At 70.2% G+C, this 44,223-nt stretch carries 45 protein-coding genes and 1 tRNA gene (2 of these 46 cut by a window edge); 24 read left to right on the forward strand and 22 right to left on the reverse strand.

The features are described 5' to 3' along the window. Positions 1-119 carry the 5' end (the start) of a diaminopimelate decarboxylase gene (lysA, locus tag DAERI_RS12965; RefSeq protein WP_103129857.1) on the reverse strand. Its footprint begins 1,033 nt before the window's first position, so 119 of the gene's 1,152 nt are visible here — the first part of the coding sequence; it begins with the start codon at positions 117-119; its stop codon lies off the left edge, out of view. Positions 120-158: 39 nt separating this feature from the next. Then, positions 159-992, reverse strand: coding sequence for an HD domain-containing phosphohydrolase (locus DAERI_RS12970; RefSeq protein ID WP_103129858.1), 834 nt, complete (start codon positions 990-992; stop codon positions 159-161). A gap of 209 nt (positions 993-1,201) precedes the next feature. Between DAERI_RS12970 and DAERI_RS12975 the strand changes: the two genes are divergently transcribed. Together DAERI_RS12975 and mnmA are read left to right on the forward strand one after the other, a co-directional pair. Then, a complete protein-coding gene (locus DAERI_RS12975; protein WP_235610377.1) occupies positions 1,202-2,362 on the forward strand; it encodes a S1C family serine protease in 1,161 nt (386 codons plus the stop codon). Positions 2,363-2,416: 54 nt separating this feature from the next. Then, on the forward strand, positions 2,417-3,517 hold the full coding sequence (gene mnmA / locus DAERI_RS12980) for a tRNA 2-thiouridine(34) synthase MnmA (protein ID WP_103129860.1): 1,101 nt from the start codon (positions 2,417-2,419) through the stop codon (positions 3,515-3,517). 336 nt (positions 3,518-3,853) lie between these two features. On the opposite strand, the gene DAERI_RS12985 is transcribed toward mnmA, so the two are convergent. Genes DAERI_RS12985 through DAERI_RS13005 form a run of 5 tightly spaced genes read right to left on the reverse strand, consistent with a single transcriptional unit; the run spans position 3,854 to position 8,168 of the window. Continuing rightward, positions 3,854-4,744, reverse strand: a complete 891-nt coding sequence (locus DAERI_RS12985; RefSeq protein ID WP_103129861.1) for an NAD(P)-dependent oxidoreductase — start codon at positions 4,742-4,744, stop codon at positions 3,854-3,856. Next, positions 4,725-5,291 (reverse strand): GNAT family N-acetyltransferase, encoded by a 567-nt coding sequence (locus DAERI_RS12990; RefSeq protein ID WP_103129862.1) that lies wholly within the window; start codon positions 5,289-5,291, stop codon positions 4,725-4,727. Before DAERI_RS12990 ends, DAERI_RS12985 begins: the two co-directional genes overlap by 20 nt. Before the next feature lie 5 nt (positions 5,292-5,296). Further along, the gene (locus tag DAERI_RS12995) at positions 5,297-6,334 is read right to left on the reverse strand and encodes a 3'(2'),5'-bisphosphate nucleotidase CysQ family protein (RefSeq protein ID WP_103129863.1); all 1,038 of its coding nucleotides are present in this window, start codon (positions 6,332-6,334) and stop codon (positions 5,297-5,299) included. Beyond that, positions 6,331-7,629: an MFS transporter gene (locus DAERI_RS13000; RefSeq protein WP_103129864.1), complete on the reverse strand. Its 1,299-nt coding sequence runs from the start codon at positions 7,627-7,629 to the stop codon at positions 6,331-6,333. The genes DAERI_RS12995 and DAERI_RS13000 overlap by 4 nt, the downstream gene beginning before the upstream one ends. Then, entirely contained in the window at positions 7,614-8,168 is a 555-nt protein-coding gene (locus DAERI_RS13005; protein WP_103129865.1) for a TetR/AcrR family transcriptional regulator, read from the reverse strand. The genes DAERI_RS13000 and DAERI_RS13005 overlap by 16 nt, the downstream gene beginning before the upstream one ends. 229 nt (positions 8,169-8,397) lie before the next feature. On the opposite strand from DAERI_RS13005, the gene aspS reads away from it, so the two are divergent. Next, positions 8,398-9,717 (forward strand): aspartate--tRNA(Asn) ligase, encoded by a 1,320-nt coding sequence (gene aspS / locus DAERI_RS13010; protein ID WP_103129866.1) that lies wholly within the window; start codon positions 8,398-8,400, stop codon positions 9,715-9,717. A gap of 59 nt (positions 9,718-9,776) precedes the next feature. Here aspS and DAERI_RS13015 read toward each other — a convergent pair whose 3' ends face one another. Beyond that, entirely contained in the window at positions 9,777-10,295 is a 519-nt protein-coding gene (locus tag DAERI_RS13015) for a pyridoxamine 5'-phosphate oxidase family protein (protein ID WP_103129867.1), read from the reverse strand. Between the two features lie 102 nt (positions 10,296-10,397). On the opposite strand from DAERI_RS13015, the gene DAERI_RS13020 reads away from it, so the two are divergent. Both DAERI_RS13020 and DAERI_RS13025 read left to right on the forward strand, forming a co-directional pair. Further along, entirely contained in the window at positions 10,398-11,138 is a 741-nt protein-coding gene (locus DAERI_RS13020) for an alpha/beta hydrolase family protein (RefSeq protein WP_103129868.1), read from the forward strand. A 2-nt stretch (positions 11,139-11,140) separates the two neighbouring features. Then, positions 11,141-11,650: an Imm7 family immunity protein gene (locus DAERI_RS13025; protein ID WP_103129869.1), complete on the forward strand. Its 510-nt coding sequence runs from the start codon at positions 11,141-11,143 to the stop codon at positions 11,648-11,650. Positions 11,651-11,665: 15 nt separating this feature from the next. Here the strand turns inward: DAERI_RS13025 and DAERI_RS13030 are convergent, their stop codons facing one another. Beyond that, positions 11,666-12,733, reverse strand: a complete 1,068-nt coding sequence (locus DAERI_RS13030; protein ID WP_103129870.1) for a GDSL-type esterase/lipase family protein — start codon at positions 12,731-12,733, stop codon at positions 11,666-11,668. 184 nt (positions 12,734-12,917) lie between these two features. On the opposite strand from DAERI_RS13030, the gene DAERI_RS13035 reads away from it, so the two are divergent. Both DAERI_RS13035 and DAERI_RS13040 read left to right on the forward strand, forming a co-directional pair. Beyond that, positions 12,918-13,652, forward strand: a complete 735-nt coding sequence (locus tag DAERI_RS13035; RefSeq protein ID WP_103129871.1) for a CoA transferase subunit A — start codon at positions 12,918-12,920, stop codon at positions 13,650-13,652. A 122-nt stretch (positions 13,653-13,774) separates the two neighbouring features. Next, complete coding sequence (locus tag DAERI_RS13040) at positions 13,775-14,404, forward strand: CoA transferase subunit B (RefSeq protein WP_103129872.1); 630 nt, start codon at positions 13,775-13,777, stop codon at positions 14,402-14,404. 57 nt (positions 14,405-14,461) lie between these two features. Here DAERI_RS13040 and DAERI_RS13045 read toward each other — a convergent pair whose 3' ends face one another. Both DAERI_RS13045 and DAERI_RS13050 read right to left on the reverse strand, forming a co-directional pair. Next, positions 14,462-14,917, reverse strand: a complete 456-nt coding sequence (locus DAERI_RS13045; RefSeq protein WP_103129873.1) for a GNAT family N-acetyltransferase — start codon at positions 14,915-14,917, stop codon at positions 14,462-14,464. Next, positions 14,914-16,254: a cytochrome P450 gene (locus DAERI_RS13050; protein ID WP_103129874.1), complete on the reverse strand. Its 1,341-nt coding sequence runs from the start codon at positions 16,252-16,254 to the stop codon at positions 14,914-14,916. The genes DAERI_RS13045 and DAERI_RS13050 overlap by 4 nt, the downstream gene beginning before the upstream one ends. Positions 16,255-16,357: 103 nt before the next feature. Here DAERI_RS13050 and DAERI_RS13055 point away from each other — a divergent pair, with 103 nt between their 5' ends. The 3 genes from DAERI_RS13055 (at position 16,358) to DAERI_RS22045 (ending at position 19,919) form a co-directional block, all read left to right on the forward strand. Continuing rightward, a complete protein-coding gene (locus tag DAERI_RS13055; protein WP_103129875.1) occupies positions 16,358-18,031 on the forward strand; it encodes an acyl-CoA carboxylase subunit beta in 1,674 nt (557 codons plus the stop codon). A 204-nt stretch (positions 18,032-18,235) separates the two neighbouring features. Next, positions 18,236-19,438 (forward strand): acyl-CoA dehydrogenase family protein, encoded by a 1,203-nt coding sequence (locus DAERI_RS13060; RefSeq protein ID WP_103129876.1) that lies wholly within the window; start codon positions 18,236-18,238, stop codon positions 19,436-19,438. Positions 19,439-19,496: 58 nt separating this feature from the next. Beyond that, on the forward strand, positions 19,497-19,919 hold the full coding sequence (locus tag DAERI_RS22045) for a hypothetical protein (protein ID WP_133162033.1): 423 nt from the start codon (positions 19,497-19,499) through the stop codon (positions 19,917-19,919). Between the two features lie 10 nt (positions 19,920-19,929). Here DAERI_RS22045 and DAERI_RS13065 read toward each other — a convergent pair whose 3' ends face one another. Continuing rightward, on the reverse strand, positions 19,930-20,331 hold the full coding sequence (locus DAERI_RS13065; RefSeq protein WP_103129877.1) for a winged helix-turn-helix transcriptional regulator: 402 nt from the start codon (positions 20,329-20,331) through the stop codon (positions 19,930-19,932). Positions 20,332-20,424: 93 nt separating this feature from the next. On the opposite strand from DAERI_RS13065, the gene DAERI_RS13070 reads away from it, so the two are divergent. Further along, a complete protein-coding gene (locus tag DAERI_RS13070) occupies positions 20,425-21,183 on the forward strand; it encodes an SDR family oxidoreductase (protein WP_103129878.1) in 759 nt (252 codons plus the stop codon). Between the two features lie 20 nt (positions 21,184-21,203). On the opposite strand, the gene DAERI_RS13075 is transcribed toward DAERI_RS13070, so the two are convergent. Beyond that, positions 21,204-22,139, reverse strand: coding sequence for a nucleoside hydrolase (locus DAERI_RS13075; RefSeq protein ID WP_201262758.1), 936 nt, complete (start codon positions 22,137-22,139; stop codon positions 21,204-21,206). A 407-nt stretch (positions 22,140-22,546) separates the two neighbouring features. Here DAERI_RS13075 and hpf point away from each other — a divergent pair, with 407 nt between their 5' ends. The 3 genes from hpf to DAERI_RS13090 all read left to right on the forward strand — a co-directional run bounded on the left by hpf (position 22,547) and on the right by DAERI_RS13090 (position 24,667). Beyond that, a complete protein-coding gene (hpf, locus tag DAERI_RS13080) occupies positions 22,547-23,113 on the forward strand; it encodes a ribosome hibernation-promoting factor, HPF/YfiA family (protein ID WP_103129879.1) in 567 nt (188 codons plus the stop codon). Between the two features lie 98 nt (positions 23,114-23,211). After that, positions 23,212-24,291, forward strand: coding sequence for a butyrate kinase (locus DAERI_RS13085; protein WP_103129880.1), 1,080 nt, complete (start codon positions 23,212-23,214; stop codon positions 24,289-24,291). 55 nt (positions 24,292-24,346) lie between these two features. Then, positions 24,347-24,667 (forward strand): hypothetical protein, encoded by a 321-nt coding sequence (locus tag DAERI_RS13090; protein ID WP_103129993.1) that lies wholly within the window; start codon positions 24,347-24,349, stop codon positions 24,665-24,667. 198 nt (positions 24,668-24,865) lie between these two features. On the opposite strand, the gene DAERI_RS13095 is transcribed toward DAERI_RS13090, so the two are convergent. Then, positions 24,866-24,942, reverse strand: a tRNA-Met gene (locus DAERI_RS13095). 106 nt (positions 24,943-25,048) lie between these two features. Between DAERI_RS13095 and fni the strand changes: the two genes are divergently transcribed. Next, the gene (fni, locus tag DAERI_RS13100; RefSeq protein ID WP_103129881.1) at positions 25,049-26,077 is read left to right on the forward strand and encodes a type 2 isopentenyl-diphosphate Delta-isomerase; all 1,029 of its coding nucleotides are present in this window, start codon (positions 25,049-25,051) and stop codon (positions 26,075-26,077) included. Positions 26,078-26,086: 9 nt separating this feature from the next. On the opposite strand, the gene DAERI_RS13105 is transcribed toward fni, so the two are convergent. Beyond that, positions 26,087-27,610 (reverse strand): PfkB family carbohydrate kinase, encoded by a 1,524-nt coding sequence (locus DAERI_RS13105; protein ID WP_103129882.1) that lies wholly within the window; start codon positions 27,608-27,610, stop codon positions 26,087-26,089. A 243-nt stretch (positions 27,611-27,853) separates the two neighbouring features. Further along, positions 27,854-28,150: a hypothetical protein gene (locus DAERI_RS22050; RefSeq protein ID WP_133162034.1), complete on the reverse strand. Its 297-nt coding sequence runs from the start codon at positions 28,148-28,150 to the stop codon at positions 27,854-27,856. Between the two features lie 55 nt (positions 28,151-28,205). Here DAERI_RS22050 and DAERI_RS13110 point away from each other — a divergent pair, with 55 nt between their 5' ends. From DAERI_RS13110 to DAERI_RS13125, 4 genes are all read left to right on the forward strand, one after another. Then, complete coding sequence (locus DAERI_RS13110; RefSeq protein WP_103129883.1) at positions 28,206-28,652, forward strand: hypothetical protein; 447 nt, start codon at positions 28,206-28,208, stop codon at positions 28,650-28,652. 101 nt (positions 28,653-28,753) lie between these two features. After that, entirely contained in the window at positions 28,754-29,761 is a 1,008-nt protein-coding gene (locus DAERI_RS13115) for an MDR family oxidoreductase (protein ID WP_103129884.1), read from the forward strand. Positions 29,762-29,815: 54 nt separating this feature from the next. Then, positions 29,816-32,065 (forward strand): DNA helicase RecQ, encoded by a 2,250-nt coding sequence (gene recQ / locus DAERI_RS13120; protein ID WP_103129885.1) that lies wholly within the window; start codon positions 29,816-29,818, stop codon positions 32,063-32,065. 8 nt (positions 32,066-32,073) lie between these two features. Continuing rightward, positions 32,074-32,541 (forward strand): DinB family protein, encoded by a 468-nt coding sequence (locus DAERI_RS13125; RefSeq protein ID WP_103129886.1) that lies wholly within the window; start codon positions 32,074-32,076, stop codon positions 32,539-32,541. On the opposite strand, the gene DAERI_RS13130 is transcribed toward DAERI_RS13125, so the two are convergent. The 4 genes from DAERI_RS13130 to DAERI_RS13145 all read right to left on the reverse strand — a co-directional run bounded on the left by DAERI_RS13130 (position 32,527) and on the right by DAERI_RS13145 (position 37,301). Continuing rightward, the gene (locus DAERI_RS13130; protein WP_103129887.1) at positions 32,527-33,933 is read right to left on the reverse strand and encodes an MFS transporter; all 1,407 of its coding nucleotides are present in this window, start codon (positions 33,931-33,933) and stop codon (positions 32,527-32,529) included. The genes DAERI_RS13125 and DAERI_RS13130 overlap by 15 nt on opposite strands. Before the next feature lie 10 nt (positions 33,934-33,943). Continuing rightward, positions 33,944-34,762 carry an alpha/beta fold hydrolase gene (locus DAERI_RS13135; RefSeq protein WP_103129888.1) on the reverse strand — a complete coding sequence of 273 codons (819 nt, stop codon included), beginning with the start codon at positions 34,760-34,762 and terminating at the stop codon, positions 33,944-33,946. Between the two features lie 69 nt (positions 34,763-34,831). Continuing rightward, on the reverse strand, positions 34,832-35,779 hold the full coding sequence (locus tag DAERI_RS13140; protein WP_103129889.1) for a hypothetical protein: 948 nt from the start codon (positions 35,777-35,779) through the stop codon (positions 34,832-34,834). A gap of 169 nt (positions 35,780-35,948) precedes the next feature. Then, positions 35,949-37,301 (reverse strand): acyl-CoA dehydrogenase family protein, encoded by a 1,353-nt coding sequence (locus DAERI_RS13145; protein ID WP_103129890.1) that lies wholly within the window; start codon positions 37,299-37,301, stop codon positions 35,949-35,951. Between the two features lie 149 nt (positions 37,302-37,450). Here DAERI_RS13145 and DAERI_RS13150 point away from each other — a divergent pair, with 149 nt between their 5' ends. From DAERI_RS13150 to DAERI_RS13160, 3 genes are all read left to right on the forward strand, one after another. After that, positions 37,451-38,668, forward strand: a complete 1,218-nt coding sequence (locus DAERI_RS13150; protein ID WP_103129994.1) for a hypothetical protein — start codon at positions 37,451-37,453, stop codon at positions 38,666-38,668. Positions 38,669-38,887: 219 nt separating this feature from the next. Then, complete coding sequence (locus DAERI_RS13155; protein ID WP_103129891.1) at positions 38,888-39,394, forward strand: hypothetical protein; 507 nt, start codon at positions 38,888-38,890, stop codon at positions 39,392-39,394. 225 nt (positions 39,395-39,619) lie between these two features. Continuing rightward, on the forward strand, positions 39,620-40,822 hold the full coding sequence (locus tag DAERI_RS13160; protein ID WP_103129892.1) for an RNA-guided endonuclease InsQ/TnpB family protein: 1,203 nt from the start codon (positions 39,620-39,622) through the stop codon (positions 40,820-40,822). 1 nt (position 40,823) lies between these two features. Here the strand turns inward: DAERI_RS13160 and DAERI_RS13165 are convergent, their stop codons facing one another. Together DAERI_RS13165 and DAERI_RS13170 are read right to left on the reverse strand one after the other, a co-directional pair. Then, entirely contained in the window at positions 40,824-42,302 is a 1,479-nt protein-coding gene (locus tag DAERI_RS13165) for a class-III pyridoxal-phosphate-dependent aminotransferase (RefSeq protein WP_235610378.1), read from the reverse strand. Between the two features lie 45 nt (positions 42,303-42,347). After that, positions 42,348-42,968 carry an NUDIX hydrolase gene (locus DAERI_RS13170; RefSeq protein WP_103129894.1) on the reverse strand — a complete coding sequence of 207 codons (621 nt, stop codon included), beginning with the start codon at positions 42,966-42,968 and terminating at the stop codon, positions 42,348-42,350. A gap of 23 nt (positions 42,969-42,991) precedes the next feature. On the opposite strand from DAERI_RS13170, the gene DAERI_RS13175 reads away from it, so the two are divergent. Together DAERI_RS13175 and DAERI_RS13180 are read left to right on the forward strand one after the other, a co-directional pair. Continuing rightward, complete coding sequence (locus DAERI_RS13175) at positions 42,992-43,744, forward strand: fumarylacetoacetate hydrolase family protein (RefSeq protein WP_103129895.1); 753 nt, start codon at positions 42,992-42,994, stop codon at positions 43,742-43,744. Positions 43,745-43,790: 46 nt separating this feature from the next. After that, on the forward strand, positions 43,791-44,223 hold the start of the coding sequence (locus tag DAERI_RS13180) for a S41 family peptidase (RefSeq protein WP_235610379.1). 959 nt of this gene lie beyond the right edge of the window; 433 of the gene's 1,392 nt are visible here — the first part of the coding sequence; it begins with the start codon at positions 43,791-43,793; its stop codon lies off the right edge, out of view.

Genomic DNA, 44,223 nt, shown 5'->3' on the forward strand with positions numbered 1-44,223 from the left:
GCGTCCCCGAACGCGGCGCGCACCCTCTCCAGCGCCGCGTCCAACTCGGCGGCATCATAGACGTAGAGGGGCGTGCCGAAGCGGTCGGCGGCGGCGAGGAGCTGGGCGCGCGGAATCACGCGGGACAGTGTAGAGGCCCGGGGGACCGGAGGGGCGGCCTAGCCCCCCAGCAGCCCCAGGAACGCCGCGACCACCCGGGGGTCGAGTTGGTGCCCCGCCTGGGCGCGCAGCTCCGCCAGCGCCTCCTCGCGGGTCCAGGCCCGCTTGTAGGGGCGCTCGCTGAGCAGGGCGTCATATACGTCTACCACGGCGAAGAGCCGCGCCAGCAGGGGGATGTTCTCGCCCGCCAGGCCGTCGGGGTAGCCGCCGCCGTCCCAGCGTTCGTGGTGGTGGCGCACGAGTTCGAGCGCGGCGGGCGGCACGAAGCCCAGCTCGCCCAGCCCCTCGGGGCCCAGCCCCAGCGCCCGCCCCAGACGGGTCGCCTCCGCCGTCACCCGGTCGGTGTGGCCCTGGGTCTCGCGGTCGCGGGCCTCCAGCGCCAGCCCCAGGGCCCGCAGGGCGGCCTCGCGCGCCGCCAGCGCCTCCTGCTCGGCCCGCTTCTGGGCCTCGATGTCGGTGCAGGTGCCCACCCAGGCGATCCCCTGCCCCGCCTCGTCCACGACCCGCACGCCCCGGATCAGGAACCAGCGGTACTCGCCGCCGCGCCCCCGAATCCGGTACTCGATGGCGTAGGGCTCGCCGCTCTCGATGGACTGCCGCCAGCGCGCCACGGTGGGGGCCACGTCGTCCGGGTGCAGGGCCGCCTCGAAGCCGAAGCCCCCCAGGCCGTCCGTCAGGCCCGTGTACTCCGCCCAGCGCCGGTTGACGTGGTGCCAGACCCCGGCGTCGTCGGCGGTCCACAGCATCACCGGCATCGCCTTCAGCAGGCGCAGGTAGGGGCGCGACGCCTGGAGGTCACGCAGGAGATGCAGCGAGGGTCCGGCGGAGGTCATGGGTTATTGTGTCGAGCTTGAGCGTTCGTCTCAAGCTCAGCAGTAGCGGGCGGCTGGGAAGCTGGCCCCGCCGTTTTCCCGGAGCTTGACCGGTTTGTGCGGCCCCATCACAGCTTTCCCAAGGGCAGTTTAATTTCCTTTACAGTCCGGGGGCCTACCCCACCCAAGAATGCGCCCAGTGCCCGGAGTGGGCACCAGGAGGTTCATGCGTGCCCAGAGCGTTGATCCTGACCGTGCTGCTGTCCCTCACCTCGCCCCTCGCCGCCGCGCAGTCCACTGCGGCAGCTCCCGCCTCCACCCTCCCGGCGGCCGAACAGGCCACCGTCAACGTCATCAACCGGACGCTGGGCAGCGTGCTGTACATCACCGCGACGATGCCCAGCACCGCCCAGGGCACCTTTTCCAGCCCCATCTTCGCCGACCCCGGGGCGCAGGGCGAGCAGGACAGCGGCAGCGGCTTTTTCGTGAACGCGCAGGGTTACGCCCTCACGAACTACCACGTGGTCGAGGGGGCCACCCGCCTCACCGTGAACCTGCGCGACAGCAAGCAGGACTTCACGGCCCGGGTCGTGGGGACCGCCCCCGACTACGACCTCGCGCTCATCCGGGTGCAGGGGGTGCCCGCGGGGCTGATCCGCCCGCTGCCGCTGGGCAACAGCGACACGCTGAAGGTGGGGCAGACGACCATCGCGCTGGGGGCGCCCTTCGGCCTGCAATTCAGCGCGACCACCGGCATCGTGTCCGCCCTGGAGCGCACCATTCCCACCGGTGTCCGGCAGATCCCCCAGAACGCCATCCAGACCGACGCGGCGATCAACCCTGGCAACAGCGGGGGGCCGCTGCTCGACTCGGCGGGGCGGGTGATCGGGATCAACACGCTGATCTTCTCGCCCAGCGGCGCCGCGACCGGGATCGGCCAGAACGCGGGCGTCGGGTTTGCCATCCCCATCAACGTCGCCAAGCGGCTGCTGCCGCAGCTCCAGGCCGGAAAAACGATTGTGGGTCCGGTGATCGGGGTCACGCTCGCCCCCTTTGAACTCACCGACCTGACCGAGCAGGTGCGCCAGCAGTACAAGTTGCCCCGCACGGGCGCCCTGGTCTCCCGGGTGGAGGCGGGCGGCCCCGCCGCGCGGGCGGGCGTCAAGGGCGGCACGGCGCAGGTCACGACCCCCATCGGGCCGGTCTATTTCGGCGGCGACGTGATCACGGCGGTCAACGGTCAGGCGGTCGAAACGTCGGCGGACCTCCGCGAGTACCTCTTCGGCCGGAAGGCCGGGGAGCGCGTGACCCTCAAGATCAACCGGGCGGGCAAGACCCTCACCCTGCCCGTCACCCTCGCGCCCGGCACGCCCCCGCCCGGCACCCGCTGAGTCTCCTTCCCCTCACGGTCTGCCCGGCCCCCGCCTGCTAAGCTCCCGGGCGGTATGAGTGGCGAACGGGTGCTGTGCGCAATGTCGGGCGGGGTGGATTCCAGCGTCACGGCGGCACTGCTGAAAGACGCGGGCTACACGGTCATCGGCGCGATGATGCGCTTCTGGCCCGACGGCAAGCGCGTGGACACCTTCGACACCTGCTGCTCGCCCGACGCCGCCTACGAGGCCCGCCGGGTGGCCGAGCAGGTCGGGGTGCCCTTCTACCTGCTGGACTACCGCGAGCAGTTCCAGCGCCACATCGTCGGCCCGTTTCTGGACGAGTACGCCCGGGGCCGCACGCCCAATCCCTGCGTGAACTGCAACACCAAGGTCAAGTTCGACGAACTCGTGAAAAAGGCGCGGATGCTGGGCTGCCGCTACGTGGCGACCGGGCACTACGTCAAGCGGGTGGAGCGGGAGGATGGGTCGGTCGAGTTCCACCGGGGCGACGACCCCCGCAAGGACCAGACCTACTTCCTGTGGGGGACGCCCAGGGACGCGCTGCCCTACATCCTCTTCCCGGTGGGCGAGATGGAGAAGCCCCGGGTGCGCGAGATCGCCGCCGAGAAGGGCCTGCTGACTGCCCGCAAGCCGGAAAGCCAGAACATCTGCTTCGTGCCCGGCAAGGTGCAGGACTACGTGGCCGAGCATCTGCCGCAGTCCCAGGGCTTTATCCGCGAGATTCGGACGGGCGAGGTCGTCGGCGAGCACCTGGGCACCCAGTTCTACACGCTGGGCCAGAAAAAGGGCCTGGGCCTGTACCAGACGCACCGCGTCCGCCACGTCGTCCACCTCGACCCGGGGACGAATACCGTCTGGGTCGGCGACTACGAGGACTGCCTGTGGGCTGGGCTGAAGGCCGAGGGGGCGAACTACCTCCTCGACCTCGCCGAGCTGCCGCGCGAGGTCGAGGTGCAGGTGCGCTACCGAACGAAGCCGGTGCGGGCCACCGTTATTCACGCCGACGAGCAGGGCTTCGAGCTGAGGTTCGAGGAGCCGCAGTTCGCCGTCGCGCCGGGTCAGAGCGCGGTGTTGTACGCCGGGACGCGGCTGTTGGGCGGGGGACTGATTGCGGACCACGCGCGGGAACTGCCTGTCTTGGCCGAGGCCTAGATCGAGTGACGGCTTTACAGCACGCCGCCGTCGTGTTCTCACGTTCTATACTTGACCGTTGTGGGCACAATCAATTTTATTTGCAGCGCTCTCGCCGTCCTTTCCCTTCTTCTCCTAGTTATCTACGGTGTTCAAGCACTCCTCAAGCGTCCTGGTGCTGGACGCAGGGCCGTGTACGCGGCAGGAGCTTACGTTCTCGTCGCCAGTCTCGCTTACTTGACCTTTCCCTCCGAGAAACGCGCGCAGTTGAAGGCTGAGAAAGCGGCTCAACAGTTGGAGAACACGAACCGTTGAATCCTGGCCAGAGAAGGACTACGGAAGAAGATCCGGGTCCCCTCAATACTTCTGGCCCGCCTCCACCCGCCCCTCAGGTTCCCTTCCCGCTGCCATCGCCTCTAAAAACGCCTGGGTGTATTCAGCTCCCCGGGCGATCAGGTCACGGGTCGTGCTGGCGATGTGCGGCGTGATGAGGACGTTTTCGCGGCTCCAGAGCGGGTGCCCCTCGGGAAGCGGCTCGGGGTCCGTCACGTCGAGCAGCGCACCGCCGAGATGCCCGGAGTCGAGCGCGGCGAGCAGGGCCTCCGTGTCGATCAGGTTGCCACGCCCCTGATTGGAAATCCACGCGCCGGGCTTCAGGCGGGCGAGCGCGTCCGCATTCACGATGCCCCTCGTCTCCGGGGTACTGGGGAGGAGCAGGACGACCCAATCCGCGCCAGCCAGGGCGGCGTCCCGCTCGGCCTCCGGGGTGCGCGAGCGAATGCCCGTCACGTGCGCTCCAAATGGCCCCAGCAGCTCCTCCAGAATTTTCCCGATGTGCCCGTAGCCCCAGATTGCCACCCGCGCCCCGTCCAGGGTGCCGAGGTCCATCGTCCGCAGCCAGCGGCCCCCCCGCTGGGCGTCTCGGAAGCGGTGCAGGCCGCGTTCGGCGGCGAGCATTCCGGCGAGGGTGTGGACGGCCACGGTGCGGTCGTGCAGCCGGTGGGCGTTGTAGAGGGTGACGCCGGGGGGCAGGGCATTCGCCACATGCTCGATCCCCGCCGTCAGGGTCAGGACCCATTTCAGGCCGGGGAGGGCCAGCAGCTCATCCCGCAGCTTTGCGGGTGCCAGCCACAGAACCACGCCGTCCGCGCCGCCCCCCGGCACATGCTCAGGGCTGTAGAAGGCGAGGTCCACCCCCTCCACCGCCAACGTTCGGAACTCCTCCCGGTCAGGCACCAGCACGCGCACTCTCCCACTCTCCCCTCGTGATCTCCATGTGAACGTCGGTGCGGCCCGGCCCCTCGGAGCGCCCCACCTCGCGGAAACCGCACGCCAGAAAGGCCCGCTGGGCGCGGCGGTTGTGCCCGAAGGTGGTCAGGCGCACCCGTGAGAGCGGCGCCTCGCGCCCGGTGAAGGCCCAGGCGAGCAGTGCCATCACCGCCTCGCGGCCGTAGCCCTGGCCCCACAGCGAGCGCACGCCGATCATCACGCCCAGGGTGCCCAGGGTGGGCCTCAGCGGCGGGGGCGGGCGCAGGTCGTACAGCTCGGTGCTGCCGATCAGCTCGCCGCGCTCGTTCAGCACCCCGAAGCCCGCGCGCTCGCCCGAACCCTCCTCCTCCAGCATCACCCGGCGAAAGAGCCACTCGGGGAGCCGGATGGGCTTGGCGTCGTTCCAGTCGGCCAGCTCGCGGTCGCGGAAGAAGCGGTAGAGGGTGCGCCACTCCTCCGGCGTGAACTCCGGGACGGGTTTGAGGGTGACGCGGCCCCACTGGAGAGGCATGCCTTCCGCCGCCATGCGCGTCAGTCTAGCCCCCCGGCCCGCATGGGCTGGCGGTCCAACGGACCCAGCGCCCGCGTCACGTCGCGCGTCAGGCGTTCGAGGTGAAAGGCGTCCCCTTCCGCCCGCTCCACGTTGCCGCCCGGCCCGACCACCAGCAACGCGAGCGCCCGGCCCCCGGCGTGGCGCACAAAGACGCCGGGGTGACGGTCGAGAGTGACCTGTTCTTCGGGGGAGAGGACGGCCCAGGCGGGATCGGCACTCGTTAGGCCCAGGTGCGCCGTGGGGAGGTTCCGCGCCCGCAGCTCGCCCTCCAGCCATTCCATCGCCTCCAGCCGACCCCCGATGACGCCCTGCTCGATGTGGGGCCGCGCGACATTGTAGCGGATGGGCTGCCCGTCCCGCCGCCGCACGTCGCCCCCCGCCGCCCGCACGAGCGCGTGCCCCGCCGCGATGTCCCACTCCGAGCGCGGGCTCATGGTGAAGGTCACGTCGGCCTCGCCCGCCGCGATCCGCGCGAGCTTGAGGGCGATGGAGCCGCTGGGCACCATGCCGGGGAGGTCGTGCTGGTGCAGTTCCCGCTTGAACTCCGTGTCCGACACGCTGACCACGTATTCCGTCCGGTCGCTGAAGCCCGCAGGTATGCCGTTCTTCGTGACCCCCTCGCCGACTGCGCCCACGAACAGCTCGTCCGTTGCGGGAGCATAGACGACGCCGAGCAACGGCGCTCCATCCACCGCCAGGCCGATAGACACGGTGTAGTCGGGGCTGCCCGAGGTGAACTCCTTGGTCCCGTCGATGGGGTCCACGATCCACACGCGCTCCTGGCCCAGCCGCGCGGAGGTGTCGGCGGCCTCCTCGCTCAAAAATCCATCCCCCGGAAAGGCGGCCCTCAGCCCGGCCAGGATCAACTCCGAAGCCTCGCGGTCGGCGGCGGTGACGGGATCATCTGCCGAGGTCTTGTGTTCGACGGTCAGCCCACGTTCCAGGTGCGTTCTGAGCAACTCGCCCGCCTCCAGCGCGAGCCGGGTGGCCGCGTTCCGTTCGGTCTCCAGCGTCATGCCTCCGAGGATACCCGCGCCCCGCCGCGTGTCACGCCGGGCGCCTCGTCCAGCCGCAGCAGCGCGGGCGAGAGGAACCCCGCCAGGCTCGCCAGCGCCGACAGCACGCCCGCCACCATGAAGAGGCCCCGCACGCCGATCAGCTCACCCAGCGGCCCCGCGAGCGCCAGCCCGACGGGTCCGGCCAGCCCCATCACCGTGGAGAGCAGCGACAGCGCCCGGCCCTGAAGCTGGTTCGGAATGACCGTCTGAAGCACGGCGGTCATGGGCGCGTTGCCGAAGCTGAAGGTCACGCCGCTCACGACCCACCACACGACAGCGAGCCAGAAGGCCTTGCCCGGCGCGAGGGCCGTCAGCGCCACGGCGAAACAGGACAGCGCGAAGGCGACAAGGACTGTCATCACCCGCCGCCGGGGGGCAAATACGGTGACCGCCAGCCCCCCCGCAATCATGCCCGCGCCCGACAGCCCCTCCATCAGCGCGACCTGCCCGGGACCGCCGCCAAAATGCGTCTTGACGAGCAGCGGCGTCAGGGAAAAGGTGGGCAGGATGGTCAGGACGACCACGGCGAGGACGGTGTAGAGGTGGCGCAGGCCGGGGTGGTTCCACACCAGCAAGGCGCCCTCGCGGAACTCGGCCCAGACGCCCGCCTGTTGCTCACGCGGCACCCGAACTTGCGGGATGCGGAAGAGCAGCAGCGGCAGAATGCCCAGCAGCGCAGTCACGACATCGATGCTCAGCGCCGCGCCGAGCGGCATCACGCCCAGGGCGAGGGCCCCCAGCGGCGCGGCGGCCACCGTCATGATGCCCTGGAGGCTCTGGTTCAGACCCGCCGCCCGGGGTAGAAAGTCCGCCGGAACGAGCATCGCCGTGCTCCCCGCCGCCGCCGGGGCCTGAAACGCCTGCATGGAACTCCGAATGAACATCATCGTGTAGACGTGCCAGAGTTCGACCCGCCCGGTGGCGAACAGGAAGATCAGGACGAGCATGCACAGGGCGCTCACGGTATCTGCCCCGATCATCAACAGGCGGCGGCTGTAGCGGTCGGCGAAAGTGCCCCCAAGCGGGCCCAGGAGCGCCTGCGGGAGCAGCGCCGCCATTCCTGCCGTCGCCAGCGCGCCCGCACTCCCCGTCGTGTCGGTGATCCACCACAGCAGCACGAACTGGGTCAGGGCCGAGCCCGTCAGCGAGAGCGCCTGCCCCACGAAGATGGACCAGAAGCGCCGCTGCCAGCCGGGGCCGGGATCGGGGTGGCGGGTTGGGGCGGGGGAGAGCACCGCTACATCCGCGTCCATGTCAGCAACTCCTCCCGCAGCAGGGCTCGTGCCCCCGGGCTCAGGTCCGGCATCCCCGTCAGCGGCCCCAGCCAGAATCCGTCACAGGCGAGACGAATGGCGTGGGCGCGCCCGGCGGGGAGTCCGTCGTCCTCCGCCCCCGACACGACGAAGGCCTGCGCCTCCCGCAACCCGGCGATGAGGTCCGGGTGCCCGGCAAGTGGGGCGAGGGCGACGCACAGCGCCTCCTCCCCCGCCTCCGGTGTAAAGCTCACCTCGATGTACGCGCGCAGCCACGCGCCCGGCTTCTCCCCGTGCGCCGCCACCTCCCGCGCGTGGGCCGCGGCCACCCGCTCCCGGAAGCGGTCCACCAGGGCCAGCGCCAGGGCCGAGAGCAGCGCCTCCCGGGAGGGGTAGTGGTGCAGCAGCCCGCCTTTACTCACCCCCGCCTCGCGCGCCACGGCGTCGAGCGAGAGGGCAGCCCCCTGCTTCTGAAGCACCCTCTCCGCGGCCTCCAGCAACGCCATCCGGGTCAGTTCAGGATTACGGGTCCGAGTCATGTCATCAGCGTACCGTCCAGACGGTCGGTTAGGGGTAAGGCAACATCCTTTTCCTCCTGCCTAGCCCCCGGCATTGACCCGCTCAGCGTGCCCCCGCTACACTTCCCGGCATGACTGCGGCGCACGCGAACAACGTGAATGACGATCCCCGCTAGGGGACGCCTCGCCGCACACCGCGCCCCCGACCTCGCCCAGGAGTCGGGGGTTTTCCCATACAAAGGAGCCCAACGTGACCACCCAACCCGCCGTCCACCTCCAGCGCACCCTCACCCGGGAGTTGCCCCGGTTCGAGGGGCAGACCGTCAGACTCCAGGGATTCCTGCACGCCCGCCGCGACCTGGGGGGCGTGCAATTTTTGGTTCTGCGCGACGTGAGCGGCGTTGCCCAGTGCGTCGGCAGCGGCCTGGACCTCCCCCTCCCCGAGAGCAGCATCGAGGTCGTGGGCAGGGTCAAGGCCCACCCCAAGGCGCCCGGCGGCTATGAGGTGCAGGTCGAGAGCCTGCGCGTGCTGAGCGCCGCCGTCGAGCCCCCGCCCGTCGAGATTCCCAAGATGGAGTGGAACGTCAACCCGGAGACGATGCTCGACTACCGGGTGGTGACCGTCCGCGGCCTCAAGGAACGGGCGGCGCTGAAGGTCCAGGCCGAACTCGTCGCGGCCTTCCGTGACCACCTCATTTCCGAGGGCTTTACCGAGATCAGCACGCCCAAGATCGTGTCGGCGGGGGCGGAGGGCGGCGCGAACCTCTTTCCCATCGACTATTTCGGACACCCGGCGTACCTGGCGCAGAGCCCGCAGCTCTACAAGCAGATCATGGTCGGCGTCTTCGAGCGCGTGTTCGAGGTCGCGCCCGTCTACCGTGCGGAGGAACACGCCACCTCCCGCCACCTCAACGAATACCTCAGCCTCGACGTGGAGATGGGCTTCATCGAGTCGGAAGAGGACGTGATGGACCTGGAAACCCGGGTGCTGGCGGCGATCATGACCCGGCTGGGCGAGCGGGCGCAGGCCGAGTTCGCCCTGCTCGGGGCCACCATCCCCGACGTGCCCGCCCGCATCCCCCGCATCACGCTGATGGAGGCGCGGCAACTCGTGACCGAGAAGTACGGCCACGCGGTCGGCGGCAAGGACCTCGACCCGGAGGCCGAGCGCCTGCTGAGCCAGCACTACGCGGAGACCCAGGGCACCGACTTCGTGTTCGTGACGAAGTATCCCCGCGCCGCCCGGCCCTTCTACACCCACGCCGACCACCACCCGGACGGCACCCTCAACCCCGAAATTACGCGCGGCTTCGACCTGCTCTTCCGGGGCATCGAGATCACCTCGGGCGGCCAGCGCATCCACGAGTACGCGATGCTGATGGACTCCATCGCCGCCTACAAGCTCAACCCCGAGTCGCTGGCGGGCTACACCGAGGTCTTCAAGTACGGCATGCCCCCCCACGGCGGCTTCGCCATCGGGGCCGAGCGGCTGACGGCAAGGCTGCTGGGGATTGCGAACGTGCGCTATGCCCGGGCGTTTCCACGGGACCGGCACCGGCTGACGCCCTGAGGCAGGCCAAGGCAGAAGGCGGAAAGCTCACCGCGCGGGCCCTCCGCCTTCTGCTGCCCCTATTGCCCTTCCAGGTCCAGCTTCACGTCCTTGCCGGGCGGCGTCTTGCCCCCGCTGGCGAGCGTCTTGGCAAAGGCGACGACCTTGCCGATGCCACTGGACGGGCCGTCCCAGTATTCGGCCCGCTGGGGCGTGACCCTCAGCAGCGTCAGGTTGGGATCGTCCACCCCGTCGGGGAAGAAGGCCTTGAGGGGCGGCTCCCACAACTCCCGCATCCTCGCGCGGTCGTCCACCTGCTCGGCGATGCCGGTGACGTTGACCCACAGGTTCTTGTCCGGGTTGTTGTAGCCCAGGTTGACCTGCGGGTTCAGCCGGATATCCCCCACCTTGTGGCTGTCCCGGTAGGTGAAAAACCACAGCTCGCCGTTGAACTCGGCCTCCTGGGTCGCCATCGGGCGCCCGTGCAGGCTGCCGTCGGCCGAGACGGTCGTGAACGTGGCGAAGCGGACGCCCCTGATCTTCTCGGCGAGCAGGCGGGCGGCCTCCTGGGGATCATCGACGTGTTGCGGCTCGGTCATGTCGCCTCCTTGGGGGCAGTGTAGTCGCGCTGTTCGGGAGGGATTTTGAGCGGAGGTTAGGCCTTCGCCGCCCATGCTCTCGCCTCTGCCATCATCACCCGCATGGAACAGTTCGCCCAGTTCAAGGTCGGCGGCCAGCGGGTCTACGGCATGGTGCATGTCCCCGAGGGCGAGCGGCCCGCGCGGGGCTGGCCCTCCGTCGTCATGCTGCACGGCTTTACCGGCAACCGCATTGAGCCCCACCGCCTCTTTCCCCTGCTCTCGCGTTACCTGGCCGCGCGTGGGGTGGCCTCCCTGCGTTTCGACTTCCGGGGCAGCGGCGAGTCGGAGGGCGAGTTCAACGAGATGACCGCCCTGCGCGAGGTCGAGGACGTGGAGGCCGCCTTCGACTACGTGCGCGGCCTGCCCCTGCTCGACCCCGAGCGGGTGATGCTGCTGGGCTTCTCGATGGGCGGCCTCGTCGCGGCCCTCGCCGCCGAGCGGGTGCGGCCCCACCGCCTCGCCCTGTGGGCGCCCGCCCTGCCGGAGCTGTGGCTCTCCTACCTCCGCGGGGGCTTCGCGCCGCCCGTCATCCTCGACCACGGCGGCTGGCCCCTGGGCCGCGAGTTCCTGCTGGAGATGCCGAGGATGAAGCCGCTGGAGGCCGCCGCTCGCTGGGGCGGGGTGGCCCGCGTCTTCCACGGCGACGCCGACCCGGTCGTGCCCCCCGCCCACGGCGTCCGCTACGCCCAGGCCCTCGGCTGCGACGCCATCGCCATCCCCGGCGCCAACCACACCTTCGACTCCCTGGAGGCGGTCGAGATGCTGTACCGCGAAACGGCGCGATTTTTGTTGGGGGGATAGGGATGTTTGAATTTCACGGATGGTTCGCGCTATTGGACTCGACGTATGAGAGCGACGATTTAAAGATCTTGGGCATCGTCGTCCGTTTGAAAGAGCAGATTGAGCGGCTTGGCTGGGACGGCTCCGTTTCCGCAGAAGTTCGGGGGATGAATGGAACGTTTTTCCTGTTCGTCCACGGCAACAAGAATCGCAGGGGCGTAATCGGCCCCGAGCTGGACGACCTCCTCGCCTTCGTGGCAGCGGAAGCGCCAGGCTCCTACGGGGTGATGTACTGGCGTAACATGGAGGACTCCAACGATTTTAAAGTTAGAGTCCTGGCCCCGGGTCGCCTCGTGGATCATCCCGATCCGTTCTTATCACCCGTCGTTCCCACGATTGAGGACGAGGACGGGGAACCAGCAGAAGTGGGGAGCGCCGAGGCGACCTTTTGGGACCAGAGATTCAGGACATACTCTCAGGCTTTAAGGAAAGATGTTGATAATGAGGAGGCATCTGGGTCGGAAGAAAGATGAATGGTCCCAGCCCTTTCAAGGCCGCGTGTCCAGGTCCGTGCCGAACTGCTGGTTCATAAATACGGCGAGTTCCCGGGCGAACCGCTGGTGCGCGAAGCTGCTCGGATGCACCCCGTCGAGGCTGAAGGACCGGCCGAAGGGGGAGGCCGCCGTGGGGATCAGGGGCCGCCCCGGCAGCATGTCCAGCACGCGGGTCACGTCGAAGACGGGCACACCACGGGCGGCGGCAATCTCGCGGATCGCCGCGTTGTAGCCCTCCACGATGCTCTGGGCCTGCCGGTACTCGGCGGCGGTGAGGGCCTCGGGGGCGTTGCAGGAGAGGGGAGACTCCTTGCTCGCCCGGGCCGCGATCACGCTGCCGAAATAGGCATCCTGGCCCCGGCAACTGTCGTCCACCAGCCCGGCCAGGCGGAGCTGGCGCACCGGGATCAGCGCGGGCACCCGCGTCACGTCCGGCACCGTCATGACGACGAGGTGCTGGACGCCCCCGGCGAGCAGGCGATCCACCAGGGTCGTGTAGTCGGCGCGGAAGCTCTCCAGCGGCGTGGCCTGGTCGGGCCTCCCGCGCAGGGTGGGCAGCAGCACGTCGTTGTTGCCGATCCAGACGGTGGCGAAGAGGGGCTTGCGGGCCAGCGCCGCCTGAAGCTGGGTGGTGCCCGGCCCCAGGATCGCCCGGTACAGGTCGGCGTCGTACAGTTGCGGGTCGGGGTCGGTGACCTGGGTATCCGTGCTGTTCAGCACGTCGCTGACCTTCGCGCCGGGCACGGCCACCACGGGCGACACGATCCCCGGCTGGCGCAGCGCGCAGTTCTTCTCCCCCTTCACGTTCACCGGGGGCGGGCAGCCGGGGTCCTGCACCTCCGGCATGGGCACGTCCAGCCCCGCCCGCTCGCCCAGGAGGTGCGGGTAGGCGGCCCGCTGCGACTCGGCCGTGAGCCCGCCCGACTGGAACCCGGCGGTGATGCTGTCCCCCAGCGCGACATAGCGGGTAAACGGCGTGGCGTCCGGGCGAGGGGTGTGGGCCGTCCGCATGGGGGCGCAGGCACCGAGCAGCAGCAGGGCGAGGGGCAGGATTCGCTTCATGGGACCACCTTCCGGGGCGAGGGGACGGAGGTGCGGCGAGTCTTTCCCCCGAGTTCACACCGGTTTCCAGGCCCAGAAATGTGTGTTTGCTCGCTAAGTGAGAATGGGGGTGGGCCGACTCCGGCACTCGTCCCCCCGCACCTGTTCAACAGTTGTGACGGAGGGCCGCTACAGTAGAGCCGACATGAACAAGGAGTATCCAAGTGCCGCCGAGGCGCTACGAGACGTGGTGCGGGACGGACAGACCGTCGCCGTGGGGGGGTTTGGCCTGTGCGGCATTCCCGAACAGCTCATCCTGGCGTTGAGGGACAGCGGCGTGAGGGACCTCACCGCCGTCAGCAACAACGCGGGCGTGGACGGCTGGGGCCTGGGGCTGCTCCTCCAGACCCGCCAGATTCGCAAGATGATCTCCTCCTACGTCGGCGAGAACAAGGAGTTCGAGCGCCAGTACCTCGCGGGCGAACTGGAGCTGGAATTCACCCCGCAGGGTACCCTGGCCGAGCGGATGCGGGCGGGCGGCGCGGGGATTCCCGGCTTCTACACGAAAACGGGCGTGGGCACCCTCGTCGCCCAGGGCAAGGAACACAAGGAGTTCGACGGCGAGACGTACATCCTGGAGCGCGGCATCCGGGCTGACCTGGCCCTCGTCAAGGCGTGGAAGGCCGACCGCGCGGGGAACCTCGTGTACCGCAAGACCGCGCAGAACTTCAACCCGCTCGCCGCCACCTGTGGCCGGGTCACCGTCGCCGAGGTGGAGGAGATCGTGGAGATCGGCGAACTCGACCCGGATGGGATCGACACGCCGGGCATCTACGTGCAGCGGGTGGTCCTCAACCCGCACCCCGAGAAGCGCATCGAGCAGCGCACCGTGCGGAAGGTGGAGGCCCCGGCCTCGTCCGCCGCCGGGGAGGAAGTCTAAGCCATGGCTGGCCTGAACCTCAGGGGCGGCCCTTACCCGCGCCTACTGCGCGTCCAGAGGCGGCTCTGGACGCTGCGCGGTTCGGTTTTCTTGCAGGAGACTTCGCGTCTCTGGAGGTTGTGATGCCCTGGACCCGAGACGAGATGGCCCGCCGCGCCGCGCAGGAGTTGCGGGACGGCTACTACGTGAACCTGGGGATCGGCCTCCCCACCCTGGTCGCCAACCACATCCCCGAGGGGGTGAGTGTCTGGCTGCAATCGGAAAACGGCCTGCTGGGCATCGGCCCCTTTCCCACCGAGGACGAGGTGGACCCCGATCTGATTAACGCGGGCAAGCAGACCGTCACGGCCTTACCCGGGGCGAGCTTCTTCTCCAGCGCCGAAAGCTTCGCCATGATCCGGGGCGGGCACGTGAACCTCGCCATCCTGGGGGCCATGCAGGTCTCCGAGAAGGGCGACCTCGCCAACTGGATGATCCCCGGCAAGATGGTCAAGGGCATGGGCGGCGCGATGGACCTCGTGGCGGGCGTACAGCGCGTCGTCGTGCTGATGGAGCATGTGGCGAAGGGGGACGCGCACAAGATCCTCCACGAATGCACCCTGCCGCTGACGGGCAAGGGCGTGGTGAACCGCATCATCACCGATCTGGGCGTGCTGGATGTGACGCCGGACGGCCTGAAGCTGGTCGAACTCGCGCCCGGCGTCACGCTCGACGAACTCCGGGCGAAGACGGGGGCGGAGGTTCAGGCGTAGGGACAAAGCCTCCCGGGCCGGGCGTTCTCCAGGGCGTCCGGCCCTGTTGGTCTCCCCTCAGAGCCCGTACCGCATGAGGGGCAGCCGGCGGTCCGGGGAGGCTTCAGAAGGCGTCTCCCCGACCCGCTCGGCGCCCATCGCCCGGTAGAAGCCCTCGGCGTGCAGGTCGCTGACGATCAGCAGGAAGGGAGCGTCCGCCGCCCGGGCCTCGGCCAGCGTGTGCTGCCAGAGCCGCACGCCGACGCCCTGCCGGGTGCAGGTGGGGGAGACGAACAGCTTGTCGAGGTGCCACCCCTCCGGCCCTGGGCACAGGCTGGAAAAGCCCACCACGGTCCCTTCCCGCTCCGCCACGACATGGGGGAAGCGGGCGATGTCCCCGGCGGTCACCCGCAGCGCATCCCGGCACGCCGCGAGAAAGGCCGCGTCGTAGCCCCTGTGTGCCTTGGAAGCCAGGGCGAGGCGGCTGAGGGCGTCCGCCTCGTCCTCCCGCGCGGGCCGCAGGGTGAGGGTCATGCCCGGCGAACCTGTGCCCGCACCGGCCCGTCCGGTTTGAGGGTCACCCCCGCGATGAGTCCGGTCGGGCCCCCGTCCGGCACCTCCAGCGTGTACTCCCGCAGCACCAGCCCGGCGATCAGGGCCGCCTCCAACAGGGCCAGGTGGTTGCCAATGCACATCCTGGCCCCCGCCCCGAAAGGCATGAAGGCGTCCGGCGTGCGCCCCTGCCCCAGCCACCGCTCGGGCATAAAGGCGTCCGGCTGCGGCCAGTACCGGGCGCTCCGTTGCAGCAGGAAGATGTTCACGCTGACGTTCGCCCCCTCGGCCAGGGGCACGCCCGCGACCGTCACGGGCCGGGTCGCCTGCCGGGGCACCAGCCAGGCGGGCGGGTACAGGCGCAGCGTCTCCTGGATGCAGGCGTTCAGGTACGGGAGGTGCCGCGTGTCGGCGGCGGTGGGCGTGCGGTCCCCCAGCACCTCCCGGACCTCCGCCTGTGCCCGCTCCCGCGCCTCCGGGTGGCGCGACAGGCTCAGGAACAGGAAGGTCAGGAGCGTGGCCGTCGTCTCGTGCCCCGCCAGGAAGAGGGTCATCACCTCGTCGCGCAGCTCGGCGTCGGTCAGGCCGCCCCCGCCCTCCTCGTCGCGGGCGGCGAGCAGCATCCCCAGCAGGTCGCGCCCCTCCCCGCCCGCCGCGCGGCGCTCGCGGATGATCCGGTTCACGATGCCGTCGAGTGCCCGTTCCGCCGCCTTTTCCCTAAACCGTGCGGGCGTCGGCAGGTCCCAGTCCACCAGCGACCGAACCCGGTTCGTCGTGCTCTCCAGCAGGGGCGGCAACTCGCGCTCGACCACCCGCAGGTCGTCCTCGGCCAGCGCCGTGCCGAACAGCACCGCCGCGACCGCCCGCAGGGTGACGTGCAGCATCTCGGAGGCCACGTTGACCGGCTCCCCGGACCGCGCCGCCTCCCCCAGCCACCCCAGCAGCGGCTCGGTCGCCCGCACGATGTCCCCGGCCATGCCCTCCAGCGCCGCGCGGTGAAAGGCGGGCTGCATCAGGCGGCGGTGCCTGCGCCAGACCTCGCCCTCGGAGGTCAGGAGGCCGGTGCCGAGAAAGGGCTCCATCTTCTGAATGCCGCGCCCCTTGCGGAAGCTGGCGGCCTTGGTCACAAGCACTTCGCGGGCGGCGGCGGGTTCCGCCACCGCCAGCACCTCGCGCGGGCCGAAGCGGATGGGAAACACGTCCCCATACGCGGCGCGGGTGTGCCGCAGGAAGCCGAGGGCGTCGCGCCGCAACTCGGGCAGGTGGCCGAGCAGGGGGTGTCCGCGGGGGCCGTCCGGCCAGCCTGAACTCTGGGTCATGCGGGCATTATCACGTGGGAGGTGGGATCTGGCGCAGCCAACCGGACGGACCCTCTCCATCCCCTCGCACCCCTAACGAGCGTTTGTTAGACTGAAATCACAGATGACCCAGCCTGACACCCGCGCCGCGGCACCGTCTTCCCCGACCCAGGACGCCTGGGCGGACGCCCTCGCGCGTCTCGCCACCGACCAGGCCCGCGTGCGGGCGGGCGGGGGTCCCAAGGCCCAGCAGCGCCAGCACGAGAAAAACCGCCTGACGGCCCGCGAGCGCATTAACCGGCTGATCGATCCGGGCAGCGCGTTCGACGAGCTGATGACCTTCGCCGGGTACGGCATGTACGAGGACGTGGGCGGCTGCCCCAGCGGCGGCACGGTCACCGGGATCGGGCAGATTCAGGGCCGTCCCTGGATGATCATCGCCAACGACGCGACGGTGAAGGCGGGGGCGTTCTTCCCGATCACCGCCAAAAAGGTGATCCGCGCGCAGACCATCGCGCTCGAAAACAGGCTGCCCGTCGTGTACCTCGTGGACTCGGCGGGTGTGTACCTCCCCATGCAGGACGAGATTTTCCCCGACCAGGACGACTTCGGGCGGGTGTTTTACCTCAACGCCCGCATGAGCGCGAGGGGGATTCCCCAGATCGCCGCCATCATGGGCAACTGCGTGGCGGGCGGCGCGTACCTGCCCGTCATGTGTGACACGCTCATCATGACCGAGGGTTCGGGGCTGTACCTCGCGGGTCCCGCCCTCGTGAAGGCCGCCATCGGGCAGGTCGTGGACTCCGAGGAACTGGGCGGAGCGGCCATGCACGCCGGGATCGCCGGGACGGTGGACTACCGCGAGCCCGACGACGAGGCGGCGCTAAAGCGGATTCGCGCGCTCGCCGACCTCTACGCGCCGGGCGAGGTGGCGCCCTGGGCGAAACGTCGGGCAGAGGTGCGCGAGCCGGAGAGCCATGACCTTACCGAACTCGTCAGCTTCGACGGCGCCAAGACCTACGACGTGCGCGACCTCATCACCTCCCTGACCGACGGCGGCGAGTTCCACGAGTTCAAGGCCGAGTACGGCGAGACGCTGGTGTGCGGCTTCGGGCGGGTGGGCGGCTACCCAGTGGGCTTCGTGGCGAACCAGCGCACGGTCATCAAGAAGAAGCTCAAGTCGGGCGGCGAGCCCGGCCTGCGCACCCGCATCGAGGTCGGCGGCGTGATCTACGGCGACTCCGCCGACAAGGCCGCCCGGTTCATCCTCGACGCGAACCAGGCGGGCGTGCCGCTGGTGTTCCTCTCCGACGTGACCGGCTTTATGGTGGGCCGCGACTCCGAGCAGGAGGGCATCATCCGCCGGGGCGCGAAGCTGGTGAACGCGGTGTCCAACTCCGTCGTTCCCAAGATCACCATCATCACGGGCGGCTCCTTCGGGGCGGGGAACTACGCGATGAACGGCAAGGCTTACGCGCCGCGCTTCCTCTTCGCCTGGCCCAGTGCCAAGTACGCCGTGATGAGTGGCAACGCGGCGGCCAAGACGCTGCTCGACATTCAGGTGGCCGCCCTGAAGCGCCAGGGCCACCCGCCCGACGACGAGGAACTCGCCCGCCTGTACGAGGAGGTCAAGGCCAAGTACGACGCCGAACTCGACCCCCGCTACGCCGCCGCCCGCCTCTGGGTGGATGAGATCATCGCCCCGAACGACACCCGCGACCGCCTGATCCGCGCCCTGGAGGCCTGTGCCCAGAACCCCGAGCAGGAGGAGTTCCGCGTGGGCGTATTCCAAGTGTAGGTGGCTCTACTCCCTCTTCGGACAGCCGGGGTGGGGGGCGTGTGACCACCCCAAATTGCTCCAAGATGCCCTGCCACCCATTCCAGCCGCGCCGGAGGGCGTGACGGTTCACCCCCTCTCCTGCGGAGCTGTACCAGTCCCGGCCTCCCCCCTCAAAGGGGAGGCGAAACAAGCCCTCAATCCCCCTTTTCCTGGAGGCTTCACATGACCAGCACCCTCGACCGCCCCACCAGCCCCAACGTCTCGCCCATGAACGACGACCAGCGCGCGATCATCGGAGCCCTGAGGAGCTTCCTGAAGAACCGGGTGGAGCCGGGCGCCGCCGAACGCGACCAGACGGGCGAGTTCCCCTTCGAGATCGTCCGCGAACTCGGCGAGATGGGCATCATGGGCGCCCAGACGCCCGAGGAGTACGGCGGGGCGGGGCTGGATACCGCCACCTTCGCCATGATCATTGAGGAAATCGCGGCGGTGGACGGCAGCCTCTGCCTCACCGTCGCTTCGCACAACTCGCTGTGCCAGGGGCACATCCTGATCGGCGGGACCGAGGAGCAGAAGCGCAAGTTCCTCCCCGACCTCGCCTCGGCCAAGAAGCTCGGGGCGTGGGGCCTGACCGAGCCGGGCAGCGGCTCCGACAGCGGCGGGCTCCAGACGCGGGCGGTGGAGCAGCCGAACGGGTCGTGGATTCTCAACGGCTCCAAGAACTTCATCACCCAGGGCAGCGTGGGGGGCACCTACGTCATCCTCGCCCGCACCGATCCACCGCGCCCCGGCAAGGGCAAGAACGACGGCATCAGCGCCTTTGTCTTCAACCGCGACGAGGTGACGGGCTTCTCCATCGGCCGCAAGGAGGACAAGCTCGGCCTGCGGAGCAGCGACACCGCGCAACTGATCTTCGAGGACATCCACCTCCCCGCGGACGCGCTGCTGGGCGAGCGGGGGAACGCCTTCAAGGACGTGATGCGGGTACTCGACGGGGGCCGCGTGGGCATCGCCGCGATGGGCCTGGGGCTGGGCCGCGCCGCCTTCGAGTACGCGACGAAGTACACCCTGGAGCGCGAGCAGTTCGGCAAGCCCATCGCCCACAACCAGGACATCGCCTTCCGCCTGGCCGACATGGACACGCAGCTTGAGGCCGCCCGGCTCCTCATCCGCAAGGCCGCCGACCTCAAGGATGCGGGGCAGAACTTCACGGTGGCCGTCGCCCGCGCCAAGCTGTTCGCCACCACCGTGGGCGTCCACGCCTGCGACGAGGCGATCCAGATGCTCGGCGGCTACGGCTATATCAAGGAATACCCCGTCGAGCGGTTCTGGCGCGACAACCGCCTGACCCGCATCGGCGAGGGCACCGACGAGGTGCAGCGCCTGGTGATCAGCCGCGACGTGATGAAGCGATTCGCGGAATAAGGAGCAAATACAGCATCCAGTGGATGCGTTCTCGGGGCGCGGGTGTCATTCTCAATGGGTGCCGCGCCTCAAGACTATTTCCCTCCGAACGCTGCTCACAGATAGGGAAAAGTTGCCGCTGCGCCCTGATGATCGCTTTGAACACCTGCTGGATCGGTTTCGTGTCCCTTTTTATGCTGGGCGTGTTGGAAAAGGACTGTTTACGCTCCAGCGTGAGAACCTGGTGCTGTACTTGCGCGACGGTGTATTGAACAGTCTGGAGCTAACAGCAAGTGGTTTTTATCAACCCTCGGACCTGGTTAACTGGTGTGGGTTCGACATTATAAAAGACAACATTCTTGGTTGGTGCGAGACGCAAGGTATTGAGCTACGGCTTGTGCAGGAGACTGAGGAGAGCCGGTTATGGGAGGCGCCTTCTGGTGCCCTGATTGCCATTCAGGGTGACAGGTTATGGAACATCGCCATGTCAGTGCAGCCTTGAACTGAGATCGTCATCCCATTTCCCCGCGCCCCTCGAACACCCGCCGCGCCTCCATGATCGCCTCTCGGTGCTGCTCGGCCCAGTCCCAGACTCCGCAGAAGGCGGCGCTCAGGCTCCGGCCCATGTCGGTGAGTTCGTAGTCCACCCGGGGCGGGATGACCGGATAGACGGTGCGGACGACCAACCCGTCCGCCTCCATCTGGCGCACCGTCTTGGTCAGCATCTTCTGGCTGATGTCCCCGACGAGTTGCCCCAGTCGCGTGAAACGCAGTCGCCCGTGCTCCTCCAGCGTTTCCAGGATGAGCATCGTCCACTTGTCGGCCACCCTCCCGATGATCTCCCGGACGAGGGCGTCCAGTTCGGGGTCCGCATGTTCGGGCGGGATGTTCTGCGCCTTCGGTGTGCTGATCATATCCTAACTCTCCTTGGGGTTAGTATGGCACTTTCGGGTGCCTACTTCCCTTTAGTAAGTAAGGAGCTTACCCTGGCACTCAGGAGGAGCACCATGCAAATGACAGGCAGCACCATTCTGATCACTGGCGGGGGCTCCGGTATCGGCCGCGCGCTCGCGGAGGCATTTCATGCCCGCGGTAATCAGGTTATCATCGCGGGTCGCCGCCAGCAGATGCTCGACGAGGTCGTGACGGCCAACTCCGGCATGAGGTCGGCGGTACTGGACATCGAAGATGCGGAAGCCATTCGCCACTTCGCGGAACAGCTCAGGATGGAATTCCCGGCCCTGAACGTGGTCATCCACAACGCGGGGATCATGCGTCCCGAGGCCGTTCAGGACGGCGCCCTGGACGACGCCGAGGCGACGGTGGCGACGAACCTGCTGGGACCTATTCGCCTGACCGCGGCGCTGCTGCCTCACCTGCTGGCCCAGCCGAACGCGGCGATCATCACCGTCTCGTCCGGCCTCGCGTTTCTGCCGCTGGCGACGACCCCGACCTACAGCGCGACGAAGGCTGCCATCCACTCCTACACGCAGTCGCTGCGGTATCAGCTCAGGGACACGTCCGTGCAGGTGATCGAACTGATCCCGCCGTACGTGCAGACGGAATTGATGGGGCCGGGGCAGGCGAGTGGTCCGGGCGCCATGCCCCTGGGGGACTTTATCGACGAGGTGGTGTCCATTCTCGATACCTCTCCCGACGCGACCGAGATTCTGGTGGAGCGGGTCAGGCCGCTGCGCTTCGCCGAAGCGGGCGGGAATTACCCGGTCTTTTTCCGGCAGTTCAACGACGCCAGCTCGGCCCACTGAGGGCCTGAGAACGAAGCTCTTTAATATTTCCCCACTTGCTCCACCAGCAGCGCGAAAAAGCCGTCCGCGTCCACCTCCGTCATCACCTCGGCGTTGGGGGCCTTGCCCGTCACGCCCCACACGTCCGCGACCGTTCGCCCCTGACTCGGTCCTTCCGTCAGGTCCACCTCGACGTGCATGGGGCGCGTCCCGAACAGCTCCGGGCGCAGCAGCCAGGCCACCGTCAGGGGGTCGTGCAGGGCGCCGCCCTCCCAGCCGTAACGCTCCCGGTGGTGTTCGGCGAAGAACTCCAGCAGCACGGCGACGAACTCGCCGACCTCGGTGCCCAGTCCCCGGAAGGCGGCCACCCGCGCCGGGTGCGCGATGGCCTGGTGCGAGGCGTTCAAACCGATCATGGTGAGGGGCACGCCGGAGGTGAACACGATGTGGGCGGCGTGCGGGTCGGCCAGGGCGTTGAACTCGGCGGCGGGCGTCCAGTTGCCCGTATCGGTGGAGCCGCCCATCCAGACAATGCGCCGGATCAGGGGCGCGATGTCCGGGGCGAGGCGCAGGGCCAGCGCGACGTTCGTGAGCGGGCCGGTGGGCACCAGGGTCACCTCGCCCGGATGCTCGCGGACGGCGCGGATCAGGAAGTGGACGGCGTGTTCGTCCTCTGTCCCCCGGCTCGGCGTGGGCAGATGGGGACCGTCAAGTCCGCTCTCGCCATGCACGAGTTCGGCGCTGATGGGCGGCACGACGAGGGGGCGGCCTACGCCCCGATAGACGGGCACGTTCGAGCGGGCGAGTTCGCGCACGACCAGGGCGTTGCGGGTCGTGCGGTCCAGTCCCACGTTGCCGAACACGGTCGTCACGCCCAGAACCCGCAGTTCCGGGCTCGCCAGCGCGAGCAGGATATTCACGGCGTCGTCGTGGCCGGGATCGCCGTCGAGGATGACCTGGAGGGGCATGGGGGCCATTGTTTCACCCCCGGTCAGGCTGGATAAACCGACCGTAAGCTTTGTGCCATCCGCGTCAGGCAGAGGCCACTACACTGGGGTCATGAAGGGCCTGCGCGAGTTCATTGACTGGCTGCGGGAAGCGCTCAAGGGCGCGCCACAACCCCAGCCGGTGCCCGTTCCCGTCCGCGTGCGCGACCGTCGCTAACCGGGCCACCTCCCCCACCTCTTCCCGTCCACCCGCCCCCGGGTGGGCGTTTTTCTGGCCCCCCTGCCCAGGCGGCCCAACTCCTCCACCATACCCCCGCGCGTGAGGGTTCGCTGTGGACCATTCGCCTGACTTTCACCTGACGTGGACCCTAGAGTGAACTCCCGGGCCCCAACTCCACTGAGCTCTGGCCCCGGGAGAAACGGAAAGAGGTGAAGCCGTGCATATTTACCAGCTGACAGGCCGGAACGTGGACGTTACCGAGGCGATGCGCGACTACGTGGAGGAAAAGCTCACGCGGCTGGACCGCTTCAGCGACCAGATCACTGACGCGCGCGTGATCCTGACCGTCCGGGATGTGCGCGACGCCGGGCGGCGTAACCGCGTCGAGGTCCAGCTCAATGTGCCAAACGGCATCATCCGGGCCGAGGAACACCACGCCGACATGTACGCGGCGATTGACCGCGTCTCCGACGTGCTGGAACGCCAGCTTCGCAAGTTCAAGACCCGTTACCTCAAGCACCGCCAGGACGCCGTGCCCCAGCCGGAGGTGGGCCTGGCCGAGGCGGACGTGGACGCCGGGGTGGGCGACGAGGTGACCGAGTTCCGCCCCGAGATCGTGCGCCAGAAGCGTTTCAGCCTGCGCCCCATGAGCCCCGAGGACGCCGTGACCCAGATGGAGGCCCTGGGCCACGACTTCTACGTGTTCAAGAATATGGACACGAACAGTTGCGCCGTGGTGTACCGCAGGCGCGACGGCAACTACGGGCTAATCGAGCCGAGCTGAGGAAGGTGGCGGGGGGTGGGGACTGGTTCTCCCCACCCTCACGCTTTTCTCACTCGCCGGGGCGCCTGTCCCGCGGCATCTGCTACGCTGGGGCGTTCATGATCGCGCACGTGATCAATCCCGGATCGAGCAGCGTGAAACTCGCCTGCGCCGACCTCCAGCCCAGCGAGAACGCGGCCCTGCCCGGCCAACTGCGCCTGAGCCTCACCCGCGCCGAGGTGCCCCTGGAGGGGCCTCCGGGCGAGCGGGACCTGAGCGCCTTGACCCGCGCGGTGCTGGACGTGACGGCGGGCTGGCCGCGCCCAGATGCCGTGGTCGCCCGCGGCGGCTGGCTGGGGCGGGTGGCGGCGGGCACGTACCGGGTGACGCCGGAACTCGCGCGGTACGCCGCCGGGGAGGGCCGCGACGGGCTGGGCAGCGTCCTCGCGCTGCGGGTTGGGGAGGCGTGGGGGGTGCCCGCCTTCGTGGTGGACCCCCAGAGCGTGAACGAACTGCTCCCCGAGGCGCGGGTGACCGGGGTGCGGGGGGTGACGCGCGAGGCCCGCTTCCACGCGCTCAACGCCCGGGTGGTTGCCCGCCGCGCCGCGCACGAGGTCGGCCTGCGGCTTCAGGATGCCCGGGTGGTCGTCGCGCACCTGGGGGCCACGACCAGCGTGACGGCCTTTGACCGGGGCCGCGCCATCGACACGAGCGGCACGGGTCCCGACGGCGGCCCGCTGGGCGCCCGCCAGGCCGGGCCGCTGCCCACCACCGCCCTGCTGCGGCTGGCGGGGGAGCGGCCCCACGCCGAGCTGCTGCGGTCCCTCGCCGCCGAGAGCGGCTTCCTGGCCCTGACCGGCAGCGCGGACCTGAGGGAGCTGGAGGCGCGCGAGGAGGACGACCCGGCGGTGCAGGCCGCCGCCGCCGCCTTCGTCCACCAGGCGTGCAAGGCCATCGGGGAGCAGTGCGGGGCGCTGCCGGGCCGACCGGACGCGCTGGCGATCACCGGGGGGGCCGCCCGCTGGGAGGCCGTGGTGGACCGCATCGAGCGGCGGCTCGGCTGGATCGCCCCCGTGATCATCGTGCCCGGCGAGCTGGAACTCGAGGCCCTGGCGGAAGGCGCGGGCCGGGTGCTGCTGGGGCTGGAAGCGCCCCGGGACTGGGCGCCCCCCGTGCCCGGCGCGGACGGAAGCCGCTAGCGTGGCCCGCCGCCGCCCCCCCCGCGCCGCCCCCGAGCCCATCCGCGCGACGAGCATGTGGCGGGTGGACCAGGTGTTCCTCGCCCGGCGCGGCCAGCGCATCGAGGTCACCTGCTCGCTGGTGAACGACCGCGGCGGCCTGCGGAACCTCAGCGTGGTGGCGCCGACCGACGACCCCCCGGAGGCCCTGCGCCACGCCGCCCGCTTCATCGCGGGAAAGGGCAACGTCTCCAGCGCCCGCCAGGCCCGGGTGCGCTGGGCGCGCGAGCAGACGACCACCCTGCAAGACGAGCTGATCCGTGACCGCGCCCTGGAGGACGACTTTCAGGACGCCTTCGAGGACACCTTGCAGGAGGTCCGCGACCGGATGAGGTAGGGACGGGCGCCGCGAGGGTCATCCCGGGTCGCTCGGCGGAGGAGCCCATTTCGAAGACCCCTCACCCGTGGGGAGAGGGAATCTTTTCGGCGGCGGGCTCTTCTTCTGCCGACGGCTCCAAAGATGACGCAGGGATGGGAGCCGGTTTCCCTCCCGTTCCCGTTAAAGAAAAAGCCCCACCGATTGGTGGGGTTTTTGTGGTTGCAGGGACAGGATTTGAACCTGTGACCTCCGGGTTATGAGCCCGACGAGCTACCAGACTGCTCTACCCTGCGTTACCTCTTGCCTCGCGCGCCTTTTTTGGCGCTCAGAAATAGTAGCGCGGGTTCAAAAATCTGTCAACTGCCGCTCTGGCGGGCAGTGCGGCGCTAGGCTGGGGCCGTGACGGAAACCGGCCCGGCGGGCATTCAGGGGCGCAAGCTCCGGCATATCGAGGCCTGCCTGCGGCCGGAAAGCCAGTACGCGGGTGTGACGACCGGCCTGGAGCGGGTGCCCTGGCCGTACCGGGCGCTTCCCGACCTCGACCTGGAGGACGTGAGCCTGGAGACCGTGTTCCTGGGCCGGACGCTGGCGGCCCCCGTGCTCATCGGCGCGATGACGGGCGGGGCGGAGCGGTCGGCGGCTATTAACCGCAACCTTGCCGTCGCCGCGCAGAGGCTGGGGGTCGGCCTGATGCTGGGCTCGCAGCGGGTGATGCTGGAGCGGCCGGAGACCGCCGCGAGCTTTCAGGTGCGCGGGGTGGCGCCCGACGTGCTGCTCGTCGGGAACCTCGGGGCGGCGCAGTTCGGGCTGGGCTACGGGGCCGGGGAGGCCGTGCGGGCGGTGCGCGAGGTGAGTGCCGATGCCCTGGCGATCCACGTCAATCCCTTGCAGGAGGCCATGCAGGCGGGGGGCGACACCCGTTGGGCCGGGCTGGGCGGGCGGCTGGCCGAGGTCGTCCCCACGTTGCCCTTCCCCGTGATCCTCAAGGAGGTGGGGCACGGGCTCGACGGAGGGACCGTTCGCGCCGTCGCCGGGACGGGCTTCGCGGCCCTCGACGTGGCGGGGGCGGGCGGCACGAGCTGGGCCCGGGTGGAGCAGCTCGTGCGGTACGGCGACGTGCTCACCCCCGATCTGTGCGAGGTGGGCATTCCCACCGCTCGGGCCCTGGTGGAGGCCCGCCGCGCGGCGCCGGGAACCCCCCTCATCGCGTCCGGCGGGATTCGCACCGGCCTGGACGCCGCCCGCGCCCTCGCCCTCGGCGCCCAGGTCGTCGCCGTCGCCCGCCCCCTCCTCGAACCCGCGCTGGAGGGTGCGGCGGCGGTCGAGGCCTGGCTCTCGCGCTTCATCCACGAGTTGCGGGTGGCCCTGTTCGTCGGCGGCTATCCGAGCGTCGGGGCGGTCAGGGGAACGGCGGACCCGGAGCGTTGAGGTCCGGCCTCAGCGCCGCGCCTCCACCCCCAGGAGGTGCGCCCCCAGGCTGCCGAAGCTCACCTCATCGGCGGGGGGATGGGTTAGGCCCGCGCGGGCGTCGCGCAGCAGGCGTTCCAGCGGCAGGGCGGGCGTGAGGGCCGCTCCCCCCGCCGTCCGCACCGCGAGGTCAGTGGCGCTCACGGCGGCGTTCGTGGCGCAGGCCTTCGCGGCGGCCAGGACGGGGACGGCCTCGGGCGTCGGTGCGTCGTCCCAGGTCCGCGCGGCCTCCAGGAGGAGCGCGCGGGCCGCGTGCAGTTCCGCCGCGATGCGCCCCACGTTCTCCTGCACGCGCGGCAGGGTGGCGATGGGGGCGCCGAGCGCGGTGGGCACCCGCTCCCGGGCGTAAGCCACCAAGGCGCCCAGGGCGGCGAAGCCCACGCCCAGGTACGTCGCCGCGATGGCGGTCCAGAACCACGCGCTGCTCGCCGGATGCCCCGGCGCGGGCGGGGCGAGGAGGTCGCCGGGGACGTGGACCCCCGCGAACGTCACGTCGTGGCTGCCGCTGCCGCGCAGGGCGAGGGCGCCGGTCCAGGTGGGCTCGATCCCCACCCCGGGGGCGTGCATGTCCACGAGCAGCCGGACGACCTCGCCCCCCGGGGTGGCCGCGCTGACCACGGCGAGGTCGAGGGCGCGCGCCCCCGTCGCCCAGGTCTTGCGGCCCGTCAGGCGCCAGCCGTCCCCCTCCGGCACGGCGACGGTGCGGGGCAGGCCGCCGCGCGAGGGGCTGCCGAGTTCGGGCTCGCTCGCCAGGGCGTTCACCAGCCGTCCCTCCACGCTCGCCCGCTCGAGGGCCGCGAGCATGGGCTCCGGCAGCGTGCCCCCCTGAAACGCCGCGCCTACCACATGGGTATGCATCGCCAGCACGAGGGCGAGGGCGGCGTTGGCCTCCCCCAGCCGCAGTTGCGCCGCCGCGTATTCCTCCAGGGTCGCGCCGAGTCCTCCCCGCTCCCGGGGCAGGGTCAGCCGCGTGTACCCGCTCGCCCGCAGGGCCGCCGCGGCCTCCGGGGTCACGTCCTGCGCGGCCTCGCAGGCGTCCGCGTGGGTGCGGATGGCGTGGGCCGCGCGGCCCGTCACGTCTTGCAGGGTGGGGGAGAGGGCGTGCGTCACGCCCGGCAGGGTAGCGCCTGCACCCGGCCCCACCTCTGTCAGCGCGGACAGTTCAGGCCAGGTGAGGTGCCCCGCCGCGCCGCCCGGCTCCCCGCATGTGCAGGAGGCGAAAGTGCAGCCGGGCCGCAGCGCCTCCCGCGCCCCCAGCCCGCTGAAATAGACGCGGACAAACGCGGCCAGGAGCGCGTCCCCCGCCCCGCTGGTGCTGACGACTGGCCGGGTGGGCACGGCGAGCTGGTGCCAGGGGGGCCGCCCCCGCTCGGAGAGCAGCGCCCCGGCCGCCCCCACCCCGATCGCGATGAGCCGTGGGTCCCAGCTCTCGCGGTAGGCCCGCCACGCGTCCTGCGCGGGCAGCGAGAGGTTCGCCCCGCTCAGGAACACCACGTCCGCGTTTGCCAGGTGGGGCAGATCGTAGGGGTGCCCGGGTCCGGGGGTCGCCTGGAGGTCGGTGACGACCGGTACGCCCGCTGCCCGCGCGAGGGGAAGCAGCCCGCGGGTCCACGCGACGTTGCCGAGGACCGCGACCTGGAGCCCCGCCAGCGCCTCCTGAAAGAGCGGGAGGGGAGCCGCCCCCGCGGTGAGGCCCTTCAGGTCGCGATAGATCTGCCGGGCACCCCCCCGGGGCGGTCAGCACCAGCGAGAGCGGCGTGGCGGGCGCGGGGCAGAGCTGGATGCCCGTCCTCCCCGCCGTCTCCCGAGTGGCGTGTCCCGCCGGGTCGTCCCCCACGAAGGCCAGCCGCCGCACCTCTGTCCCAGCCGCGCCAGGGCGTGCGTCACGTTGAACCCCACCCCGGACACCCCGAGCGTCAGGGGACCCGGTTGCTCCGCGCTCTCGGCGGCGGGCAGCGTCAGCGAGGGGGCGGCGAAGCCCAGTTCCAGGTTGACGTTCCCGCAGACCAGGACCCGCAATGGCGAGGAGGACATGGGCCAGTGTAACCCCCTCCCGGATTCGCTCAAAACAGAATATAATACTGTCACTATGTCTAAGGCTTCACGAGATTCCGCACGTGCCGTCATTCAGGCCCGCTTCCGGGAGAGCGTGGACCGCGACGTGAGCGGCCTCGCCGCCGCGCAGTGTCAGGAGGGCGGGTTGTACGCGCCCGACGGCACCCCGGCCCACATCCTCTGCCTGGGCAGCCATCCGGCGGTCACGGGGCTGATCTGGCAGGACTTCCGCCCGAACTGGGAGGAGGTCGTGTACGTGTACGACGGCACCCGGACGGAATTGACCCGTTACCTCAACGCCAAGCTGCACCTGACGGTCACGCTCGCCGCCGCCGGGCACGAGAACACGCCCGGCGTCCAGGCCGCCCTGCTCGCCGCCCAGCAGGCCCTGCACGCCCTCTGGATCGTCTGGGCGGGGTATCAGGCCACCACCACGGACGCTCTGGCCCACGCCGTCACCGAGTTCGAGGACGTGCGGTAGGGAAGGGGCTCTCGTACCTCCACGGTGACGGGGCCCTTCCCGGGGTAGGCTTGGACGGCAACTCCAGCCCAGCCGCCACTCTCCCAGGAGGTCCTCACCCCATGACCCAGCCCCGCCTGCCCGAACGCTTTCGTGCCCTGCGCGCCGTGAAGGATGACGCGGGCTTCCGCGCCGAGTTTCAGCAGCTCACACCCGCCGACCTGCCGGGTGGCGACACGGTCGTGCGCGTGACCCATTCCAGCCTGAACTATAAGGACGGCCTGGCGGTGACCGGGAGGCCCGGCGTGCTGCGGTCGTACCCGATGACGCCCGGCATCGACCTTGCGGGAACGGTCGTCAGCGACGAGACGGGCACCTATCAACCGGGCGCCCCGGTGCTGCTCACCGGCTGGGGCATCGGCGAGCGGCAGGACGGCGGGTACGCTGAGTACGCGCGGGTCCGGTCGGAGTGGCTGGTGCCCCTGCCCGGGGGAACCGGCGCCGAGTGGGCGATGAGCGTCGGCACGGCGGGCTTCACGGCGATGCTCGCGGTGTTGAGCCTGGAGGACCACGGCCTGACTCCCGGAAGCGGCGAGGTGCTGGTCACGGGCGCAGCGGGCGGCGTGGGCAGCACGGCGGTCGCCCTCCTCGCGGCGGCGGGCCATACGGTCACGGCGAGCACCGGGCGGCGTGAGGAGGAGGCCTACCTGCGCTCCCTCGGCGCCGCGAACGTCATCGGGCGGGAAGAATTGCCCGGGCTGAAGCGTCCCCTGGAGAAGGAACGCTGGGCGGGCGTGGTGGACAGCGTGGGTGGCGAGACGCTGGCCGGGGCCCTCGCCAGCACGCGCGCGCACGGCTCGGTCGCGGCCTGCGGGCTGGCGGGGGGGAGTGCTCTCGCCACCACCGTCTTCCCCTTCATCCTCCGGGGGGTGAATCTCCTGGGGATCGACTCGGTGAACTGCCCGACCCCCCGCCGCCGGGCCGCCTGGGAACGCCTGGCCCGCGACCTTCCGGCAGACAAACTGGCCGACGTGACGCAGGTTCGCCCGCTGAGCGACGTTCCCGCGCTGGCCGAGGAGATTCTGGCGGGGCGGGTGCGGGGCCGCACGGTCATAGACGTGAGCCGCTGAAGTTCTGCCGAAACTGTGATTACGCGCTGGGCGTAACACGGTATCCTGTTCTCGATGACCGCCGCCGCCCCTTCCACCACCGATCAGCGTGCCCTGCAAACCCTGAAAAGCGTCTGGGGATATGACGCCTTCCGGGGCGTGCAGGCCAACATCGTCCGCACGGTGGCGGAGGGGGGCAACGCGCTCGTGCTGATGCCGACGGGCGGCGGCAAAAGCCTGTGCTACCAGGTGCCCTCGCTGCTGCGCCCCGGGGTGGGCATCGTGGTCTCTCCCCTGATCGCGCTCATGAAGGACCAGGTGGACTCGCTGCGGCAGGTGGGGGTGCGCGCCGCCTTCCTGAACTCCACCCTCAGCCCGGAGGGGGTGCGCGAGGTAGAGTCGGCCCTGATCGCCGGGAACCTCGACCTGCTGTACGTGGCGCCCGAGCGTTTGCTGCTGCCGCGCACCCTCGACCTGCTGGAACGCGCCCCCGTCGCCCTCTTCGCCATCGACGAGGCGCACTGCGTCTCCCAGTGGGGGCACGACTTCCGGCCCGAGTACGGGCAGCTCCACGTGCTGCCGGAGCGCTTCCCGCACATCCCGCGTGTCGCCCTCACCGCCACCGCCGACGAGCGCACCCGGGCGGACATGCTGCGCGTCCTCGGGCTGCACGGGGCGCCGCAGTTCATCTCATCCTTCGACCGCCCCAACCTCCAGTACCGGGTCATGCAGAAGGAGGGGCCGAAAACCCAGCTCCTCGACTTCATCCGGGCCGAACACGAGGGGGACGCGGGCATCGTGTACTGCCTCTCGCGCAAGTCGGTGGAGGAGACGGCGGGGTGGCTCCAGGCACAGGGGGTGGACGCCCTCCCGTACCACGCGGGCCTCTCGCCGCGCGAGCGCAACCACGCCCAGGACCGCTTCCTCAACGAGGAGGGGCTGGTCGTCGTGGCGACGGTCGCCTTCGGCATGGGCATCGACAAGCCCAACGTGCGCTTCGTCGCCCACCTCGACCTGCCCAAGAGCCTGGAGGGCTACTACCAGGAGACGGGCCGCGCCGGGCGCGACGGCCTGCCGGGCACCGCCTGGATGGTCTACGGCCTGGCCGACGTGGTGAACGTCAAGCGGATGCTCGACCAGAGCCTCGCGCCCCCGGACGTGAAGCGCATCGAGGCGGCCAAGCTCGACGCCCTGCTGACCTACTGCGAGGCCGCGACCTGCCGCCGCCAGGTGCTGCTGGCGTACTTCGGGGAGACGCTGCCCGGGCCCTGCGGGAACTGCGACGTGTGCCTGAATCCCCCGCGTGTGCGCGACGCCACCCGCGAGGCGCAGATGGCCCTCTCGGCGGCGGTCCGAACGGGCAACCGCTTCGGGGCGGCCCACCTCACCGATGTTCTGCTGGGCCGCGAGACGGAGAAGGTCCGGGCGATGGGGCACCACCAGCTCCCCACCTTCGGCGTGGGCAAGGCGCACGACGAGAAGACCTGGCGGGGCCTGCTGCGCCAGCTTGTCAGCCTGGGCTACCTCGCGGCGGGGGAGCACCACGGGCTGAGCGCCACCGCCAAGGCCCGTGCGCTGCTGAAGGGCGAGGAGACCCTCCAGTTGCGCGAGGAGACGCTCGCCCCGAAGCCCGCCCGGGTAGGCCGCGACCGCTCCGCCCGCCCGGGCCGCACCCCGGTGGGCGCCCACGATCAGCCACTCTTCGAGGCGCTGCGGCAGTGGCGGCTGGGCAAGGCGCGCGAGCAATCCGTCCCGCCCTACGTGATCTTCAGCGACGCGACCCTCAAGACGATCGCCGAACTGCGCCCCGGCAGCCTGCACACCCTGGGCACCGTGAGCGGCGTCGGCGGGCGCAAACTGGAAGCCTACGGCGAGGAGGTGCTGGGGGTGGTGCGGGGGCATTCGGGCGGCCCCCGACCCATGCCCGGCCGCCAGCCCAGCGAGGCCGAGCGGGGCGCGGCGGGCAATGCGGCGGTGCTGGGGGTGTTGGGGGGGAGCGACAGGCTCCCCACCTCCACCCCTGAAGTCGGCACCTGGCCCACGACCCTCTTCCCGGAGGCGCCCACCCCACAGGCGGCAGGCCAGACGCCACAGGCCCCCCACCCCGAGGTCGCCGAGGCCCTGCGCGAACTGCGGAAGGAACTGTGCCGCGAGACGGGGCTCAGCGCCTTCGTGATCTTCCCCAACGCGACGCTGGAGGCGCTGGCTGCCCGGCAGCCGCGCACGCTCGATGACCTCCGCGGGCTGCCCGGCATGGGCGAGAAGCGCATCGAGGCCTACGGCGAGCGGATCATCGACGCGGTGTTGACGGCGCTGGACGAGTAGCCTGGGGCATGTCCGTCACCGCCCTGCGCCTGAGCCACGCCTTTCGCCGCAACCTGAGCCTCATCGCCCGGCACGCCGGGGACGTGTCCGAGGAGGCCGCCTTGGCTCGGGCGGGGGAGGGCAGCAGCCTGAACTGGGTGGTGGGGCACTGCCTGGCGAGCCGCACCCGGCTGCTGGAGGGACTGGGCGCCCTGCCCGAGGGGCTGGACGCCTCGGCGGTGCGGGCCTGCTACGGCCGGGGGACGGTCCCTGACCCGGACGCCGCCTGGCTCCTCACCGACCTGCTGCGCTGGCTGGAAGCCTCGCAGGGCCGCCTGGAAACCGCCCTGCCGACCGCCGACCTCTCCGCCGCCACCGAGTCCCCCTTTGGCATCCTGCCCCTGGCCGACCTGCTCGACCAGTTCGCGTGGCACGAGGCGACGCACGCGGGGCAACTCGCGGTGCTGCGGCGGGTGGCGGCCTCAGTCGGCCCCTGACGTTTCCCGCGCCGCACCCGGCGTCTGGGCCACGGCGGGTTTCCCCGCCCGCAGCGCGAGGCTGAGGGCGAACCCCGCCGCCACCAGGACGAAGGCGAACACGTAGGCCCGCCGCAGCCCCTCCGCCAGCGCCACACCGCCCGAGGCGAGGGCTCCCGAGCCGATGAGCAGGGCCATCAGCGCCACGCCCAGCGCCCCGCCCATCTGCCGGGCGAACAGCACGCCGCTCGTGACGGCGCCGAGTTCCGGGCGGGCCGCCTCTTCCTGTGCCGAGAGGAGCAGGCTGAGCATCGCAAAGCCCATCCCCATGCCGACCACGAAGCCGAGTGCTGACGTGACCCACAGCGGCGAGTGCACCACGAGCGTGAGGAGGGCAAACGTTCCGGTCAGCACCAGGAACCCCACCTGCGCCAGCCGGGCGAGCGGCACCCGGGTCAGCAGCCGCGCGCTGAGGATGCTCGTGAGGGTCCAGCCCACCAGCATGGGGGTGAGGATCGCGCCCGCGCCGGTCGCCCCGCCGCCACCCACCCCCTGCGCATACAGCGGCAGGTAGGCGATCACGCCGAAGTAGGCCGCGCCGCCCAGGAAGTTGCCGGTGAAGGCGATGGCCGTTGCCCGCCGGGCCAGCGCCCGCATGGGGAGCAGCGGGTCCGGGTGCCGCCGCTCGACCGCCACGGCGGCGAGCAGGATGAGCAGGCCGGGGATGACGAGGAGCCACGCCTTCCCCTCCAGCCCCCACACGGTCAGGCCGCTCCCCAGCGTGAAGAGGGCCGCGCCCGCCCAGTCCAGCCGGGCGGGGCGCGGCGTGCCCGTCTCGCGCAGGTGCCGCAGCGCGGTCAGCAGGGAGGCCAGGCCGAACGGCAGGCTCGCGTAGAAGGTCCAGCGCCACGACAGCGTGTCGGTCAGCCAGCCGCCCAGCAGCGGCCCCAGCAGGCCCGACAGGCCCCACACCCCGCTGATCAAGGCCTGCACCCGCCCGCGCTCGGCAAGCGGGTACGTCTCCCCGATGATCGTCAGCGTGAGGGGCAGCACCGCCCCCGCCCCCAGCCCCTGAAGCGCGCGGGCCGCCACCAGCCCGCCCATGCTCTGGGCGAGGCCGCACAGCGCGCTCCCCAGCAGGAACAGCACCACCCCGATCAGGTACAGCCGCCGCCGCCCCAGCACGTCCGAGGCCCGGCCCCACAGCGGGCTGCTCACCGTGCTCGTCAGCAGGTACACCGCGAAGGGCAGCGCGTACAGCCGTTGCCCCCCCAGGTCCGCGATCACGCTGGGCATGGCGGTGGCGACCACGCTCGATTCCAGCGCGGCCAGAAAGACGCCCAGGACGAGGCCGCTGGTGGCGAGTCGGCGAGCACGGCGGGCGGCAGGGGACAACGTCGGGGCCTCCGTCATGGGGCGCAGGCTAACGCCCCTGGCGAGCGGGCTGAGTGGATGCCGCCCCCCTTTCCGGCAAAGCATGAAGGAACGCTCTGACCGCCGCCACGATCCGCCGTTCGGTCTCCTCCCGGGTCACGGTGGGCTGGCCGTCCCCCTTCTGCGGCCCGTACCGCCCGAAAAAGGCGTGGACCGCCCCCGGCAGCACCGTGAGTGCCGTGTTCGGCGGCAGGCGCGAGAGGCCGCCCCGCACGTCCGCCGCGCTCGCCACCCCGTCCCGCTCGGCGAGGAGGGAGAGGACTGGGTACGGGGCGGCCCGAAGGCTGACATTCCCCGCCGGGTAGGCCGCCATCAGGATCAGGCCGGAAAGGTCCGCCGGATGCCTCGCCGCGTAGCTCGCCGCCATAGCCCCGCCCAGCGAGTGCCCGGCCAGGACCACCCGTTTGCCCGGCCCGAAGCGGTCGATCAGCTCCCCCGCCCGGTTCACCCCCAGCACGGCCAGGTCGAGTGGAAAGACCGGGATGACCGTCTGTACTCCGTCCGCCGCGAGCGCCCGGCCCAGCCACTCGTACGCCTGGGGCCGCACCAGCCCGCCGGGGTACAGGACGAGCAACGTGTTCGCCCGCCCGTCCTGCGGCTGGATGTCGATGAAAGGGTGCGGCTCCCGTTCCAGCCTCACCACCGCCGCCGAGCCGGGGTAGGCCGCGTCCTGCCCGAGGACCAGGGGTGGGCGCAGGAGGACGGTGCTGACGCGGCCCACCGCGCCCCCCGCCAGCAGGGCCAGCACCAGGGCCAGGGCCAGGCGGAGGCGGGGCGGGACCGCGGGCCGGCTTCTCAGGCGGGACATGCGTTCAGCGTAGGGCAAAGAAAGACCGCCCCCCGGGAGGAGGGCGGCGGGTGCAGGATCTCAGGATCTTTAGCGGCGGTCGACGGGCAGCGTGGGGATCGCGCGGTGGGTGGCGGCGCCGCGGGCGCCCATCACCGCGAGGAGCAGCGTCAGGCCCGCGCCCAGCAGCCAGGCCAGGCCCGCGTTGCGCGCGGCGGTTCGGGCGGTCTGCTCGGCGGTCTGGGCGAGCTGCTGCGCCTGCTGCTGAAGACGGTCCACCTCGTTCGTCACCGTCGTGCGAACTTCCTCGGCCTGGGCCTGGCTCAGCCCCTGGCGGGTCAGGCGGGTCACGAACTGCTCGCCGGTCAGCGCGTTCTTGATCGCGTTCACGCGGGCAGAGGCGAAGTCGGTGATGTTGCCCAGGTTCTGGTTGCCCAGGTCGTACTGCGCGCGGCGGAAAATGCCGGTCACCACGTTGGCGGCGGCCGTCACCTGCTCCTGGCCCAGGTTGGGGCTGGCGTCGGCGATCAGGTTCGCCACGTCCTGCTGGTCGATGCCGTTCAGGAAGCTCTGGATGCCAGCCGGGGCGGTCGTGTTCCCAGCGGCGTCCGCCGCGGCCCCCGCCGCGTTGGCCGCCGCACCGGCGACGTTGCCCACGATGTTGGTCGCGGTGCCGATCAGTCGGCTGGCGGTGTTGAAGGCGAACAGGGTCGAGAGCAGCACGAGCAGGCCGCCCGTCACCAGGCCGGTCAAGGTGGCGTCGCTGTGGGTCATCGCCGCGATGCCGTCGTCGTTGCGGGTGGAGGGGGCACTCGCGCGCACGGCGGTGCGGCCCGCCGCCCAGGCACCGACCAGCGCGGCGATGGCCGTCCAGATCCCGGCCTGAATACCCGTGCCCGTCAGGGTGAGCCCGGTCAGGGCGGTGATGACCAGCCCGAGGGCGATGATCGTCAGCGTGGTGACCAGCCCCATCACGACCCCGGCGAGGATACCCCGCCAACTGATGCGGTGGGAGAGTGGATCGGTGTTTAGCGTCATGGTTTCTCCTTGTCGCGCCGTCCCCGCCCGGTGGGAAGGGTCACGGCGCACCCCATCTCCTGCTGGAGGTTCAGGGTGCCTCGGTGCCCACCCTAAACTCCACTGTCCTGCTTTGCGTTCCCCGGACGCTTAATACCCCACTCATACAGCGTTTTCGCTCACGGCGCCGTTATACGAAGGCGCTGAACCCCGTGATCGCGCGGCCCACGACCAGCGTGTTGATCTCGTTCGTGCCCTCGTACGAATAGATCGCCTCGGTGTCGGCGAAGTGCTTGATGACCCCGTTGTCGAGCAGGATGCCGTTGCCGCCGAAGGTCTCGCGGGCGAGCGCCACCGTCTCGCGGCAGCGGGCGGCGGTCACCACCTTGGCGAGCGAGGCGTGTTCGTCGCGCATCTGCCCCGCGTCCGCCATCCGCGAGAGGCGCAGCACGAGCGAGAGCATGCTCGTCACGTTGCCCAGCATGTGGACGAGGTGGTTCTGGATAAGCTGGAAGTTCCCGATGGGCTTGCCGAACTGCTCGCGCCTCTGTGCGTACCCCAGCGCGAGTTCGTAGGCCCCGAAGGCGCAGCCCACCCCCTGCCACGCCACGCCCGCCCGCGTCAGCCGCAGCACCTCGGCGGTCGTGCGCCAGCCGCGCGTCTCCTGGAGCCGGTCCGAGTCCGGCACCCGGCATTCCGTCAGCGTGATGTGCCCGTTTTCCACGATCCGCAGCGCGACCTTGCCCTCGATCTTGCGGACGTGGTAACCGGGTGTTCCGGCCCGCACGATGAAGCCGCGCACCTCCTGGGTGTCCTCGTCGCGCGCCCAGACCACCGTGAAGTCGCTGAAGGGCGAGTTGCCGATCCAGTACTTCTCGCCGCTGAGCACCCACCCGTCCCCGTCCTGGCGGCAGGTCGTCCGCATCCCCTGGCTGACCTGCGAGCCGCCCTCGGGCTCGGTGAGGCCGAACGCGCCGATGGCCTCCAGGTCGAGCATCTTCGGCAGCCACTCGGCCTTCTGCTCGGCTGAGCCCCCCAGCGCGATGGAGGCGAAGGCCAGCCCCGCGTGGACGCCGAAAAAGACAGCGGTGGACACATCCACCCGGCAGGCCTCCAGGGTGATCATGCCCTCCGTCATCGTCGCGCCGGGCCTTCGGGTGCCGTCCTCGTTCCAGATGCGCCGGGGCAGGTTCAGCTTTCGCAACTCGGGGATGAGGTGCCGCGGGAACTCGTCGCGGCTCCAGTACGCGTTCATGATGGGCGCGACGTGTTCCTGCATGAAGCCGCGCACGGCCAGCCGGACCTCCTGTTGCTCGGGGGTGAGGTCGTCCAGTTGCCCGTAAAAGTCGCCGTCGGGCTCGGGGAGGGCCTTGGGGGCACCGCCGCCCTTCATCGCCCGCGCGAGCTGCCCGAGTTGCCGGTCACTCAGGCGCGAGGCGGCCGCGAGCAGGGCGGGAAGGTCCACCCTCTGGCCCAGCCGCGCCAGCGCCTCGGGGTCGAGCTGGGCGAGCAGGGCCGCGGAATCTCTTGGTTGGGAGGTCATGGGTCCGTTGTACGCGGCGCGGACCCGCCGGACTGCGAGCCCCGACCCACCCGGGGTTCACCCAATGTTCAGTGTTCGCCTGGCCCCCCACCGGGGGAGGGCCGCACATGGGGGAACGCGGCAACTCCGCGCGCCGTAGTGTGCAGGGTATGCAAACCCCTGGAGTGTGGGCGCGGCTGCGGGCCCTGACGCGCGGCGAGCAGGACGCCGAGACCCTCTACGCCTACCGCCGGGCGGGCGCGCAGGTTCACGACCTCCTCGACGCCGCCGAGCGCCGCCGCTTCGACCTGACCCTGAGCGGCACGAGCCCCTTCGCGCTGAGGCGGCACGTGGGCCTGGAACTCGCCTGCACCTGGAACGCCTTCGCCCTCCAGACGCTCGGCGACCGGATGCTGGAGGCGGACGAGGTCGCCGACCCCGGCACCGTCGGCTTCGTCCCCCCCGTGACCTTTGGGCAGGTCCACGCCTACTACGCCGAGGTCCAGCGCTGGCTCGGCTACGCCAGCCAGGCGGCCCACGACCCCGAGTTCGACCTGCCCGCCGGGACGCTCCCCGCCCGGCTCCCCGAGTGGTCCCCGGTCGAGCCCTGCCCCCGCCCCCACCTCGACGCGATGATCGCCGCGCTGGAAGCCATGCGCCTGCACGCCGAGGCCGCCATGCACCGGCTGGAGCAGGCCACCCCCGAGGCCGACGCCCCCAAGCTCGCCCGGCTGCGCGGCCAGTTCGCCGAGGTGCTGTCGCAGGCCGGGTACGTGTCGCGCATGTACGTGCCCGGCGCCTCGCTCGCCCTGCACGAGCAGATCGAGGACCACGCCAAACGCGCCATCGAGGGGCTGTACCGCGTCGGCCAACTCCTGAGCTATCCCGCCCTGCTCACCGAGGGGGGCCGCGCCGCGAGCGGGGATCGCCGGAGTGCTTTCTCCCGCACGCCCCTGCCCGGCGAGCCCGGCTTCGACCCCTGGGCGATGACCGACCCGGGCAGCGTGGACACGCTGAGGCGCGACCGCAATGCCGCGCGGGTGATCGCCGAGATGTGGGCGCTCGACCCCGACCCGGCGGCGAGCGTGGCCCTGTGGGACGAGATCCGGCGCGCGGTGCAGACGGGCGGCGCCGCCATCGCCCGGCACCCCAACGGACAACCCGTCGGTTTTTACTTCTGCACGCCCTACTGCGCGGTCTACGAGGCCCGGCGCCCCCTGGTGATCGGGGATACGCCCGTCCCCAGGGGCAAACGCTTCACGCTGGAGTGCGCCGCCGAGGGCGTGCGGATCGGCTACTCCTTCAAGCGCGAGGTTGTCCTGGGCACCTTTCACGCGGCGGCCATCGACTACTGCGACCCCGACCAGCCGCCACCCCATGACGACTGAGACCGACTGGCTCTGATTCCAGAACATCCGGCGCTTTCCCGGATGTTCTCCTGTGGCCCCAGGCTCGGGGGCGGCCCCTCGCCTTTCTTGCAGAGCACGACGTAGGCTCACTCGCTCATCGTCCATCGCCGCCAGCCGATCTTCTTTGCTGCTCGCTCCGCTCGGGTTCGTCTGCGACTCCCCGCAATTTGGTATGAGCGGGCGCTCTACCATGACCGCGTGAATCCCAGGCCCATCCGCCCCCTGCCCACGCGGCCCGCCGGGTACGTGGAACTCGCGCGCTACAGCAGCCTGGGGCGCTTCTGGGCCTACCTGGGAAGCGCCGAGCGTGCCGGGCGGGAGGTCCGCCCCGTGCGTGGGGACGCCCCCGAACTCTGCCGCCGCCGCGTCACCGGCTACACCATCCCCGGCGCCGCCCTCCTGCTCGACACGGGCCGCGTTTCCCAGTCCCTCGACGACGGCTTCGAGACCCACCCGGCCCTCCTCGCCCTGCTCGCGGGCGACCCCGAGCCCCTGCGCGCCGAACTCAACGCCCACTTCGAGCTGAAGGTCGACTTCGTCCTCGCCTTCACCGCTGCCCGCGACCTCGTCGTCAAGCCGGAGTTCAAGTACGCGCCGCTGGTGCGCGGCCTGAGCGACCTGCCCCTCAGCCTGCCCCTCCAGACCCGCCGCCTGGCGAGGGACGAGGTGCATCTGCTCGTGCAGCGGGCGTGTGGGTTGGCCTGACGGCCGTGAGTGGGCAGTGGTCAGTGGGAAGTGGGTCGAGGCCAATCCTTTTCCACTCCCTCCTCCCCACTGACCACTTCCTACCAGATGGGCCGCAGTGCTCCAGCATGCAGGCATGGGGGTGTAGCGGTCCCCACCGGTCAGGGCGGCCAAGCTGAAGCGTTCTGGTGTGCTGTGCTATTTCGAATGAGCAATGGCCCAGCGGTGCTGCAAACACCCTGAGCCGTGGCGAACACCCGGAAGGGGGTGACGCAGGTAGAAAGTACCACGCGCAAGGCGTTCAAGTACCGCCTGTACCCCACCAAAGCGCAGGGGAGGGCGTTGGACACCACGCTGCTGCTTTGCCAGCGGTTATACAACGGCTGTCTCGAAGAACGGCGGGGCGCCTACAAGAAGGCGGGCAAGTCGGTGTCGGTGTACGACCAGATGAAAGCCCTGCCGGAAGTGAAGGACGGCGTGCCGGAGTACAAGGGCGTGAACGCGCAGGTGCTTCAGAACGTTGTGCGCCGGGTAGACCGGGCCTTTCAGGGCTTCTTCAGTCGGGTGAAGGCGGGCAAGACCCCCGGCTATCCCCGCTTCAAACCCAGGGACAGATACGACAGCTTCACGTACCCCCAGCCGAGCCAGAACAGCGTTTCGGGGGACGGGAAGCACGTCTATCTGCCGAAAATCGGCAACGTCCGTATCAAGCTGCACCGTCCCTTTGCGGGCAAGCTCAAGACGCTGGCCGTGAAGCGGGAGGGCCGGGAGTGGTACGTCGTCCTGAGCTGCGAGGTGCCGAGGGCCGAACCGCTGCCCGAAACAAGTTCAGGGGTCGGGATCGACGTGGGAACCACCTGGTTCTATGTCACGTCGGACGGCGAGTTCTGCAAGAACCACAGGTTCTTTCAAGCCAGCAGCAAGAAGCTCCGGGTCGCGCAGCGTGCCCTTTCCCGCAAGCCGAAGGGGCGCAGCAACCGTCGCAGGAAGGCCAAGGAGCGGGTCGCCAAGCTGTACCGCAAGACAGCGCGGCAACGGCTCCAGTTGCACCACGAAGAGGCGAAGAAACTCGTCTCGCAGCACGGCCTCATCTGCCACGAAGACCTGAACGTGAAGGGGATGGCTCAGGGGAAGCTGGGCAAGCAGATTCACGATGTGGGGTGGGGGCAGTTCTTTCAAATCCTCTCCAGCAAAGCGGAGGAAGCTGGCCGGAGAGTGCTCGCCGTAGACCCCCGATTCACCTCTCAGCGGTGCCGCGTGTGCGGTCATACCGAGAAGGGGAACCGGGCGTCACAGGCGAACTTCAGATGTCTGAGTTGTGGACACAGCGAGAATGCGGACGTGAACGCAGCGAAGAACATCTTGGCGCAGGGACTGCGCTTCGTGGCTCAACGTACTTCACTGGAAGATGCGTGCCACGAGAAGCCCCGCCCTTTAGGGCTGGGGTAGTTCACCCGTCGCTCTCCGTCCGCTTCTTGGGCTTGCTCGCGGCGAATTTCGCCAGCCGGGCGGTCATGGCGGGCGGCGTGTTCGTCAGGATGTGGCGGGAGGCGGGGTTACGCTCGGCGAAGGTGGCAACCCGGCCCAACAGTTCGCCGAACAGGTCCTCGGGGATATCGAGGGCGGGGGTCAGGCGCACCGTGCGCTTGGAACTCAGGCTGAGGTTGGCGAGGACCCGGGCCTCGTGCAGCTCGCGCAGGGCGAGGATCGCGGTCGCCTCGAACACGAGTTCCTTGAGGACCCCGGGCAGCGGGATGCCGACCATCGGCTTGAACTGCATGGCGAGGAGCATTCCCTGGCCGCGCACGTCCTCGAACAGGCGGGGGTACTGCTGCCCGAGGGCTCGCAGCCGCTCCAGCCCGACGGCACCTAGCCGCGCGCTGCGGGCGGGGAGGTCCTGCTCGATCAGGTATTCGAGCGACTTCAGGCCCACCGCCATCGCCAGCGCGTTCCCCCCGAAGGTATTCGAGTGCCGCTTGGAACTCAGCCCCCCCAGCATCTTCTTGTAGATCGTGTGCCGCACGATGGTCGCGCCCACCGCCGTCATTCCACCGCCCAGCGGCTTGGCGAGCGTCACGATGTCGGGGTCCAGGCCCTGCGCCGCCGACTCGAACCAGTGTCCGGTGCGGCCCAGCCCGGTCTGAATCTCGTCGGCGATGCAGACGATGCCGTGGCGGCGGCAGAGTTCACCCACGCCGCGCAGGAAGCCGGGCGGGGGGATATTCACCCCTCCCTCTCCCTGGATGGGCTCGACAACCACCGCGACCACGTTGTCCGGTCCCAGCCGCCGGATCAGCCGGGTCAGGGCGTCCAGGTCGCCGTAAGGACTGGTCAGCGCGCCGGGAATCAGTGGGCGGAACACGTCCTGGTACTCGGGATTGGGGGTCAGGCTCAGGCTGCCCAGCGTCTTGCCGTGGTAGCCGCTGGAAAAGGAGATGTAGAACTTGCCCCGGGGCCGCCACGCCTTGGCGAACTTCAGCGCGCCCTCGATGGCCTCCGTGCCGCTGGAGCAGAAGAAGACCTGCGAGTCGTCGTGGGAGGGGAGTTCGCGCGCCAGCAGCCGCACGAGGTTCGTCTGGAGGGCCGCCCGCCACGGGCTGCTCGCCTGCTGGGGCAGCGTCTGTGCCCGGTTCTTCTCCGTGAACTCGCGGATAAAGGCCGTCAGTACGGGCGGCATGTCCCCGAACGGCACCGCCGCGTACCCCGAGGCGTTGATGCGCCGCACGCCCGCCTCGTCCTCCAGCTCCCAGGGGGTGACCCGGTAAAAAGGCCCCGCGAGGCCCAGGAGGTTCAGGCCGAACAGCAATTCCTCGTTGCCGTAGCGGGTGTCGAGGGTGCGGGCCTGCTCCGGGCTGAACCGCTCGTCGAGCACGTCCTGGGCGCGAATGAAACCTGGGGGCAAGCTGCCTGTCGCTGGGCCGGTGGTCACCGCGGCAGTCTAGCCCCCTGGGGTGAGGGACGTTATGCCCGGGCCTCAGTCCACGTCCACGCCCAACTCAGGGTGCCGGGCCAGTTCCACCATCCGCGTGACCTGCCCCGGGAGGTTGCGGCCCAGGCTGAGGGGCGGCAGGGCGTCCGGGGAGAACCAGCCGCTGTCCAGCGTCTCGGTGTTCTGGGGATGCAGGCCCGGGTCACTCAACAGCTCGCAGGCCACGAACACCTTGTACACGGCCCACAGGTCGGGTGGGTGGCCGTGCTTGCCCTTGTCGAGGAGGGCCAGCAGCCGGGTCGCCCGCACCGCTCGCCCCGTCTCCTCCCGCACCTCGCGCACGGCGACCTCGCGGGGGCTGTCGCCGGGGTCCGCCCAGCCGCCGGGCAGGCTCCAGAGGCCGTCCACCCGCTCCCGGGTGAGCAGCACCTCGCCCCGGTCATTCAGCACGACCGCCCGCACGTCCACCTTGGGCGTCAGGTAGCCCTGCTCGGCGCGCAGCACCTCGTGAACCTCGCCCGCCTCCTGCCCGGTCCCCTCCGCCAGCAGCTCCGCCGTCAGGGCCAGCAGCCGCTCGTACCGCTCGCGGTCGTAGGGGTCGCGGGTGTAGGTGAGGCCCGCCTGGGCGAGCGACTGGAGTTCGCGGAGCTGGGCGAGGGTCGGCATGGGTCAGGCTATATCCTCCCCCCATGCGTCTGGTTCGGATCGAGCATGGGGGCGCCCCGCAGTGGGGCCAGGTCGAGGGGGACACGGTTCACCTCACGCGCGGCATGGGCGGCGAGCGGAAGGGGGAGACGGCGCCGCTGGCTGGAGTCCGCCTCCTCGCCCCCGCCGAACCCACCAAGATCGTCTGTGTGGGCCGCAACTACCTCGACCATATCCGCGAGCTGGGCAACGACCAGGGCGACCTGCCGAGCGAGCCGGGCCTCTTCCTCAAGGGGCCGAACGCCCTGGCCGAGCCGGGCGGCACGGTCGATTACCCCGCCTGGACGCACAACTTCCACTACGAGGGCGAACTGGCGCTCGTGATGGGGCGGCGGGCGCGCGACTTGAAGCCGGACAACGCGCTGGACGCCGTTCTGGGCTACACCTGCGGCCTGGACCTCACCGCCCGCGACCTTCAGAAGACCGACCTGCAATGGTTCCGCGCCAAGGCCGCCGACCGCTTCTGCCCGCTCGGCCCCTGGCTGGAGACGGACCTGGAGCCGGGCGACCTGCGCGTCCAGACCCGCGTGAACGGCGAGACGCGGCAGGACGGGCGAACCAGCCACATGATCTTCGACGTGGTGCAGATCCTGACCTACATCACCCGCTTCGTGACGCTGGAACCGGGCGACGTGGTGCTGACCGGCACGCCGGAGGGCGTCGGGCCGCTGCAAAAGGGCGACACGGTCGAGGTGGAGGTCGCGGGGGTCGGGGTCCTCACAACTCACATCAGATAGCGCCACTGACACGATTTTTTGACGGCCCCTCACGCTAACTTGAGGTGTGCCCACCCGCCACCGCGCCCGCCTGCTGGCCCTCGCGCTGCTCGCCTCCCTGACAGCGGGGGCGAGCCCGGCCACGGACATCTTCGACGCCGCCACCCAGGCCGTGCAGAGCCGCTACTACGGCTGGTCCACCGCCGACCGCAAGGAACTGGGCACGAAGTACGCCGCCGTCCTCGCCCAGAAGTGCGCGCCCCAGGGCGACGCCTGCGACTACGCCACGGGACGGACGGTCCTCAGCGATATGTTCACCGAACTGGGCGACCCTCACACCAACATCCGCGACGCGGAGGGGGCCGAGCGCATCGCGGAGGTCACCTTCAACCGCGCCGTGAACCGAACGGGCGTGCGCGTCGTGCGCGTCTCGGGCGGCCTGCTCGTCGTGTCCCTGATGCCGGGAAGCCCCGCCGAGAGCGCCGGGGTGCGCCGCTTCG

Origin of the sequence: Deinococcus aerius (genome assembly GCF_002897375.1) — a bacterium.
Classification (GTDB): domain Bacteria; phylum Deinococcota; class Deinococci; order Deinococcales; family Deinococcaceae; genus Deinococcus; species Deinococcus aerius.

Bases quoted from the DNA above. Each gene is read 5' to 3' on its own strand.
- DAERI_RS12970 (WP_103129858.1), bottom strand. From the start codon at position 992: ATGACCTCCGCCGGACCCTCGCTGCATCTCCTGCGTGACCTCCAGGCG.
- mnmA (WP_103129860.1), top strand. From the start codon at position 2,417: ATGAGTGGCGAACGGGTGCTGTGCGCAATGTCGGGCGGGGTGGATTCC.
- DAERI_RS12990 (WP_103129862.1), bottom strand. From the start codon at position 5,291: ATGGCGGCGGAAGGCATGCCTCTCCAGTGGGGCCGCGTCACCCTCAAA.
- DAERI_RS12995 (WP_103129863.1), bottom strand. From the start codon at position 6,334: ATGACGCTGGAGACCGAACGGAACGCGGCCACCCGGCTCGCGCTGGAG.
- DAERI_RS13000 (WP_103129864.1), bottom strand. From the start codon at position 7,629: ATGGACGCGGATGTAGCGGTGCTCTCCCCCGCCCCAACCCGCCACCCC.
- DAERI_RS13005 (WP_103129865.1), bottom strand. From the start codon at position 8,168: ATGACTCGGACCCGTAATCCTGAACTGACCCGGATGGCGTTGCTGGAG.
- DAERI_RS13015 (WP_103129867.1), bottom strand. From the start codon at position 10,295: ATGACCGAGCCGCAACACGTCGATGATCCCCAGGAGGCCGCCCGCCTG.
- DAERI_RS13020 (WP_103129868.1), top strand. From the start codon at position 10,398: ATGGAACAGTTCGCCCAGTTCAAGGTCGGCGGCCAGCGGGTCTACGGC.
- DAERI_RS13025 (WP_103129869.1), top strand. From the start codon at position 11,141: ATGTTTGAATTTCACGGATGGTTCGCGCTATTGGACTCGACGTATGAG.
- DAERI_RS13030 (WP_103129870.1), bottom strand. From the start codon at position 12,733: ATGAAGCGAATCCTGCCCCTCGCCCTGCTGCTGCTCGGTGCCTGCGCC.
- DAERI_RS13035 (WP_103129871.1), top strand. From the start codon at position 12,918: ATGAACAAGGAGTATCCAAGTGCCGCCGAGGCGCTACGAGACGTGGTG.
- DAERI_RS13040 (WP_103129872.1), top strand. From the start codon at position 13,775: ATGCCCTGGACCCGAGACGAGATGGCCCGCCGCGCCGCGCAGGAGTTG.
- DAERI_RS13045 (WP_103129873.1), bottom strand. From the start codon at position 14,917: ATGACCCTCACCCTGCGGCCCGCGCGGGAGGACGAGGCGGACGCCCTC.
- DAERI_RS13050 (WP_103129874.1), bottom strand. From the start codon at position 16,254: ATGACCCAGAGTTCAGGCTGGCCGGACGGCCCCCGCGGACACCCCCTG.
- DAERI_RS13055 (WP_103129875.1), top strand. From the start codon at position 16,358: ATGACCCAGCCTGACACCCGCGCCGCGGCACCGTCTTCCCCGACCCAG.
- DAERI_RS13060 (WP_103129876.1), top strand. From the start codon at position 18,236: ATGACCAGCACCCTCGACCGCCCCACCAGCCCCAACGTCTCGCCCATG.
- DAERI_RS13065 (WP_103129877.1), bottom strand. From the start codon at position 20,331: ATGATCAGCACACCGAAGGCGCAGAACATCCCGCCCGAACATGCGGAC.
- DAERI_RS13070 (WP_103129878.1), top strand. From the start codon at position 20,425: ATGCAAATGACAGGCAGCACCATTCTGATCACTGGCGGGGGCTCCGGT.
- DAERI_RS13075 (WP_201262758.1), bottom strand. From the start codon at position 22,139: ATGGCCCCCATGCCCCTCCAGGTCATCCTCGACGGCGATCCCGGCCAC.
- DAERI_RS13085 (WP_103129880.1), top strand. From the start codon at position 23,212: ATGATCGCGCACGTGATCAATCCCGGATCGAGCAGCGTGAAACTCGCC.
- DAERI_RS13090 (WP_103129993.1), top strand. From the start codon at position 24,347: ATGTGGCGGGTGGACCAGGTGTTCCTCGCCCGGCGCGGCCAGCGCATC.
- DAERI_RS22050 (WP_133162034.1), bottom strand. From the start codon at position 28,150: ATGTCCTCCTCGCCATTGCGGGTCCTGGTCTGCGGGAACGTCAACCTG.
- DAERI_RS13110 (WP_103129883.1), top strand. From the start codon at position 28,206: ATGTCTAAGGCTTCACGAGATTCCGCACGTGCCGTCATTCAGGCCCGC.
- DAERI_RS13115 (WP_103129884.1), top strand. From the start codon at position 28,754: ATGACCCAGCCCCGCCTGCCCGAACGCTTTCGTGCCCTGCGCGCCGTG.
- recQ (WP_103129885.1), top strand. From the start codon at position 29,816: ATGACCGCCGCCGCCCCTTCCACCACCGATCAGCGTGCCCTGCAAACC.
- DAERI_RS13125 (WP_103129886.1), top strand. From the start codon at position 32,074: ATGTCCGTCACCGCCCTGCGCCTGAGCCACGCCTTTCGCCGCAACCTG.
- DAERI_RS13130 (WP_103129887.1), bottom strand. From the start codon at position 33,933: ATGACGGAGGCCCCGACGTTGTCCCCTGCCGCCCGCCGTGCTCGCCGA.
- DAERI_RS13135 (WP_103129888.1), bottom strand. From the start codon at position 34,762: ATGTCCCGCCTGAGAAGCCGGCCCGCGGTCCCGCCCCGCCTCCGCCTG.
- DAERI_RS13140 (WP_103129889.1), bottom strand. From the start codon at position 35,779: ATGACGCTAAACACCGATCCACTCTCCCACCGCATCAGTTGGCGGGGT.
- DAERI_RS13145 (WP_103129890.1), bottom strand. From the start codon at position 37,301: ATGACCTCCCAACCAAGAGATTCCGCGGCCCTGCTCGCCCAGCTCGAC.
- DAERI_RS13150 (WP_103129994.1), top strand. From the start codon at position 37,451: ATGCAAACCCCTGGAGTGTGGGCGCGGCTGCGGGCCCTGACGCGCGGC.
- DAERI_RS13170 (WP_103129894.1), bottom strand. From the start codon at position 42,968: ATGCCGACCCTCGCCCAGCTCCGCGAACTCCAGTCGCTCGCCCAGGCG.
- DAERI_RS13175 (WP_103129895.1), top strand. From the start codon at position 42,992: ATGCGTCTGGTTCGGATCGAGCATGGGGGCGCCCCGCAGTGGGGCCAG.